43 protein-coding genes, 4 tRNA genes, 1 rRNA gene and 1 riboswitch (1 of these 49 running past the window's edge) are annotated in these 57,671 nt (G+C 41.2%); of the genes, 22 read left to right on the top strand and 26 right to left on the bottom strand.

Annotation, left to right across the window (positions count from 1 at the left end; genetic code table 11):
* Positions 1–74: ribosomal RNA gene (rrf, locus tag QHT84_RS14180) — 5S ribosomal RNA — on the top strand; the annotation flags it as partial.
* A gap of 328 nt (positions 75–402) precedes the next feature.
* Here rrf and purL read toward each other — a convergent pair.
* A complete protein-coding gene (purL, locus tag QHT84_RS04270) occupies positions 403–4,080 on the bottom strand; it encodes a phosphoribosylformylglycinamidine synthase (protein WP_283238317.1) in 3,678 nt (1,225 codons plus the stop codon).
* Between the two features lie 70 nt (positions 4,081–4,150).
* The gene (locus QHT84_RS04275) at positions 4,151–5,680 is read right to left on the bottom strand and encodes a hypothetical protein (RefSeq protein ID WP_283238318.1); all 1,530 of its coding nucleotides are present in this window, start codon (positions 5,678–5,680) and stop codon (positions 4,151–4,153) included.
* Between the two features lie 208 nt (positions 5,681–5,888).
* Here QHT84_RS04275 and QHT84_RS04280 point away from each other — a divergent pair, with 208 nt between their 5' ends.
* The 4 genes from QHT84_RS04280 to QHT84_RS04295 all read left to right on the top strand — a co-directional run bounded on the left by QHT84_RS04280 (position 5,889) and on the right by QHT84_RS04295 (position 8,338).
* A complete protein-coding gene (locus QHT84_RS04280; protein WP_283238319.1) occupies positions 5,889–6,311 on the top strand; it encodes a PaaI family thioesterase in 423 nt (140 codons plus the stop codon).
* Positions 6,312–7,376: an isochorismate synthase gene (locus QHT84_RS04285; protein WP_283238320.1), complete on the top strand. Its 1,065-nt coding sequence runs from the start codon at positions 6,312–6,314 to the stop codon at positions 7,374–7,376.
* A gap of 82 nt (positions 7,377–7,458) precedes the next feature.
* A complete protein-coding gene (bshB1, locus tag QHT84_RS04290; RefSeq protein ID WP_283238321.1) occupies positions 7,459–8,175 on the top strand; it encodes a bacillithiol biosynthesis deacetylase BshB1 in 717 nt (238 codons plus the stop codon).
* Positions 8,176–8,261: 86 nt separating this feature from the next.
* Positions 8,262–8,338 (top strand) — tRNA-His (locus QHT84_RS04295).
* 31 nt (positions 8,339–8,369) lie between these two features.
* On the opposite strand, the gene QHT84_RS04300 is transcribed toward QHT84_RS04295, so the two are convergent.
* Both QHT84_RS04300 and QHT84_RS04305 read right to left on the bottom strand, forming a co-directional pair.
* Positions 8,370–9,395 carry a M28 family metallopeptidase gene (locus tag QHT84_RS04300; protein WP_283238322.1) on the bottom strand — a complete coding sequence of 342 codons (1,026 nt, stop codon included), beginning with the start codon at positions 9,393–9,395 and terminating at the stop codon, positions 8,370–8,372.
* Between the two features lie 2 nt (positions 9,396–9,397).
* Complete coding sequence (locus QHT84_RS04305) at positions 9,398–10,498, bottom strand: DUF3667 domain-containing protein (protein WP_283238323.1); 1,101 nt, start codon at positions 10,496–10,498, stop codon at positions 9,398–9,400.
* Between the two features lie 71 nt (positions 10,499–10,569).
* Here QHT84_RS04305 and QHT84_RS04310 point away from each other — a divergent pair, with 71 nt between their 5' ends.
* The 3 genes from QHT84_RS04310 to QHT84_RS04320 are packed head-to-tail and all read left to right on the top strand — an operon-like array spanning position 10,570 to position 12,487.
* Positions 10,570–11,034 (top strand): DUF1801 domain-containing protein, encoded by a 465-nt coding sequence (locus QHT84_RS04310; RefSeq protein ID WP_283238324.1) that lies wholly within the window; start codon positions 10,570–10,572, stop codon positions 11,032–11,034.
* Complete coding sequence (locus QHT84_RS04315) at positions 11,031–11,531, top strand: GNAT family N-acetyltransferase (protein ID WP_283238325.1); 501 nt, start codon at positions 11,031–11,033, stop codon at positions 11,529–11,531. The genes QHT84_RS04310 and QHT84_RS04315 overlap by 4 nt, the downstream gene beginning before the upstream one ends.
* Positions 11,531–12,487 carry an ion channel gene (locus QHT84_RS04320; RefSeq protein ID WP_283238326.1) on the top strand — a complete coding sequence of 319 codons (957 nt, stop codon included), beginning with the start codon at positions 11,531–11,533 and terminating at the stop codon, positions 12,485–12,487. Before QHT84_RS04315 ends, QHT84_RS04320 begins: the two co-directional genes overlap by 1 nt.
* A gap of 25 nt (positions 12,488–12,512) precedes the next feature.
* Here QHT84_RS04320 and QHT84_RS04325 read toward each other — a convergent pair whose 3' ends face one another.
* Positions 12,513–13,052, bottom strand: a complete 540-nt coding sequence (locus tag QHT84_RS04325) for a YceI family protein (protein WP_283238327.1) — start codon at positions 13,050–13,052, stop codon at positions 12,513–12,515.
* 2 nt (positions 13,053–13,054) lie between these two features.
* Positions 13,055–13,423, bottom strand: coding sequence for a hypothetical protein (locus QHT84_RS04330; protein WP_283238328.1), 369 nt, complete (start codon positions 13,421–13,423; stop codon positions 13,055–13,057).
* A gap of 79 nt (positions 13,424–13,502) precedes the next feature.
* On the opposite strand from QHT84_RS04330, the gene QHT84_RS04335 reads away from it, so the two are divergent.
* Complete coding sequence (locus QHT84_RS04335) at positions 13,503–13,892, top strand: OB-fold protein (protein WP_283238329.1); 390 nt, start codon at positions 13,503–13,505, stop codon at positions 13,890–13,892.
* Between the two features lie 28 nt (positions 13,893–13,920).
* Positions 13,921–14,760 carry a DUF5777 family beta-barrel protein gene (locus QHT84_RS04340; RefSeq protein ID WP_283238330.1) on the top strand — a complete coding sequence of 280 codons (840 nt, stop codon included), beginning with the start codon at positions 13,921–13,923 and terminating at the stop codon, positions 14,758–14,760.
* A gap of 64 nt (positions 14,761–14,824) precedes the next feature.
* Here the strand turns inward: QHT84_RS04340 and QHT84_RS04345 are convergent, their stop codons facing one another.
* From QHT84_RS04345 to rmuC, 5 genes are all read right to left on the bottom strand, one after another.
* Positions 14,825–16,894 (bottom strand): CRTAC1 family protein, encoded by a 2,070-nt coding sequence (locus tag QHT84_RS04345; protein WP_283238331.1) that lies wholly within the window; start codon positions 16,892–16,894, stop codon positions 14,825–14,827.
* Positions 16,895–16,933: 39 nt separating this feature from the next.
* Positions 16,934–18,058 (bottom strand): hypothetical protein, encoded by a 1,125-nt coding sequence (locus QHT84_RS04350; RefSeq protein ID WP_283238332.1) that lies wholly within the window; start codon positions 18,056–18,058, stop codon positions 16,934–16,936.
* 142 nt (positions 18,059–18,200) lie between these two features.
* Positions 18,201–20,231: an FG-GAP-like repeat-containing protein gene (locus QHT84_RS04355; protein ID WP_283238333.1), complete on the bottom strand. Its 2,031-nt coding sequence runs from the start codon at positions 20,229–20,231 to the stop codon at positions 18,201–18,203.
* Between the two features lie 28 nt (positions 20,232–20,259).
* Complete coding sequence (locus QHT84_RS04360) at positions 20,260–21,354, bottom strand: hypothetical protein (RefSeq protein WP_283238334.1); 1,095 nt, start codon at positions 21,352–21,354, stop codon at positions 20,260–20,262.
* Positions 21,355–21,619: 265 nt separating this feature from the next.
* Positions 21,620–22,942, bottom strand: coding sequence for a DNA recombination protein RmuC (gene rmuC / locus QHT84_RS04365; protein ID WP_283238335.1), 1,323 nt, complete (start codon positions 22,940–22,942; stop codon positions 21,620–21,622).
* A 143-nt stretch (positions 22,943–23,085) separates the two neighbouring features.
* Here rmuC and QHT84_RS04370 point away from each other — a divergent pair, with 143 nt between their 5' ends.
* The 3 genes from QHT84_RS04370 (at position 23,086) to QHT84_RS04380 (ending at position 25,165) form a co-directional block, all read left to right on the top strand.
* The gene (locus QHT84_RS04370) at positions 23,086–24,039 is read left to right on the top strand and encodes a DUF4476 domain-containing protein (protein WP_283238336.1); all 954 of its coding nucleotides are present in this window, start codon (positions 23,086–23,088) and stop codon (positions 24,037–24,039) included.
* A 63-nt stretch (positions 24,040–24,102) separates the two neighbouring features.
* A complete protein-coding gene (locus QHT84_RS04375) occupies positions 24,103–24,678 on the top strand; it encodes a pseudouridine synthase (protein ID WP_283238337.1) in 576 nt (191 codons plus the stop codon).
* Positions 24,679–24,712: 34 nt separating this feature from the next.
* On the top strand, positions 24,713–25,165 hold the full coding sequence (locus QHT84_RS04380; RefSeq protein WP_283238338.1) for a tRNA (cytidine(34)-2'-O)-methyltransferase: 453 nt from the start codon (positions 24,713–24,715) through the stop codon (positions 25,163–25,165).
* On the opposite strand, the gene QHT84_RS04385 is transcribed toward QHT84_RS04380, so the two are convergent.
* From QHT84_RS04385 to QHT84_RS04400, 4 genes are read right to left on the bottom strand one after another with little or no spacing between them, the layout of a single operon-like run.
* Positions 25,152–25,940, bottom strand: coding sequence for an ABC transporter ATP-binding protein (locus tag QHT84_RS04385; RefSeq protein ID WP_283238339.1), 789 nt, complete (start codon positions 25,938–25,940; stop codon positions 25,152–25,154). The genes QHT84_RS04380 and QHT84_RS04385 overlap by 14 nt on opposite strands.
* Positions 25,941–25,942: 2 nt before the next feature.
* A complete protein-coding gene (locus QHT84_RS04390; protein ID WP_283238340.1) occupies positions 25,943–26,383 on the bottom strand; it encodes a putative Ig domain-containing protein in 441 nt (146 codons plus the stop codon).
* A 1-nt stretch (position 26,384) separates the two neighbouring features.
* Positions 26,385–27,416, bottom strand: a complete 1,032-nt coding sequence (locus QHT84_RS04395; protein WP_283238341.1) for an iron ABC transporter permease — start codon at positions 27,414–27,416, stop codon at positions 26,385–26,387.
* Between the two features lies 1 nt (position 27,417).
* Positions 27,418–28,554 (bottom strand): ABC transporter substrate-binding protein, encoded by a 1,137-nt coding sequence (locus tag QHT84_RS04400; RefSeq protein WP_283238342.1) that lies wholly within the window; start codon positions 28,552–28,554, stop codon positions 27,418–27,420.
* A gap of 50 nt (positions 28,555–28,604) precedes the next feature.
* A riboswitch (cobalamin riboswitch) is annotated at positions 28,605–28,805 on the top strand.
* 82 nt (positions 28,806–28,887) lie between these two features.
* Here QHT84_RS04400 and QHT84_RS04405 point away from each other — a divergent pair.
* Entirely contained in the window at positions 28,888–30,840 is a 1,953-nt protein-coding gene (locus QHT84_RS04405; RefSeq protein ID WP_283238343.1) for a TonB-dependent receptor plug domain-containing protein, read from the top strand.
* 71 nt (positions 30,841–30,911) lie between these two features.
* On the opposite strand, the gene QHT84_RS04410 is transcribed toward QHT84_RS04405, so the two are convergent.
* The 3 genes from QHT84_RS04410 to QHT84_RS04420 form a co-directional block, all read right to left on the bottom strand.
* Positions 30,912–31,847, bottom strand: coding sequence for a hypothetical protein (locus QHT84_RS04410; RefSeq protein ID WP_283238344.1), 936 nt, complete (start codon positions 31,845–31,847; stop codon positions 30,912–30,914).
* Positions 31,848–31,907: 60 nt separating this feature from the next.
* Positions 31,908–32,735: an AraC family transcriptional regulator gene (locus QHT84_RS04415; RefSeq protein ID WP_283238345.1), complete on the bottom strand. Its 828-nt coding sequence runs from the start codon at positions 32,733–32,735 to the stop codon at positions 31,908–31,910.
* Positions 32,736–32,848: 113 nt separating this feature from the next.
* On the bottom strand, positions 32,849–34,246 hold the full coding sequence (locus QHT84_RS04420; RefSeq protein WP_283238346.1) for a S41 family peptidase: 1,398 nt from the start codon (positions 34,244–34,246) through the stop codon (positions 32,849–32,851).
* Between the two features lie 121 nt (positions 34,247–34,367).
* Between QHT84_RS04420 and QHT84_RS04425 the strand changes: the two genes are divergently transcribed.
* The 4 genes from QHT84_RS04425 to QHT84_RS04440 are packed head-to-tail and all read left to right on the top strand — an operon-like array spanning position 34,368 to position 36,441.
* Entirely contained in the window at positions 34,368–34,877 is a 510-nt protein-coding gene (locus QHT84_RS04425; protein WP_283238347.1) for an RNA polymerase sigma factor, read from the top strand.
* Positions 34,864–35,322, top strand: coding sequence for a hypothetical protein (locus QHT84_RS04430; protein WP_283238348.1), 459 nt, complete (start codon positions 34,864–34,866; stop codon positions 35,320–35,322). The genes QHT84_RS04425 and QHT84_RS04430 overlap by 14 nt, the downstream gene beginning before the upstream one ends.
* Positions 35,323–35,334: 12 nt before the next feature.
* Positions 35,335–35,904: a DUF4252 domain-containing protein gene (locus QHT84_RS04435; protein ID WP_407649231.1), complete on the top strand. Its 570-nt coding sequence runs from the start codon at positions 35,335–35,337 to the stop codon at positions 35,902–35,904.
* Between the two features lie 3 nt (positions 35,905–35,907).
* The gene (locus QHT84_RS04440) at positions 35,908–36,441 is read left to right on the top strand and encodes a DUF4252 domain-containing protein (RefSeq protein WP_283238349.1); all 534 of its coding nucleotides are present in this window, start codon (positions 35,908–35,910) and stop codon (positions 36,439–36,441) included.
* 50 nt (positions 36,442–36,491) lie between these two features.
* Here QHT84_RS04440 and QHT84_RS04445 read toward each other — a convergent pair whose 3' ends face one another.
* The 7 genes from QHT84_RS04445 to QHT84_RS04475 all read right to left on the bottom strand — a co-directional run bounded on the left by QHT84_RS04445 (position 36,492) and on the right by QHT84_RS04475 (position 40,830).
* Positions 36,492–36,935 carry a sterol desaturase family protein gene (locus QHT84_RS04445; RefSeq protein WP_283238350.1) on the bottom strand — a complete coding sequence of 148 codons (444 nt, stop codon included), beginning with the start codon at positions 36,933–36,935 and terminating at the stop codon, positions 36,492–36,494.
* Position 36,936: 1 nt separating this feature from the next.
* Entirely contained in the window at positions 36,937–37,776 is an 840-nt protein-coding gene (locus QHT84_RS04450; RefSeq protein WP_283238351.1) for a phytoene/squalene synthase family protein, read from the bottom strand.
* Between the two features lie 10 nt (positions 37,777–37,786).
* Entirely contained in the window at positions 37,787–39,247 is a 1,461-nt protein-coding gene (locus QHT84_RS04455) for a phytoene desaturase family protein (RefSeq protein ID WP_283238352.1), read from the bottom strand.
* Between the two features lie 43 nt (positions 39,248–39,290).
* Positions 39,291–40,187 carry a MerR family transcriptional regulator gene (locus QHT84_RS04460; RefSeq protein ID WP_283238353.1) on the bottom strand — a complete coding sequence of 299 codons (897 nt, stop codon included), beginning with the start codon at positions 40,185–40,187 and terminating at the stop codon, positions 39,291–39,293.
* A 350-nt stretch (positions 40,188–40,537) separates the two neighbouring features.
* Positions 40,538–40,619: transfer RNA gene (locus QHT84_RS04465), tRNA-Leu, on the bottom strand.
* Positions 40,620–40,659: 40 nt separating this feature from the next.
* A tRNA-Lys gene (locus QHT84_RS04470) sits at positions 40,660–40,732 on the bottom strand.
* 25 nt (positions 40,733–40,757) lie between these two features.
* Positions 40,758–40,830 (bottom strand) — tRNA-Lys (locus QHT84_RS04475).
* Between the two features lie 127 nt (positions 40,831–40,957).
* Here QHT84_RS04475 and QHT84_RS04480 point away from each other — a divergent pair.
* Positions 40,958–41,476 carry a shikimate kinase gene (locus tag QHT84_RS04480; protein ID WP_283238354.1) on the top strand — a complete coding sequence of 173 codons (519 nt, stop codon included), beginning with the start codon at positions 40,958–40,960 and terminating at the stop codon, positions 41,474–41,476.
* Here QHT84_RS04480 and QHT84_RS04485 read toward each other — a convergent pair.
* The gene (locus QHT84_RS04485) at positions 41,468–41,965 is read right to left on the bottom strand and encodes a phosphoribosyltransferase family protein (RefSeq protein ID WP_283238355.1); all 498 of its coding nucleotides are present in this window, start codon (positions 41,963–41,965) and stop codon (positions 41,468–41,470) included. The two genes, QHT84_RS04480 and QHT84_RS04485, sit on opposite strands and share 9 nt — an antisense overlap.
* A gap of 351 nt (positions 41,966–42,316) precedes the next feature.
* Here QHT84_RS04485 and QHT84_RS04490 point away from each other — a divergent pair, with 351 nt between their 5' ends.
* The 3 genes from QHT84_RS04490 to QHT84_RS04500 all read left to right on the top strand — a co-directional run.
* Positions 42,317–48,175: a choice-of-anchor J domain-containing protein gene (locus QHT84_RS04490; RefSeq protein WP_283238356.1), complete on the top strand. Its 5,859-nt coding sequence runs from the start codon at positions 42,317–42,319 to the stop codon at positions 48,173–48,175.
* A gap of 485 nt (positions 48,176–48,660) precedes the next feature.
* On the top strand, positions 48,661–53,964 hold the full coding sequence (locus tag QHT84_RS04495; protein WP_283238357.1) for a fibronectin type III domain-containing protein: 5,304 nt from the start codon (positions 48,661–48,663) through the stop codon (positions 53,962–53,964).
* A gap of 228 nt (positions 53,965–54,192) precedes the next feature.
* On the top strand, positions 54,193–57,671 hold the beginning of the coding sequence (locus QHT84_RS04500) for a GEVED domain-containing protein (protein ID WP_283238358.1). It continues 5,710 nt past the right edge of the window; 3,479 of the gene's 9,189 nt are visible here — the first part of the coding sequence; the start codon lies at positions 54,193–54,195; the stop codon falls past the right edge of the window.

The following is a 57,671-nucleotide window of genomic DNA, read 5'->3' on the forward strand; positions in this document are numbered from 1 at the left end:
TTCCGAACAGAGAAGTTAAGCCCGACTGCGCAGATGGTACTGCAGTAATGTGGGAGAGTATGTCGCCGCCTTTTTTTCAGTGAGTCCTGACTTTATAGTCAGGACTCATTTTTTTTATAGGAGCGACGCAGTTCGGGCAAAGCCCTCGGGTCGCCGCCCTGCCTGAGGCAGGCAGGCTTTTTTTAGACTCGAGCGGAGCGAACTGACGAAGTAAACCCTATCCTAACGGATGGGTTTTTTTGTTTTATGCTTAGGGACAAATTGAAGTTGCTCAATGCTTTGCGCGAGGGATGGAAGCAAGCTGCCTTGCAGCGCGGACAGCCCGACCCCTTTTGACAGGCTCAAGAAGGGACAAGGGGGCGCGCCACCAAAAAAAAACTCCTCATTTGAGGAGTTTTCGGATTATTTATTTTGGTTTTCAATCCATTTTCTGGCGTTGACAAAGGCTTCAAGCCAAGGTGAAACCTCGTCTTTTTTATCCCCCGGATAATGTGCCCAATTCCAAGGGAAAGTAGAACGTTCGATATGTGGCATCATCACCAGGTGTCTTCCGGTTTTGTCGCATAGCATGGCAGTGTTGTAATCGGAACCGTTAGGATTGGCCGGATACCCTTCATACGCATATTTGGCTACGATGTTATACTTACTTTCTTCGTATGGTAAGTGAAATTTGCCTTCGCCATGCGAGACCCAAACTCCGAGTGTGCTACCGGCTAAGGATTGTAGCATAACCGAATTATTCTCTTGAACCTTTACCGAAGTAAAAATGCTTTCGTGTTTGTGAGAATCGTTGTGTTTCATTTTACCGTGAATCTCATGTTCCGGATTGATGACTTCCAATTCCATAAACAATTGACAACCGTTACAAATACCAACAGATAAGGTGTCTTCTCTTTTGAGGAAGTTTTTCAAGGCTGTATTCGCTTTTTCATTGTATAAAAACGCTCCGGCCCAACCTTTAGCAGAGCCCAGTACATCCGAATTTGAGAATCCGCCAACAGCGCCAATGAACTGAATGTCTTCTAACGTTTCGCGCCCCGAAATCAAATCGGTCATGTGAACGTCTTTTACCTCAAATCCGGCCAAGTACATGGCATTGGCCATTTCGCGTTCGGAATTGCTTCCTTTTTCACGGATGATGGCGGCTTTTGGCTTCTCGATACGATTCCGATTAGCATCGGAATCACTCGAAGTGACGTCTTTTAGTTTTCCTGTGAAGTGGGAAGGGAATTGGTATTGTAAAGGTTGGTGACTGTAATTATTGAAACGCTCTCGGGCGGTGTTGTTTTTGGATTGCTTTTGGTCTAATAAATACGAAGTTTCAAACCAGCTGTCTCTTAAAGACGATATTTGTAGTCGCAGATTTGAGATTTGTAGCGTATCAGAATTCGTTACCGTTCCGATTTTAAAGTATTCAATGTCACCCAAAGCTTTTTCAAAAACGGTATCGTCTTTAGCTTGTAATACCAAACCAATGTTTTCGGAGAATAAAATCTTCACTAAATCTTTTTCTTCAAAAGAGTTGAAATCGATGTTAGCGCCTAAATTATTGTCGGCAAAACACAGTTCCAATAGGGTCGTGATTAAACCACCGCTGCCGATGTCGTGACCGGCCGCAATTTGGCGTTCTTTGATTAAGTGTTGTACTGCATTGAACGCTTTCTTAAAAAAAGCGGCGTCTTTAATGGTCGGTGTTTCGTTTCCGATTTTATTCAACACTTGAGCAAAGGAGCTTCCGCCCAATTTGAAATCGTCCTGAGATAAATTGATATAGTAAATCGAACCCCCGTTTCGTTGTAACACCGGTTCCACCACTTTGGTAATATTGGAACAATTTCCGGCGGCGGAAATGATTACCGTTCCCGGCGCGATTACTTCTTCGTTCGGGTATTTCTGCTTCATCGATAGCGAATCTTTTCCGGTAGGAATGTTGATGCCTAATTCAATGGCAAAATCTGAACAAGCCTCTACGGCTTCGTACAAACGGGCATCTTCACCTTCATTTTTACAAGCCCACATCCAGTTAGCCGATAAGGAAACGCTTTTTAAATTGTCTTTCAAAGGCGCAAAAACGATATTGGATAAGGCTTCGGCGATGGCATTTCTACTACCGGCTTTTGGGTCGATTAAAGCAGAGATTGGGGCATGACCGATAGAGGTAGCAATCCCTTCTTTTCCGTTAAAATCCAACGCCATAACACCTACATTGTTCAGAGGCAGTTGTAATGGTCCGACGCATTGCTGTTTGGCGACTCTTCCGCCCACACAACGATCGACTTTATTGGTCAACCAATCTTTACAAGCTACGGCTTCTAAACGCAGTACTTGCTCTAAATAGGTTAAAATATCGTCTTGGTTGTAGTGTAAATCAGTATAATTTCTATCAATAGTTTTATCGGTCATGATTGTTTTTGGCGAACTGCCGAACATGTCCTTCAAAGCCAAATCCATAGGTTTACTTCCTGTTTTTTGTCCTTCGAACGTAAAGCGTTTATTCGCCGTTACGTCACCCACTTGATACATAGGTGCTCGCTCTCTTTCTGCGATGCGTTGTAACGTGTCTATGTCTTTTTGACCAATGACCAATCCCATTCTTTCTTGCGATTCGTTGCCGATGATTTCTTTGGCCGATAGGGTTGGATCGCCCACAGGCAATTTATCTAAATCGATTAAACCACCGGTTTCTTCTACCAATTCGGATAGACAATTCAAATGACCGCCGGCACCGTGATCGTGAATGGAAACAATCGGATTATTATCGCTTTCCACCAAACCGCGAATGGCATTAGCGGCTCGTTTTTGCATTTCAGGATTGGAACGCTGGATGGCATTGAGTTCAATTCCGGAACCAAAAGCACCGGTATCGGCAGAGGAAACGGCAGCACCGCCCATTCCGATTCGGTAATTTTCACCGCCTAAGATGACAATTTTGTCTCCTTCAATTGGTTTCTTTTTGATGGATTGGTCTAATTTTCCGTAGCCAATGCCGCCGGCTTGCATGATGACTTTGTCGTAGCCGAGTTTTCGATTTTGTTCTTCGTGTTCGAACGTTAAAACGGAACCTGTAATGAGCGGTTGCCCGAATTTATTCCCGAAATCGGAAGCTCCGTTGGACGCTTTGATTAAAATGTCCATGGGGGTTTGGTACAACCATTGTCGCTCGGGCATGCCTTTTTCCCAAGCTCTGTTCGCTGCCAAGCGGGAATACGCTGTCATATACACGGCAGTTCCTGCCAGCGGTAACGAACCTTGTCCACCGGCCAATCGGTCGCGGATTTCGCCACCCGAACCGGTCGCGGCACCGTTAAAGGGTTCTACAGTAGTTGGAAAATTATGGGTTTCGGCTTTTAACGATATAACGGAATCAAATTCTTTTGTTTCGTAAAAATCGGGTTTGTCGGCACTTTTCGGTGCGAATTGCGTTACTTTCGGCCCTTTAATAAAAGCGACATTATCTTTATATGCAGAAACAATATCGTTGGGATTTTCAGCAGATGTTTTTTTGATGAGTTTGAACAGCGAGGTCTCTTTTTCTTGTCCGTCAATCACAAAAGTTCCGTTGAAGATTTTGTGGCGACAATGTTCCGAATTCACTTGAGAGAATCCGAAAACTTCAGAGTCGGTTAGTTTTCGCCCCATCTTTTCAGAAACACCATTTAAATAAGCGACTTCTTCTTCGCTTAATGCCAAACCTTCTTGTTGGTTGTAGGCAGCGATATTTTCGATTTCCAAAATCGGTTCGGGTTGGATGTGAATCGTAAAAATATCTTGGTTAAGCTCGCTGTACTTTTGCGACAACATCGGATCAAAATCGTTAAAATCGGCCGGAACTTTTTCAAATTCTTCGATTCGGACAATGCCTTCAATGCCCATATTTTGGGTGATTTCTACCGCATTGGTACTCCAAGGGGTAATCATGGCGGCACGTGGTCCAACAAAAAAATCCGTCATGACGGATTTTTCTATTTTATATGCGTTTCCAAAAAGCCAGTTTAATTTTGAGATGGTTTCTGTCGAAAGTTCGTTTTGCGCTTGCACGGCAAAAACAGTATTGCTTTCGTTTCCGAAAAAATGAATCATTGTGAGTTGTGTTGTTGTTTGTGCAAATTTAGGCTAAAAAATACAAAACCTGAAATCTGTTTTTAAAAATTTAATCCTGCGGAAAAACAATCGAATTATAAGCGCCCAAATCAAATACACCGTTTCGCGGATTTCCCAAAATATCATTCGGAACTCCCACATTTACCCCAAAGTTTTTAGCATCGGAGTCGGCACCAATCACCAATTTATTGTTGGCAATATCGAAGAAGTCCGGGTCGCCGTTTTTGATGATTTCATTGGTGTCGTTGATAAAAGCATACAACGGATTGTTAGTGAATTGATTGTTGGTGTTGTTGAAACGAATTTGACACTTGCTGAAACTGTAGTTGAATTGTTTGGTAGCGTCTGACCCTTTATTCAAGAGTAATTCTACTTGATTAGAACCGAAAATAATACAGTTTTTAAAGTCAGCCTGATTTAAGTCGTATGCCACTTGCTGGTTGGTTTGCGGGTCAGTGTAATAATTATCCACCAAAACAGCCACTTGACGGGAACTACTCCAATTGTTGTTAAAGGTACAATGTCTGAAATCATAACTTCCACCCAAAGTACAGGCTAATGCGGCATCTCCGGCGTAGTTAATTACGATGTTTTCCCCGCTGATTTTTGCAGTTTTGGCCCAAATTCCGATATTGGAAGAGTTGTAAATTTGGGTGTTTTTAATAGTGGTTGTAGTGCCGTCATTATGATCGATAAGCAATCCGACTACCGCATTTTTAATGGTTAAGTGATTGATTTCGTTATTGGTACTGCCGTCGGTAAGCCATACCGTTAGCCATTGCCCCGGAACATCCGAAAACCCCGGCTCCAGTCGGTCGCCTTCAAAAATAACTTCGTTTTCCAAAGCGGCCGTATTGGATACTTGTCCGTTTACTTTCAAGCTACCACCGTTTCCGATAATCAAGCCCGAATCGGCGTGAAAATGCACCCGCGCACCGGGTTGAACGTTGAGCGTTTTCCCATTGGGTACCGCAGCATAGCCATACACCACATAGGGTTTATCATTGCCCCAAACGTATTCGTTTCCGTTAATCGGGTCGTTTTCATCCAAATAAAATCCGTAGACTTCATCGTCACCAATCGGTAAGGTTTCGGTGGTGCCGTCATCAAATCGCTTCGGATACAAAAAATAGGCATCCTGAATCAAAGTCACCAGTTCTACTTTTTGAAAATTTTCGCCGCTGTCAAACTGAATTTGATCGGTATATAAAAAATCGGTCGGATTGGCTGAAGCCACATCGGCAGTAACTTCGATAAAAATATACATACTGTCTTTGGCTAACAACTCCACATCGTGAAAAATACGGTTGTTTTCGCCTGTCATTCCATCAACCGTCATGCGGTATTTCGAATCGGGTTTGCCCAATTTTATAGTAGGAATTTTGATGTCTTTATCACTTTTATTATACACTTTTAAGGTATAGGTACTCGAACCGATATTGGAAAACACCGTATCTAAATACACCGTATCTCGGGAAAAAAATAAATCGCCGGTACTGGCTTTGAATTCAAAATCTTGACGACAAGAGCTGAATGATACCGCTAAACCAACAATAAAAAGAATAATAAAATTGCGCATTGGGATGATAAGTTTTAAAAGGTGCCGTTTTACAATACGGTCTCGGTTGGTAAATGTAGGTATTAAAGTTTAATTTGAAAATAGGTTAAATTGAAAATTTGATGATTTACTGTACAGATAACGTCAAAACGGCTCTTTTAGTATTTTTGATTTATCCCTCTTTTTCCTTGTGATAAATAAGTAGTATTTTTACGGGAAAAATGTAGCTATGTCATTTGATAAAGAAAAAGTACTGCAGCTTTGCAACGAATGGAGTAAAAATACGTTAATGCAGACTTTAGATATTGAATATATTGATGCCGGAGAAGGTTTTTTAACCGCTAAAATGCCGGTGAATTCGAGAGTACATCAACCTATGGGACTGCTTCACGGCGGAGCCACAGTAGCTTTAGCCGAAAGTGTGGGCAGTGCGGCATCGTTGATGTTTATCAATACCGAAAAGCAGGAAGTGCGCGGTATCGAAATTTCGGCCAATCATTTAAAAAGTAAGCGTGACGGCGTGGTTTTTTGTACGGCCAAAATCATCCATCAGGGGAGAAGTCTTCATCTATGGGAAATCAAGATTACCGATGAGCAAGACAAACTCATTTCGCTTTGCAAGTTAACCAACATGATTTTACCCCGACGATAGATGACCGATTTATTCCTTAAACTAATCACGCAACGCGAGCAAAATTTGCCCTTTGTTTTGTATGTCAAGCCACATTCGGAGCGTATTGTTGGGTTGTTTCAGCAAAACGATCATCTCTATTTTTTGGAGGATTTTAAGGCGAAAGGTTTTGTATTTGCCCCGTTTGATGGTTCTTTGATACCAATCATTCCTCAAAACCAATCGGAAGTTTATGTTGAAAAAATACAAGCTACCGATTATATCCTGTCGGGAAACCCTACAGCTGTAACAGATGAAGTGGCTAAAGCCGATTTTGAAAAGTTGGTCCAAAAAGGGGTGGATGCGATTGCTGCGGGGCAGTTTGGCAAAGTGGTTTTGTCGCGTAAGGAAATCGTTCCGCTGTCCCAATGGGATTTAGAAGTGATGTTTAAAAAAATGATAGCCTTATACCCTTCGGCATTTCGGTATTGCTTTTTTCATCCTAAAATTGGTTTATGGATGGGTGCCACTCCGGAGCAATTGCTCAAGGTCAATCAAAAAGAATTGCAAACCGTGGCTTTGGCCGGTACCCAAACAGCAAGCGAATCTCAAAAGGTAGTGTGGCACGATAAGGAAATCGAGGAGCAGCATTTTGTATCGGAGTTTATTATAGCCGGTTTGGAACAAGAAGTGAGTGCGATGACAGTGTCCAGTCCCTACAGTGCTAAAGCCGGTCATCTTTGGCACATCAAAACCGATATAACCGCTACGCTCAAAAGTCAGAAAGCCTTGGGTAAAGTGATTGCGATTTTGCATCCGACACCGGCGGTTTGTGGTTTGCCCAAAGATAAAGCCAAAGCTTTTATTTTGGAACATGAGGGTTATGACCGGGAATATTACTCCGGATTTTTGGGTGAATTAAATATCGATTTAGCGACCTTTCGCACCAATGTTTCCGATTTGTATGTAAATTTGCGCTGCATGAAAGTAAGACCTCACGCGGCCGAATTATTTGTGGGTTGCGGCATTACGCAAAGTAGTATTCCGGCTGATGAATTCGCGGAAACGGTGCACAAATCAATGACCATGAAAAAGGTTTTGAATTAAAAAGTTGTAAGTTGTGGGTTCTATGTTGTAAGTGAAACAACAACCAATAACGAATAACTTATAACATACAACAAAGTAGAATATGAAATTAGACCTATTAGCTTTCGGGGCGCATCCCGATGATGTAGAATTGGGTTGTAGCGGCACCATCGCCAAGGAAGTAGCTTTCGGAAAGAAAGTTGGGATTATCGACCTGACCCGGGGAGAACTCGGGACGCGCGGTTCGGTGGCTATCCGCAATCAGGAGTCGGCGAAAGCGGCCGAAATTTTAGGGATTGCCATTCGGGAAAATCTCGACATGCGCGATGGTTTTTTTGTGAATGATGAAGCGCATCAAATGGTCATCATCAAACGAATTCGCCATTACCGCCCCGACATTGTGATTTGCAATGCCATCGACGATCGCCATATCGATCACGGAAAAGGCAGCAAATTGGTTTCGGACGCCTGTTTTTTGTCGGGTTTACGCAAAATCGAAACTACACATGAAGGAATGATACAGGAAGCTTGGCGACCAAAAGTAGTATATCATTACATTCAGTGGAAGAATATCACGCCCGATTTTGTAGTGGATATTTCCGATTATATCGACAAGAAAACCGATTCTATCTTGGCCTATGCCTCGCAGTTTTATTCGGAAGGATCGAACGAACCGGTGACCCCGATAGCCACTAAAAACTTTTTGGAAAGCATTCATTATCGATCTCAGGACTTCGGCCGATTGATAGGCGTGGAGTATGGGGAAGGCTTTACCGCCGAAAGGTATGTGGCGGTCAACCGTTTATCGGATTTGATTTAAAAAAAATAAAAAACCTTTGCAAAAGTTAAGTTTTGCACTATATTTGCACTCGCAAAAGCAACATAGGTTGTTGGCGCCAATATACGGTGATTGTAGCTCAGTTGGTTAGAGCGTCGGATTGTGGTTCCGAAGGTCGGGGGTTCGAGACCCCTCATTCACCCCAAAAGAGAAAGCCCTGAATTTCAGGGCTTTTTTTATTTATCACTTTTATCCACGACCAATTTTTGCTCTCGGTTGGCAATTTCCCAAGCAATGGCTAAAGCGTATTTCGTTCGTTTGGTCAAAGCATCAAACTCAATTTTTTCGACATCGTCACCGGGCTTGTGGTAATCGGCATGCGTACCGCTAAATAGGAAAACCGATGGAATACCGTTTTTGGCAAAATTGTAATGATCGGAGCGGTAATAAAAACGGTTCGGGTCTTTTTTGTCGTTGTATTTGTAATCTAAAGTCAGTTGTGTAAATTTTGTATTCACGCTTTCGCAAAGGGTATACAGGTCACTCGATAAATAATCGGAACCGATAACATAGATATAGTTGTTGCTGTCTTTGTGAAAATCATCGCGTCTTCCAATCATGTCGATATTCACATCGGCTACGGTATTTTTTAAGGGAAATAACGGATTTTCGGAATAATAGCGCGAACCGTGTAAGCCGTGTTCTTCTCCGGTTACGTGTAAAATAAGAATGGAACGCTTGGGTCCGTTACCTTCGTTTTTGGCTTTTTGGAAGGCTTTGGCAATTTCCATAATGGCCACGGTACCCGAACCGTCGTCGTCGGCGCCGTTGTATATTTCTCCGTTTTTGATTCCTACGTGATCGTAATGTGCCGAAACGACTACGATTTCCTCGGGTTTCTCCGTGCCTTCTATAAAAGCCCAAATGTTCTCCGAATCGGGTAAGTTTTCATTGTATTTAGCATTTAAAAAAGCGGCCGGAACCGGTTGATAATAGCTTTTGGCACCTTTAGGAAAAGCGATGCCGTTTTTTTGGTAAAAATCGATAATGAAGCGCCCCGCTTTTTTTTGACCTTCGCTTCCCGTTTCACGACCTTCCATCTCATCTGAAGCAATCACGGTGAGATTGGCTTTCAGACTTTCGGTAGCGATATAATCAATATAGTTGCTGTTAGCAGTTTTAGTCGTCGGTTTGGGCGAACTGCATCCGATGAGCACGAATGCCAACAGCCATAAATGGCGTTTGATAAAATTTGTTTTCATAGTTAATGCAAATTGACAAAGGTGTATACAATCAGTATAATCAGCATTATGCCCATCAATACTGAATTGATGCCCAATATCGTTATACTTTTAAAAAAAGAAGCCAGGCGACTTTGACCGTAAAAACGATGGTGCGCCGGAAAGAAATAGTAACACATCCACGCATAACCTGCTATACTGACGATATCGGTTATGGTGGTAATGATGCTATTATCCCCAAAGCAGTCCATTAGTTCATGGAACAAAAACATCAATAATAGGATAAGTAACAAGAAGGAGAAATAATGTAAGGTAAAAATACCGTGATCAAAGTAATACCATCTTTTTTTGTTGTGAAAAAGCCACAAAACAAAGGCAAATAACGGCATGTATATAAACAAAACCTTTGGAATATTGTGCCATATGGCTTCCTGAAACTTTTGTTCGATTTCTTTATCGGTATATTTTTCATTGATTTCGATGCTTCTCTTGTTCAAATTGTATTCGAAATCGCTTATGGCATCCGGATTTAGTTTGCGAATAGAATCCATTTGTTCGATGCTGTCGTACCAAAGGGTCAAAAAGCCTTTGTCGCTTTTTTTCTCTTTTTCGATTTTTCCTTCTCTGACCAGCACTAATAAAGAATCGGCTTCGCGTTCGGTTAAAGCGCCTTTTTGATGCAACTCCAGGATTTTAATTTCTTCTTTGCTCAGGTTTTTATAATCTTCTTGTACGATACCGTTCACGGAGTATTGTATCATTTGTCCTTTCTTATTTTCTTTCAGCGTAACGGCTTCCGGTTGGTTTTCATCCGGGAAAAGAGAAATCAGTAAAAAAGTCACAAAACTGATAAAAATGTAGAGTCGCACCGGAGCCAAATACGATAATCGTTTTCCCGAAAGGTATTCTTTCGTTAAAGCCGCCGGTTTTAAGAGCAAATTGCGAATGGTTTTCCAAAAGGCATTTTCATAATGCGTCAAATCTTCAAAAAAGTGAATGAATAAGTGGTGGAATGTTTTGCGGGTGTCGGTGTTTTCCTGACCGCAATTCGGACAAAATCGGTTTTCAACCACATACCGACAGTTGAGACAGGTTTTATCTTTTCGTAATTCGTTTTTCGACATAAGTAAGCAAAGTGATTGGATAGGTAAAGCTATTAAAATTATTTCTATTTTTGAGAACAAAATCAGATACCATGCAATCTAAGGCACACACTCTGGCAGACTATATAGCAGAGCTACCCGAAGACCGAAAAGCGGTCATGCAACAACTTCGCAAAACGATTAACGATAATTTACCCAAAGGTTTTCAGGAAGGAATGGGGTATGGGATGTTAGGTTATGCAGTTCCGCATTCTATTTATCCGAAAGGATATCATTGCAATCCTAAAGATCCGCTACCCTTTATGGGTTTGGCTTCGCAAAAGAATTTTGTGGCATTTTATCACATGGGAATGTATGCCGACAAAAAGCTGCACGATTGGTTTGTAGCCGAATATGCTAAGCGCTGTAAGTACAAATTGGATATGGGTAAAAGCTGCGTGCGGTTTAAAAAGATGGATGACATTCCGTACGATTTGATAGCCGAACTGACGCAAAAAGTTTCGGTTCAGGATTGGATAAACCTCTACGAATCGGCTTTTAATAAAGCTTCCAAATGATGGTGATTGCACCGAATACAGATTCCGAATTTACCGAAATCAGAGCTATTGCCTTAGAAGTATGGCCCAAAACGTACGGTGCGATTTTGAGCGAAGCACAGTTACATTATATGCTCAATATGATGTATAGCGTGGCTTCGTTGCAACAACAAGCCCAAGAAAAGAAGCATCATTTTATACTGCTTAAGGTCGATGGTAAAGCCCTTGGTTTTGCTTCGTATGAATTGAATTGTGAAAACACCGGGATGACTAAAATTCACAAACTCTATGTGCTTTCAACCCAACAAGGCAAAGGTTTGGGTAAAAGGCTTATTGATTATATAGCGCAAGAGGCGTCACAAAATCACGATAAGGCGCTTTATCTGAATGTCAATAAAAATAATCCGGCACAGTTTTTTTATCAAAAGTTGGGTTTTACCGTTTTTAAAGAAGAAGTTATTCCCATTGGTAATGGTTATGTGATGGACGATTATGTGATGAAAAAAGACATAGAATAATGGCGTTTTTGAAAAAAATTAACAGCAAGGCAAAAACCGATAGTACTACGGGTTTCGGAACCAATGCCAATAGTTACGGAGGGCGGTTTTTAACCAAAAACGGCAATGCCAATATCCGAAGAACCGGTGTTGGCTTCTTAGACGGTATCAGTTGGTATCACACGATGGTGAATATTCCTAGGTGGAAATTTATGCTTATTATTTTGGTGTTTTATTTTACGGTGAATTTTTGTTTTGCCGGAATTTATTATCTGATAGGAGTAGAACATCTTAAGGGCATAAATGCTACCACTCCGTTAGATAAGTTTGGTCAAACTTTTTTCTTCAGTATCCAAACGTATACCACAGTGGGTTACGGACATATCAGTCCGAGTGGCTTTCTAACCAGTTTTGTAGCCGCTGTTGAAGCCCTGTTTGGGTTGTTGAGTTTTGCCATAGCCACGGGGTTGTTTTACGGAAGATTTAGTATGCCGAAAGCCTTTTTGCGTTTTTCGGAAAATGCGTTGATTGCGCCCTACGGCGAAGGAACGGCTTTAATGATACGTTTGTCACCCTATAAGAATACCCATCTCACAGATGCCGAAGCTAAAATGACGGTTGGTATGGCTGTTGAGGAGAACGGAAAGTTGGTCAATAAATTCTACAATCTCGATTTGGAGTTGTCTAAAATTAATGCTTTAACGCTGAGTTGGACTTTAGTACACCCGATTTCGGAGAGCAGTCCGTTTTTCCGCCTGACAGCCACCGATTTTGAAAATTTGAGTGGCGAGATTATGGTGTATGTCAAAGTTTTTGATGATCGATTTAGTACAACAGTGGTCAAGCGAACGTCATATACATTTAATGAAATTATACACGGGGCCAAGTTTACCCCAATGTTTTCTCGCAGTCCGGATGATAACAAAACACTGCTTCATATCGACAAACTTAATTCTTACGAAAAAGTAGCATTATAAAAAAATCCCCAAATAGGGGATTTTTTTATTTCAGTGTGCAATCGAGTGTGACGGCTACTTTTTTAGACAGCTTTTTACTGACTACGCTGGGGATTTCAATATCAAAATCGTCTGTGTTTACCGAAAAAGCGGCATCAATCTCCACGCCGGCTTCGGTTTTCTTAATTTTAGCGATTACTACGATGTCTTTGGTTTTCCCGTGTAGTTCTAATTTTCCTTTGATGGTATATTCTTTAGCAGCAGCAGTGAGTTTGGAAACGTCAAAATTGTCAATTTTACCTTTAAAGGTAGCCTTGGGAAACTTGTCGCTTTCTACATAATTTTCATTGAAATGTTCTTCCATCAAAGCTACTTTAAAGCGGAACCCTTTCATCAATGCCAAGCTGGCAATCTCTCCCGTAGCCGGATTGAGAATGCAAGTAACGGCTTCGTTTTTAGCCTTCACTTCTTCAAAAGCCGGGACAGACGCTTCAAAGGTTATTTTCCCGGTTTTGGTGACTAACTTAGTTTGCGCCCATTGCTGGCAAAACACAAGCAAAAGGCAAAGGAGAGCTGTTTTTTTCATAGTTATTCGTTTAAACCTTGTGCGTTCCATTCAAAAACCAAATCAATAAGCGATTGCGGAAGTCGGGTACCGCCGCTTGGCATCATGCCCGGTGCTCCTTGCGCTCTCGAAATACGATCTAACAGTCCTCGCTCTTGAACCGCTTGCTTTACATTTTCGTATGTAGTTAAAGACATGGGCGCTCCGTTTATAGGCGTGGCAGCGTGGCAGGATATACAATTATTATCGATGATGCTCTTAATGGTATTCGTATAGGTCACATTATCAAAATCATTATTTCCAACCAAATCGGAGGAAGAATCATTGGTACAACTGCTGACAAGAAGGGTGCCTGCCAATGTTAGTAGGAGTAAAGAGTTGTTCTTTTTCATATAAATTTTAGTTTTTTTCAATAAAAATAACAAAAAAAATGAGTTAAGTTTACATAGTATTATTTTAATTAACGGAAATATGAGAAGAAAGGTTTTGATTTTTGGGATACTTTTTTTGGTAATTGCATTTTTAGGCTATCGGTATCTTTATAAAGATCACAGGGATATTGCTTCTGAAAAAGCGGCTTATACGGCAACCGTAAATGAAATTTTCAGTAGTTATACCCAAAATGACAGTTTGGCTAATGCCACGTATTTAGATAAGACAGTAGCTGTAAAAGGAGTAGTTACTGACGTGGATGCAAACAATAAAATAATCACGGTCGACGGTAAATTGGCGGCTCGTTTCAAGGGCGACATTCCCAATTCGATACAATCCGGTGATGCTGTAGTGTTAAAAGGAAGAGTAACCGGTTTCAATGATCTTTTAGAAGAGATTGAAATGGATCAATGTTCCGTAGAAGAATAAGTCTAATACCATAAATATATTGTAAGCTATGAAAAAAGTACTTTTTTTGTTTTTATTCCCGCTGAGCGTTATGGCTCAGGATGATTTGTTGAAAGAGATTGATACCGATTCAACACAAAATGTCAAAGTTGAATCGGCTTTTAAAGGTTTGAAGATTGTGAATATAGAATCGACTAAATTAGCCGCTAAAGGCGACTTGTATTTTATTGTAGCACATCGTTTTGGTTCTGTGAAAGATGGTTTCGAAGGGTTTTATGGTTTGGACAACGCGGTTACCCAGTTGAAATTTGTTTACGGAATCAACAACTGGTTTACGGTTAGTGCGGCTCGCAGTGAGATTGCGTATGATTTTTCGGGTAAGTTTTTGATTCAATCCCAAGAGTCTAATGGTTTTCCTTTTGCCATTGCCGGTTTTACCAGTTTGGCAATCAATAACACCTTGAAGGAAAGTAACTATCCGGAGATGAAATTTGATAATCGGTTGATTTATGTTACGCAGTTGTTAGTGTCCCGAAAAGTAAATGAAAAACTATCGCTTGAATTGGCTCCAACTTTTTTTCATGAAAATTTTGTTTTAGATGACAATCAAGATAACAGTCAATATGCCATAGGTATGGGAGGACGCTACAAGTTTGCGAAAAGATGGTCGGTGAATGTCGATTATGCAGCTCATTTGAATCGTTCAAGTAGTTCTCCTTTCAGAGATCCGTTGTCAATTGGAGTTGACTTAGAAACGGGCGGACACGTTTTTCAAATGCACTTTAGCAACTCGCAGGGAATGCATGAAGCCGGTTTCTTAGGAAACACTACCGGTGATTGGGGAAAAGGGGATATTTTCTTTGGGTTTAACTTGTTGAGAGTATTTTAAAGTATATAACAAATAAAAAAGGCCTCGCAACTGCGAGGCCTTTTTTATTTGTGTATAAAATGATTTACTCTTTGATGAATTTTTGAGAGTAATTTTTCCCTTGCGCATCTTTCAATTGTAAGATGTAAGTTCCTTTAGCCAATTGATTTACCGTAACGGTTTGATTTTGTACCACAGCTTCTTGTACCATTCTTCCGTTTAAATCAAAGATTGATGCTGTTGTAAATTCAACCGGATTAGCGGTATTGATGGCAATGTTAATTTGGTCTTTAACCGGGTTAGGATAAACTGTAAATACAGAATTTTCGAATGCATTCACACCTAAACTGGCCCCTTCAGTAACCATTAGAGTCTGATTTGGTGTTACGTTGTTAAAAGTGTCAACAATACCTGATGGCCATCTTACGATTACTTGATCAATGGTAGTGGCTGTTCCAATACCGAAATGTGCGTTTAAGCTGCTCATATAACGGAAGCCTTCACCGCTGCGTACATCTCTGATTTGTTTACCCCATGGGCCGTAAATTTCAACTCGGGCACCAATCCCGTTGCGATTGCTTTGGATGCCTTCAAAAGCTACTTTGATCCAGTTATTGTTGTTTGGTACGGCATAACGAATAGTTGCCCCGTTTTGAATATCTAAAAAACCGTCATTGTTCAAATCACCCACAGCACCTACGGCAATACCACTGTAAGATACTCCGGCAAAGGTATTGTTTCCTTGGTTGAACATAATTTTGTTGCCACCGCCCAAAACATCAACTCTACCATCATTGTCAAAGTCATAAGCAACATTATCGATGTTTGTAGAAGGATTGGCATCCCAACCTGAACCGGCAGTAATGTTGGTGAAAGCACTTAAGGTATTGGTGGTTTCAAAGTTGTTTCTGAAGAATTTATGCGTTCCTGAACTGGCTGTAATGATAACGTCCATGTCGCCATCATTGTCAAAATCAGCCACTGCGGATGACCAAGTTTGAATCGGAGTTACATTAATTCCTGCTATTGCGGAAACATTAGTGTAAACATTACCGCCATCATATCGGATTAACTGACATGGAGGACCGGAACATTTGGAAATGAAAACATCGGTATCCCCGTCATTATCAAAATCAGTAAAAAGAGTAGAATAATTTCCACCGTTTTGACCGCTGGTAGTACTGCTTAAATTCATTGAACCCGGAGTAGTGTTAGATTGGTAATAGGTTAAGTTACCAGCACCATCATTTAAGTAATACACATTGTCATCTACATCGTGACATGAAAACAAATCCAAGTTTCCGTCTTTATTTAAATCAGCAAAATTAGTTCTTTGACAGAAGATGTATTCACCCGGGGTGATTCCGGTGTACGCGGTTCCGGTGCTGTTAGATCGCAAAATAGAAAGACCACTTCCGCTCCCTAAAATTAAATCGTTATAACCATCGCGGTTATAATCCCCGGCAGCCATGCTCCATCCCGGCATGTTTGATACATTCGTAAACGGATAATCAGTTACAGTGAATGTCCCGGGAGTATTTCCTTGATAGTGCACTCGTAAATTATTGTTACTCACCCCAACAATGTCATCTTTGTGGTCTCCATTCATATCTACGACACAAATATTATAGCCACTATTTATTGTTGCCACATTTTGAGTTACATACGTAATCGGTGTTACTGGAGGGACTACTATCGGTGCTTCAATTAATTGAAAGCTGAATCCGGTGTTTTGAGAGGTGTTTAACCAACGGTTATCCCAAGCAATGTAGTAAGTGGTACCTGCGGTTACGTTAAATACATCTATAGAGGAGTATCCTGAACCACTGTCATCATCTCCGGCAAAACAACTCAAAGCGTCACATGTTCCGGTATACACATGGAAACGAGTGTCTTTTCGCGGGGTGTTTTGCGAAATGTCGGATGTAATGGTTACTGTATAGTTTTGTGATGGAGTGTAGGCATACCATTCACCTGCCGGGACGTAGGCAACCGGAACCGCATCACCTCCGTTACAAGGTGTTGGTAAGGCTCCATTGATTGTTCCGACAGCGTATACACCAGCGCTTATTGTTAGGGCTGAAGCACATGAGTCTTGCGCTCTAGAGAGCTGAACTGCAAACAGCAAGACAAGGGTTAAAGTAATTTTTTTCATTATTGATATTTGTTTAGTTGTTTAATATTCATTCTAAATTTAAGGACAATCGGTTAATGAACTAATCCATTGGGCCATTAGGGCAACACCTTCATCATGAATTAAAGACCTTCCGTGCAACGGCATTCTGAAGTATTCATTAGTGGTGTTAATACGGTAGAACAGCATGGATTTGTCACTACTTCCCGGTTTGATAATGGTGTTTAATGTAGGAGGGAAGTCTTGCATGTCCTCTGTGGGTACGCAAACCCCCATATTGGTATGACCATTAACCCCACCGGTTTCGCCGAAAGGGAAACGCATTGGTCTGTAATCACAATGACCGTTTGTGTTGTGGCAATGTGCACAATTAATATCCAAATAGGAGCGCACCCGTTTTTCCAAGGGTTTGGAAGCATCATTATAATCCACTACGGTATTGGTTTCATTCGGCAAGTTGAAATTATTCTCCAAATAGCCTTGTTCCACCCATTTTAAAAGTTGATTTTTAGTTTGGGTGCCGTAGGTATAATCTGAATTTAAATTTTGTGGTTTGATACCAATCGGAACATGTTTTTCAATGTATTCTCCGTCGATAGTTTCTTTGTATTTATGGCAGACATTGCATTGGACTTCATTAGGAACTCTGTAGTTAACATTTCTGATGACATTATTTTCATCTTTCCAGCTAATATCTATATTCCTCCCGTTCAAGTCAAAGTAAGCTTCCGTTTGTTCGTCGTTCCAAACGTAATCCGCAAAAATCCAACCCGATGATTTTCGTATCATTAATCGAGTTTCAATGATTTTGGTGGTATTGCTCGGTTGTACATTATCGTAATAGAATGTTTTAATAATTACAGCCCCAACCGGCAATTCAAGCGTAGTATTGTCACTGTTGTAAATGGCTTTAGTACCCGGTGGCATCCAAACAAAACGTTTTTTATGTGCGTAATCGGAAAATAAAGAACTCAGGGGTTCATAAGGTAATACATTTAATGAAGGTTTTTGATTTTTCATTTCTCCTTCAAAAAACTTATAATCCGAAAGCTTCGGATAAGGTACCTGAGTTAAATCTACAGTTACGGGAGAAACCGGCGTGTAGTCATCATCATTGCTTTCAGAACAAGCAAAAATGAAAATGATGAGTATGGTTAATAAACCGATAAGGTAGTTATTCTTCATTTTGATAAAAAAGGCAAAAACCAAAAATAATAATTTTTTTAACTGTCTCAAAACTATTGAGATACTTCTTTTGAAGTATGTTGATAAAAATAAAAAGACTCTGCCTTTTGTTTGGACAGAGTCTGATTTTAGAAATAATAATTTATTCTTTTATAAATTTTCCACTGTGTTTTTGATTCCTATCGTCAGTTAACAATAGAAGGTAGGTTCCTTTTGCCAAAGACTCTACATCAATGTTCGATGATTGTAGGGTCAGTGACCTTACCATTTTTCCGTTCATGTCAAAAATTTGTGCATTTTTGAAGTTTATGTTTTCAGCAGTAATCATCAAAGTTTTTTGGGTTGGAACAGGGTACAGACTAAAGTTTTGATTTGAAAACGCGTCAAGTCCTAAGGTTGAACCTTCCACTACAAGCAACGACTGATTGCTGGTTGGATTTGTTATAGTGTCTACAATTCCCGATGGCCAACGGATGATTACTTGGTTGATCACCGTTTCTTGTCCGATACCGAAATGAGCAGTAATTTTACTCATGTTTTGAAAGCCTGTACCGCTTTGTACATCTCTGATTTGTTTTCCCCAAGCACCGTAAATTTCAACGCGTGCACCAATCCCGTTGCGATTACTTTGAATACCTCTTAAGTTAACATTTAGCCAATGATTCGAATTTCCGTTGTTGAATAAAACATTGGTTCCGTTTTGAATGTCTAAGAATCCGTCGTTATTTAAATCACCGATTGGTCTGTCAACAGTTGAAACCGGATACGTGTTGGCATTCGGAACAAAATGAAAGTTTCCGTCGCCAAACATAATATTGTTCCCCGAACCTAAAACATCCAGGTAGCCGTCATTGTCGAAATCCTCGGCTACATATTCTCTGCCCAACCAAGTATTGGTGTCGTATCCGGAACCTGCCGTAACACTGGTAAAAGTGCTGTCGCCGTTATTTCGTTTAACATTAGTATATCCGTTTGAACCGGAGTTAACACCTACAATTACGTCCATCCAACCATCATTGTTGAAGTCGCCGCAAGCACCAGACCATGTTTGTTCCGGGTTGGCCATACCGGCGGCATCAGCAATATTGGTAAACGTACCGTTTCCGTTATTTCGGTGTAATTGGTCGATATTCCCTCCAACTCCAGAACCACCTTGACCACATTTGGCTAAGTACATGTCGATATCACCGTCATTGTCAAAATCAAACCAATTCGAGGCATAGTTTCCTCCCGAAGGGAAATCCCCAATACCACCTTGTATATGATTCATATTGGTACCGTCATTAATGTAATAACGGTTGGGAGCGTTATCGTCACAGGCAAAAGCATCTAATTTTCCATCGTTGTTGATGTCGACAAAATTGGTGCGTTGCACTAAGTAACTTTGTGTTTTTCTGTCTACAGTATAGCCTGTCCCGGTACTGTTCGCCTTTAAAAATACTACACCACTACCGGAGCCGTAAATTAAATCGTTAAATCCGTTGTTGTCATAATCACCGGCTGCAATACTCCATGAAGGTAAAACACTGGTATTGGCTACCGTATAAGTTGTGGTGGTGAAAGTTCCACCCGGTTGCTGATACGAAATGGCTAGTTGTGTTGTGCTGATGGCCGACACAATATCGTCAAGGAAATCACCATTCATGTCAACCACACAATTGTTATATCCGCCGGTAATTCCGGGTACCGCTTGTGTCGTAAATGATAATCTGTCCGGTGCCGGGGGAGCCGCTTCAGTAACAGAGAAATCGAATCCCGCTGAACTGTAGCGATTATCAAAAGCGATGATGTAAGTCGTTCCGGTTGTTGCCGCAAAAGTCACTTGAGAGGTATAACCGCCATTGAAGTCGTCATTGGCGCCTACACAAACTAAATTGCTGCAATCCCCCGAATACACAATGAGTCGGGTGTCTACGTTATTGTTCTGCGGCAGCACAGTGGAAACCGTCATGTTGATACTTTGAGTAGCGGTAAATTTATACCATTTTCCCTTTGCGCCGGCGCCGTTGTTCATCCCACAAAGATTAGTTGGTGCCGTTCCGGTTTCGTTCGTGTAAGCAGATGCTGTTGTAGTAGAGCCAACAGCTACAGTAACCGCAGAAGCACAGGTAGCTTGCCCTATGGCCGATGCCACACTGAAAACGGTTAGAATTGAAAGTAAAGTTTTTTTCATTGTTTGAGAATGGTCTATATTGGTTGGTTTAGTTACAAGTTTGTGTCATCGATGAAATCCATTCTTCAATGAGAGCGACTCCTTCATCATGGACAATAGACCTGCCCAACATAGGCATTCGTTCACTTTCATCATTGGTGCTCATGCGGTAGTGTAAAATCGATTTGCTGAAATTTCCCGGAGAAATAATTTTTTGTAAAGTCGGGCTGATTACTTCATCGGCGGTCAAACAAATCCCGGCATTCGAATCTACATTGGTCATGCTGAAATTTAATCGAATAGGGCGATAATAACAACGGCCGTCATCCTGATGACAGTGAGCGCAGTTCGCATCAATGTACGAGCGAGCTCTCAGCGCTATTGGTTGCGAAGTGTCGTGATAATCTACCGTCGAATTAATGTTGGCCGGATAGCTTTGCAGATAGCCCTGCTCTACCAATTTCTGTAAGATATTTTTGTTTCCGTTGTTGAAAGTAAAATTGCGATTGAGGTTTTGCGGTTTTACGGCAATCGGAGTCGGGATTTCGTTGATTTTGTGGCAAGCCAAACATTCGGCATCCGAAGGGATTCGGTAATCGGTATTGATGATTTCGTTGTTTGGTTTCTTGAAAGTAATGTTAACACTACTTCCGTTCAGAAAATCAGTTCCCGATACCAAATCGGCATCCGTTTGTTCGTCATTCCATAAATATTCATAAAATTTCCAACCGTCTTCATGTCGAATCATGAGTCGGGTTTCTATAATTTTGGTTGTATTGTCAGGTTGAATGGTAGTGTAATAAAACGTTTTGATTAAAGCGGTTCCAACCGGAAAATCCAAAATTTTATTGTCGGCTACATAAGTTGCTTTCGTACCGGAAGGCATCCAGATGAATCTTTTCTTGGATGCGTAGTCGGTGAAAAGAGTACTGGAAGGCTCATAAGGAACTACATTCAGCGAAGGAATCTGATCTTTCATATCTCCTTCAAAAAAGTGATAATCGGATAATTTAGCGTAAGGAACTTGAGTCAAGTCAACTACAACAGGAGATACCGGTACATACTCGTCATCTTTGTCTGAACACGATGTAAAAACGGTAAAAAAGCACAATAGCACCAAGGCGCGGAGGTAATGTATTTTCATAAAAAATCTTAAAGGAAACCAAAAATAGTAAAAAAATTATAATATCCTATTAATTATCCGGTTAACGCTAAAAATATTTTGAAATTAGTAAGAATAATGTAAAAAAACCTCTAAATGTTTAACAACTAAGCATCCGCTTTGGTGTAATTTTAGGGCGCTGAGTCAGTTTCAATGATCATTATTGCGCCTAAGTTTAAATTGCATGTTTTTGAAGGTATTACAGAAACCTCTTATTTTACAAAAAGGATAGGAATGACAACTTGTGCTATTCGTCTTTTTCGGCGCGACTCAGAATATTTTCAGGAAGGGCTTTTTTGGCCTTGGCTCCCATTTTTTTCAGTTTCTCCACACTATTGATGAGGTTCCCTTTGCCTTCTACCAATTTGTTCATAGCACCTTGGTACTCGGTTTTGGCTTCATCCATTTTCTTGCCGATTTTGATTAAATCGGAAACAAAGCCTTCAAACTTGTCATACAAAGCCCCGGCCTGACGGGCAATTTCGACCGCATTTTCCTGTTGCTTTTGATTGGTCCACATGCTGTCTATAGTGCGCAACGTAGCCAATAGGGTAGAAGGTGTCACAATCACGATGTTTTTCTCAAAAGCTTTGTTGTACAAGGTATTGTCTTCATTCAGCGCCAACGCAAAAGCCGATTCTATCGGAATGAACAACAATACAAAATCGGGGCTTTCCATTTGGTACAAGTCCTGATAGTTTTTGTCGCTCAATTGGTCTACGTGTCTTCGGATGGCGATGATGTGTTCCTTTAGATGCTGCGATTTTTCGGCTTCGTCATCCGAATTAACATAGCGCTCGTAAGCTGTTAATGTCACTTTAGAGTCTACAATCATTTTTTTACCATCAGGCAAATTAATCACCACATCGGGTTGAACTCGATTGCCTTCTTCGGTAACAAAACTCTGCTGTACCTCGTATTCGCGTCCTTTTTCCAAGCCCGATTTTTCCAAGACGCGCTCTAAAATTAATTCGCCCCAATTTCCCTGCATTTTGCTGTCGCCTTTGAGGGCCTTGGTCAAATTTTCAGCTTCCTTACTTATTTTTAAATTTTGATCTTTTAAATGTTGAAGCTGTTCTCGCAAAGCACTGTGATAACCGTGGGTTTCTTTTTGAGAATCTTCCACTTTTTTCTCGAACAATTGAATTTTATCTTGTAACGGAGAAAGAATGTTTTTCAGATTTTCCTTGTTTTGCTCGGTAAACTTAACGGTTTTCTCTTCCAGAATTTTATTGGCTAAATTTTCAAATTCTTTGGTAAACTTCTCCTGAAGCTTTTCCACTTCTTCCTTTTGCTCTTTGTTACGTTCCCATAAATTGTCAAAATCGACTTCTTTTTTGGAAAGTTGAATCGCCAAAGCTTCTTTTTCGGTCCGAATCGTTTCGCGTTCTTGTTGGGTTTGTGTCAGGAGCAATTTCAGTTGCTCGATTTGTTGGATGAAACCGTTTATTTTTTCTTCTAATGAAGCTTTATCCGATTTGGCATCAGCTTTAGCCATTGATTTCCCCGCCAAAAAGCCAATGCCTAAAGCCACCAGAAAGGCGATAATGATTATCAGCGTATCATTCATATACAAGTTGCAATTATTGAGTGCTTAAAGATACACAGATTTCAAGAAAAGATTTGATTTGGTTTAAAATTGTTTTTTATCTTGGCATCGTTTTTGAAAAGAGCTTGAAAATAGTAAACAACCGAAAATAAAAAATAACAGTTATGATTAAAAAAATTACGCTTACCGCTTTTTTATGTATCTCTGCGTTGTCCTTTGCACAATTAGGACCGGTGGGGCATTTAACCATTTTTTCGGAAGATGGTGATAAGTTTACCCTTATTTTAAATGGGGAAGTGATTAACGATACACCGCAAACCAACCTCAGGGTTGAAGATTTGAATCAGCCGTATTACAATGCAAAAATTAAGTTCGAAAATTCGGCTTTGGCAGATATCACCAAAAACAATTTGATGTTGACCGATGTTGACGGCGTTTTTTCTGATGTCACTTACAAAATCAGAAGAGATAAAAACAACAAGACAAAAATGAAGATGAATTACTTTTCATCTATTCCGGTGCGTCCCGATTTTATTCCGCCTTCCAATGTACACGTCATTCACTACGGACAACCACAACCTCGTCCGGTAGTGGTACAACAAACTACGGGTGGTGTCACGCAAACCACTACCACCACAACCACGCAAACCGGCGGAACAGCTGTTGGTGTAGGAGTGAATGTAGGTGGCGTGAATATGGGTATCTCTATCAATGATTCTATGGGCGGCGGTGCAGTAACGCAGACTACTACCACTACTACGACGTCTTCTGTGGGCGGGACCAGACCGGTTGATTACGAGGAACCGGTGAGAGGTTGTAACGGCAGAAGTTGTATGACGGCAGCTAATTTTAATGCTGCGTTAGCGACTATTAAAAAACAAAGTTTTGAGGATACACGTCTGAAAACAGCCAAGCAGGTAATTACTGCCAATTGTTTGAATGTAGATCAGATTATGCAAATTGCCAATACCTTCAACTTTGAAGACAACAAATTGGAATTTGCCAAGTATGCCTACGATTACTGTATCGAGCCGAGAAATTATTTCAAATTAAACGGGATATTCTCTTTCAGCAGCAATGTGGATGAGTTGTCCGACTATGTTCAGAGTCGTCAATAAATCGGTTTAAAAACAGCATAAAAAAGACCATGGAATACATGGTCTTTTTTATTTTTGCACCTTATGGAAAACCCACACCGCCATTTCTTGTTGCACAAACCTCACGGGTATTTGAGTCAGTTTATTTATGAAAAAAAGCGACATAAAAAACTGTTAGGTGAATTGTATCCTTTTCCCGAAGGCACCATGGCAATCGGTCGTTTGGATGAAGATTCTGAAGGCTTATTATTGCTGACTACCGACGGGATGATGAGTGAAACGGTGAGAAGCCAAACCGTAGAAAAGGAATATTACGCCCAAGTAGACGGGTGGATTACCGAAGAAGCCATAACACAACTGAAAGCCGGCGTGGAAATTGGTTTTAAAGGCATTCGATACACGACCAAAGAGTGTAAGGCCCAACGCATCACCGAATTACTCGATTGTATTGGGGAGGGAAGAAGAATTCGCGATGCGCGCCACGGCCCAACGAGTTGGATTTCCATAACGCTTACCGAAGGCAAGTTCCGCCAAGTACGCAAAATGACGGCTGCTGTGGGATTTCCGACACTTCGATTGGTCAGAATTCGAGTGGGAAATATATCTTTGCAAAACCTGAAAGCCGGTGAAGTTTCAGAGGTTGATACATTCAATGTCTGACCATCCGGAAATCTAACCCTCTAACTGTCTGAGAATGCTCAATATTGTTTTAGTTGAACCCGAAATCCCGAACAATACCGGAAACATTGGTCGTTTGTGTGTAGGTACCGAAAGTCGCTTGCATTTGATAAAACCCTATGGATTTGAAATTACGGATAAGAATTTGAAACGTTCCGGTTTGGATTATTGGGTACACTTGGATTGGCACGAATACGATAATGTAGCGCAATGGATGGCTCAAGTAAACGATAAATCGCGCGTATTTCTAATGAGTTCCCATGCCGTTCAATCGATTTATGATACCGAGTTTCAGGATGGCGATTGGTTGGTTTTCGGGAAAGAAAGTGTGGGTTTGTCTCCAGAGGTATTGGCTTTGTTCAGTAATCATTTGACTATTCCGATGTCTCAACTCATTCGCAGTTACAACCTTGCTAATTCGGTGGCGTTTGTAATCGGCGAAGCCAAAAGACAAATCAGCTTGAAATGATAAACTTTCCTTTTTCATTGTCAAAAGTAATCGAATCGTCATTAAACAGTGAAGTAAAAACACCTTTCGTGATAAGGTTACACGGTTCATCCTGCCAAACATTTTCGGCAGTCATCACAATCATTTCATCGCTCAATTGAATGGCCAAATCGATGTCGTGTGTTGAGAATAAAATACATTTACCGGTTTCCTTGGATAATTTTTTGAGTAATTTGAATACCGATACTTTGTGAAGTAAATCCAAATGAGTGGTGGGTTCGTCCAGTATAATTAACGGGGTATCTTGTGTCAAAGCTCTGGCAATTAAAACAATTTGCAACTGTCCGTCGCTAATTTCGTAATGTTTTTTATCGAGCAAATGATCAATGTGAGTGAGTGCTATTGCCTGATTTATTTTGCTGTAATCTTCCTGCGAAAGTTTTCCAAGCCAATTGGTATAAGGTTGGCGTCCCAATGCGACCAATTCAAAAACGGTTAAATTGCTAGGAGGTAGTCTTTCGGTCAGTACCAAGCTTAAATTTTGAGCCAACTCGGCCATTTCATATTGAATTATTTCGCGCTGGTTTAAAATGACTTGACCCGAGAGTGGTTTCTGAATGGCCGTTAATGTTCGGAGTAAAGTAGATTTTCCGATACCGTTAGCGCCGACCAAAGCGATGAGGTTACCCGAACTCAGTTTTAAATTCAGTTTAGCAGCAATAACTTTGCTTTTGCCTTTGGAATGATAACCAATGCTCAGATTTGAAGTAGTTAGTATGTTTTTTTTGTTTTCCAAAATTATTCAATCACGATAGTGTAGTTTCTGCTGGTCGTATCGTTTCCCAAACAAATATTATTGCTGTCAGAGAACGGATCGTCATCATCATCTTCCCAAGTATCGGGATAATCAATAGTTAAGTGGACTTTAAAAGTGTGCGTTCCTGCTGCCGTAGGCGTACCGGTAAAAATAATTTTTCTTCCTTGTTGATAATAACCGATACCCGGCGGCAAACCATTGTCAATCGATAGATAATAGATGTAACTATCATCATTCGGTGCATTCTTAACCGATGCCTGAATGGTTTCGCTATAGGCCACTCCCACTTGTCCGATACGCAATGTTTTTGGCGGTAAAGTCGGTTTGGCACTTATAATACAATCCACTAATTCACCACAGGCCATTACTGTAAAAGACAAAATCAGGCATAAAAAGGCGACTATTTTTAAAGATCTTTTCACGTTATACAACTCTGTTTTTTCGATTTATAATTAGCCATATCACAACCGGCGCACCTATGATAGAGGTAATTGCGTTGATGGGCAGCGTAAATTCAAACCCCGGCATTTGGGAAACCGCATCACAAAGTAACATAATAATGGAACCGATTACCAAAGTTCCTAAAAATAATGTTTTATGATGGCTGGTTTTGAAGAGTAACTTAACCAAATGCGGTACGGCCAAACCAATAAAAGCAATGGGGCCGGCAAAAGCAGTAATGCTTCCGGCTAAAATACTGGTGGCTATGATAATGGTGTATTTGGTTTTTTGAAGATTCATTCCCATACTTCGCGCATAGTTTTCGCCAAGTAGTAAGGCATCCAATGATTTCAGCGTGAAGAGACTCAGCAACAATCCCAAAACTACCGCAACAGTGAGCAAGCTTATATTGGACCACGATAAATTACCGATACTTCCCATCGACCAAAAAGTATATTTCTGTAACTGTTCTGCCGAACTGAAATAGCTGAAAACACTTACGATAGCGCCGGTAAAACTACTGAACATTAATCCGACTATCAGAATCGACATGGTATCGCGCAGTTTTTGAGAAACAATCAAAATCAGCAATAACACCAAAACACTACCTAGGCAGGAAGCTAAAATAATACCGTATGAAGACAGTAAAAATGAAGAAAAAAACGACGGTAAAACGCCCGCGCCGAGTATTACAAAAGCCACGCCCAGACTCGAGCCCGAACTTAATCCCAAAACATACGGACCGGCCAAAGGATTTCGGAAGAAAGTCTGCATCAACAATCCGCTCACCGATAATCCCATACCTACCAAAATGGCTGTAATGGCTTTGGGTAATCGGAAATTGAGGATAATGTATTGCCAGGTTTCTTTTTCCGACGGACTGCCCATCAGGCTTTTAAAAACTTCTTTCAAGGGAATAGCCACTTGGCCAAAAGAAATATTGACCAACAAAGCCAATACCAATGTCAATGACAAAGTCGTGAAGAGAAAAGTATTTCGGCGGCTGGTTTTCAAACTATTTTAATTTTTCAAAGAAAAAAGGTTGGTAGGTCGGCAGCAATTCGGGGTGCAAAATTTTGACAATATCTTTCAACACTATATCCGGTCGGTTAGGAGCCAATTCGTAATACAAGATGCCGCCGGTTTTTCCTTTTTTTCCGCTGAACGAATATACATTTTTATTTCGGAATGCGTCAAACTGTGCATAATGTGGATTTTTGTCGGTCATTTCTCGTAAAGAGGAAAACTGTCCCGAAGTAATCCAAATGTCGGCGTTTTTAGCCTTGTCAAATACTGTTTCAAATGAAAGCGACAAACTACCGGTTCCGCTGGTCTCGGCCCATAGGTAGCGACTTTGCGCTTCTTTCAACAGCAAACTTCCCCAGCTGGTTCCTTTGGGTAAGTACCAGCGGTCTTCATACATGTCTCCGGCTAAAACGGTCGGTTTGTTTTGCGCGTTTTTGGCGATTTGGATGGTTTTCAAATACTCTTTTTCGATGGTGGTGAAAATGGCTGTCGCTTCTTTTTGTTTCCCTAAAAGGGCGCCGAAAAATTTAATCCATTCGGCTTTGCCTAGCGGCGTTTCCTCGTTCCAATCGCCGTTGAGCATGACTTTTAAACCGCTTTTTTGTAAATTATCCAACGTTGGATTGTTGTTGTCGATGCCGTAACCGATAATCACATCGGGTTGCAAATCGAGCAATACTTCGGTGTTGAGACTTTGATTCATCCCTAACTCCTTGACTTTTCCGGCTTCAATTCGGGCACGTACCTTTTCCGAAGAAATATAATCCAAATGGGGAAATCCAACCAGCGTTTTCTCGGCATCCAGCATTTCTAATGACGGAATATGCGTAGTGGAAGTAACCACCATGCTTTTCACCGGTATCGGAATGATAGTGTGTTTTTGCAAACTATCGGGCACACGGCCCTTTTTTTCCTGCAATATGTAGGTGTAGGTTTGGGTCGCTTTTGGCCACGGGTTTTGAACAGTGACTAAAGAATAACCGTCATAGTTTACAATAGAAAAACCTTTGGCATACCGAACTTTGTTTTCAGAAATGGTTGTTCGACTCGAATGAGTTTCGTTTTTACATCGAACCATAAATAAGGCAATCACTGAAAGCAATAACAGTTTGTGAACCGTTTTCATTACATAGATTTTTTACAAAAGTATAGTTTTGTTTTTAATTTAAAGATTTACATTTGCACCCGAATCAAGGTTGTGATTTTTGTTTTTTAAAATCGCATTAAAAGGGAATTTGGTTAAAATCCAAAGCTGTACCCGCAACTGTAAGCTACTAAGCTTGTTGTTATCTGCAATACCATTGTCTCGATGCCTCGGGATGAGAAGGTCAACAACAAGACGCAAGCCAGGAGACCTGCCTGATTTATTGAGTAACAAACTTTCGGGAAAAAAGGTTTGGGTATGGGTAAATTCTATGCTTTTCTCCCACGATTATTAAATTATTGTTGAATTTAAAAAATGAAAAAAACAATTAGGGCAGTAGCTGCTTTGGCTTTGCTGAACACTTGTGCGTATGCGCAGGTTTCCGATTCTACGCAAGTGAATGCGTTACAAGAAGTGGTGGTTTCCGATACCAAATTTGCCCAGCGCAAAGAAAAATCGGGAAAAATTATTGAAGTGATTTCGGCCCAAGAGCTCGAAAAAAAATCCGGTCAAAGTTTGGCTACCGTATTGTCACAAGTCACCGGAGTGGAGATTAACGGGAACCAGTCGGCCAACGGAAAAAATTTAGGGTATTACATTCGCGGGGGCAAAAACCGACAAGTTTTGGTACTCATTGACGGGATTCCGGTTACCGATGCTTCGGGAATCAGTTTGGAGTACGATTTGCGTTTGCTTCCCATCGAGCAAGTCGAACGCATCGAAGTAATGAAAGGCGCAGCGAGTACTCTGTACGGCACCGGAGCTGCAACGGGAGTTATTAATATCACTTTGAAAAAATCATCTCAAAAAGCAATCGAAGGCAATGCCTATATCAATATCGGTTCCAACAACACTACCGATAACAAAAAGTATAACGGACAAGATTTTAATCAAGGGATTTCGGTGAATGGCAGCAGTAAAAAAGCGAATTACTTGCTAGGGTTCAACAGTAGTGAAAGCGGTAATATCTCGCAAATAGCATCGCCTGATAATGCTACTGATTACGAAGAAGACATTTTTTCCCGTCAAAACCTAATCGGGAAGTTCGGGTATAAAATGAGTTCGAAGACAGCGGTTGATTTCTTTGCGAATTACGACAGAATAAAAAACAACTACGATTTGCCGTTTGACAATACCGGATTCAACGATACGGGTGTCAATACCACAACTTCCGAACAATTTCGCTTCGGGATTTCGCCCAAATACAAATATAACAAAGGGGAATTTGTGCTTAATTCCGGTTTTACCAAAATCAAACGCGATTACCGTGAACTCAATACGTTTACCACGGAAAGCGATTATTCGGTATACGAATCCAGAAGTGTAGTTGCAGACGCGTTCAACAAGTACAACATCAATAAGCAATTAGCTGTTATTGTGGGGACGAATTATCAGTTTCACGATATGTTGAGTCAAACGCCTTATGGCAATATCGACCGAGATGCGGTGAAATTCAATATTTTGGACGGATATACGACTTTGGTATATCATTTTGATTTCGGTCTTAACATTAACACCGGTGCCCGATTAAACCATCACAGTGCTTACGGCAATAATTTTGTCTACAATTTCAATCCGTCTTACACCGTAAAAGCCGGATTTCCGTTAAAATTAGTAGCGTCTTACAGCACGGCTTACATCACGCCGAGTTTGTACCAATTGTACTCCGAATACGGTAATGCCGATTTAACTCCGGAAAAGAACGCCACTGCAGAAGCCGGATTGGAAGCGGCTTTTTTTGACAAAAAAGTAAAATTTGATGCGGTAGCCTTTTATCGCGACCAAACCAATTCATTTGATTTTTATTTCGATCCCAATACCTTTGAAGCCTATTATATCAACGTTAGCGGAAAGCACAAGGCCAAAGGTGTAGAAACGGAGGTTGCCTATGATGTTACATCAAAATTGCGGTTGAATGCCAATTACACCTTTACCCAAGTTGATGAAGCATTAAACCGTTTGATTCCGAAACATAAAGCCAATGCCGGAATCGATTACCAACCTACCCCCCGAACGTTATTCAACCTGAGTTATCAATATTTTGACGCGCGAAATGATGCTTATTTTGACGGTAATACTTTTACCACTACAACCGTAACATTAGGTTCCTACCAATTGGTGAATGCTTTGGTGAAATATGAATTAATCCCAAACCGATTGACTTTATTCGGATCGGCTACCAATATCTTTAATGAAGCATTTATAGAAAATGTTGGGTACAACACTCGAGGTAGAAATTTCAGGATAGGAATGAATATTGTTTTATAAAAAGACTCTTTGATAATGCAAAAGCCAACCAAAAGGTTGGCTTTTTTGATGGCATATAATTGCGGATAAGATTATTGCATCCATTTCAGGTATACATTGGCTACAACAGGGTGAACTTCTTTCTCCAACAATGTGGCAAAAACGTCATCGCTCATTTCTTCCTGATGATTTTTTAATGTTTTCCATAGTCTTATCAATACTCTTTTGCCACCGGCATTGTAAATGTCTTTCGCAGCAGCATGCAATTTGCACTGGTACCAGCCGTAATTTTTTGGTCCCATGCCCAAAGTGGGATACAATCTTTCGAAATCTTCCAAACTGGTAAATTGAAATTCCGCAGTATCGGCATTAATCACCATGTCAGGGAAAGTTTCCAGCGCCGGTAAAAGTTCCGGTTGTTTTTCTGCAATATAAGTATGCAACATGATATTGACGAACAATTCCTCCATCCAATGGCGGTGCATTTTGACTCCGGCTTGCGCGGTGTAAGAATGTCCCATTTCGTGGAGTCCTAACAAATCAAAAAAAGGCATCATGCTCAGCGAACCATCGTTTTTGCCGTAAGCTTTTCTCAGTTGTAAAACCAACGCAGCAGGAAGCCGGTCTGTCGGAGGCAAGAAACTACGCCAAAAATCATTGTCTTCTGAAGCCACGGCCAATCGCTCATAATCAATATTATGAGGAAAGCCATAAACCTCTTGCAGAGGTTGTGCGGCAAATTCTTTCCAATGTTGCGGTGCCAAAATAAAGAGTTTTGTTTTGGGTGTAAAATCAATTTCATTTTGAAAAAAAATTACCGCATTCTCCATAAATCGGGCTATGTCTCTCGCTCTCGATTCATGTCCAGGGCTGTAATAGTAGGTTTGTGAAAAGCCCTTTAATTCTTCAAGAGGGAGATTCTTAGTGGTGAGTTGCGCAAAAGAAAAATAGCAAAACAAAAGCGAAAGAAACGATAGTGATGTTTTTCTAAATGTCGAAAATGACTGATGTGTGGCCGGTGTTGTCATGATTTTTTTTAACAAATGTAGCGCGGCGAACAAAAGTCTACATAGTATAAAATCGACAACTTAATAGTGTAGGTCTTTTTGCATTCGTAGCGGCGTGTAACGCAGCTGATCTTCGATGATGGAAGGGTTTACACCGGCAAAGAATTTGAAATCTCTAATCATATGCATTTGATCGTAATATCCGGCTTCATAAGCTATCGCAGTCCAGTTGAGTTCCGGAAAAGCTTCCCGTAACCGATACGCTTTGGAAAACTTTAAAATACGAGCATACATCTTAGGATTCATTCCGATTCTTTCTTTGCATTTTCTTTCAAATTGTTTTAAACTCAAACAAGAAAAGGAAGCTGTTTTTTCGATTGGCAAATTGCCATGATGTGTCATCAGTAAATGCATGGCAGCGTCAAAGGGTAGTATATCCTTGAGTGTTGTCATCTTATTGAGAAGGAACTTTTCAACGATATCTTTACTTTTCTCTAAATTGGTTTCGTTTTGCAACTGTTCTCGGACACATCTCATTTCGGCACCGAAAAAGTCAATGGCATCAAACCCATAATCAAATAATTCATGCATTGGAATGCCCAACAAGCGATACAAACCACCCGGTAGAAAATCAACACGAACAGCATTGAGTTGTTGATGGACTTTAATATTTACTCTCGAAAATTGGGGTCCTACCAATACTGTAAGTGGCTGCTTCTCAAAATTTCCTTCTTCAACTCGGCTCATAGAAATGGGATCGTTACAGTAAAACAGTAACGATTGAAAAGGCGTTGGAGGATACGGATTAACCACTTCCTCAATACCTTTAGGAAGGACAGCGTTTACTGTAGCAATGTTTAAAACATACTCTTGTAAGGCGCGATGTGGTATGTATATTTTGACTTCCAATGGTTGTATGGATTAAGATTAATACCAGCTATCTCATTATTCATAATCTAAAAAAATGGATTAAGATTGGCATACCCATAAGATGATTTAAAAAAATACTATTCTAAAAGCTTTTACTTCCTTTCTACATACATTTCACTTCGCAACGGATGAATCGCTTTGGCGTCGGTAAAGTCACGTTCAATTAGTGCAGGAACTTGCGGTGGTCTTCTGCCTGAGGCGATAATTTGACTGATGGCTTCCTGCAACAAAGGTTCATTGATATCTCCCAAAATACCCAGATTGGTTAGATTTTCCGGGAGCAAAGTATTGGGTTGAATCCCCGAAGTATAATCGCCAAAACCATCTTTGTTGACAACTTTTAGCACTATCGGTTGCATGGCGTATTTGTGATTCGGATTGACATTTTGCTTGGCAAAAGTCGGAGAATCATACAAAGTAACCGAACCTACGTTTTTTCCGGCAGTAACATCACCAATCTGTACGACTGTAATGTAAGGCTTTAGGCAATTAATCACTAATTCACTAGCCGAAGCTGAAGCCTTTGAGGTAAGGATATACACCTTGTTGAGGTTCAGGCTGTTCAAACCACTCACGAAGTTATTCACTAAACTGCCGGGATCGTTATCCTCAAAATAACTCTGAGCCTTTGCATTCCATTGTTGACGGGAGAATAATTGTCCTGGAAACTGTCCGGTAATCATACTTCCCAATTTGGCCGCGGTATTTACCGATCCACCGGAGTTGTATCGTAAATCTAACACCAAATCGGTTACATTTTGCGCTTGAAAATTTCCGAAAACCGCGTTAAGCTGACTGTCATAACTGCTGTAAAATCCGTTGTACATCAAATACCCAATACTATGACTGCCTTGATTGATTACCGAACTTAGTAAAATCGGATTTTCTTGTAAAGCCGTTTTGGTTAAGGTAACCGAGGTTCCGTTGGGGGTGATGTTCCCCCCGTCATAATCGGCTAAATTTACGGTATACGTATCATTAGCTAGTAATTCACGGTAATTGTCGATAGTCAAAGGCGTACCGTTAATAGCATAAAAAATAGCACCACGAGCGATAGGTTTTGAAGCGGCATCGGAGTTCGGGATGATATAGCGAACCCAGCCGTAAATGTCGGTAGTACTGCCGTTTTTATACCGTAATCCGTAATCCATACCGTTGTTCAGCGTGTTTCCCGAAAGTACACCTTCGAGCACACGGTAATCAGTGTATATGACGCTGTATCGATCGATGGAATTGTCAATCCGCAGGGCATTGAATAAGGTCACCGGATCATCAAAATCCTCTAAATAGGTGTTAAGCTGATTTTGAGTGGCAAATCGATTATCCGCTAAATCGGGGACATCACCTTGCCACAAGTAATACAAATTCATGCCTTTCCAAACAAAGTCTTTTACCGCCAAGCTTTTGGGTACGGCATTGTCATCCATGTCATCACAACCCAAAGGCAGCATCAAAAGGAACAGTATTACCAATTTTAATACATTCTTCATAGCTTTTTTCTTTTATAAACGTAAATTTAACAAGTTTAGATGAATAATTAATTTTGTTTGTAACAAAAAAAAGTGTCATTCGTCTTGACTGTATAACCAATAATTAAAGAATCATTTTTTGATGAACCAAAAAGAGTTTATGCAACTGGTGAATCCGTTTAAGGATAAAGTATTTCGGGTAGCGAAAAGGCTATTGGTAAGTACGGAAGAAGCCGAAGATGCCACTCAGGAAGTATTGGTGAAATTGTGGAATCGAAATGAAACCTTAGGAGAATATAAAAGTGTAGAAGCCGTAGCGATGACCATGACTAAGAATTATTGTTTAGATCAATTGAAATCGAAACGGGCCGGAAATCTGACCATCGTACACAATAATTTTACGGACAGAGAAGCCGGATTACACAAGCAAGCAGAAGACCGGGATACTTGGCAGTGGGTAGAACGAATTATGAACGATTTGCCCGAACAACAACGATTGATAGTGCAAATGCGTGATGTCGAAGAAATGGAGTTTGAAGAGATTGCCGAAATATTGGAAATGACCGAGCAAGCGATTCGCACCGCTTTGTCGAGAGCCCGAAAAACCATTAGAGAAAACCTATTAAAAACCCATCGTTATGGCATTGGATAGAATAGAAAATTTAATAGAAAAATACTTCGACGCGAAGACCACTATAGCTGAAGAGAAAGAGTTAAAAGCCTACTTTACTTCTACAAATGTTGCGCAGCATTTAGAACAGTATAAGCCTATTTTCGGTTATGTGTACCAAGCAAAACAAGAGCAGTTTAAAGCGACCTTGCCGTTGCATAAACCTCATAGCAACAAGAAAAGTCCGATGACTTTTTGGTTGTCTGTGGCCGCTTCAGCTACTGTTTTTCTGGGTGTCGGTTTATTTACGTACCATAGCTTTAATCAGCCTGAAACTCAAAATTTAGGAGAGATTAACGACCCTGAAATCGCTTTCAGAGAAACCCAAAAAGCTTTGAATATGATTTCCGAACAAGTAAATAAAGGCATCGGTAGTATGAACTATTTAAATGAATACCAACAATCAAAAAACAAAATTTTTAAGTAAAATCAAGAAATCATGAAATCAAAGATTCACGAATACCAAGAAAACAAATTTTTAACCATGAGTAAAAAATCATTTTTAGTTTTAGCCTTTCTGTTTACCATCAGTACTTCATTGGCCCAAACCGTATTTGACAAGTTTGAAGATCAGGAGAAAATAACTACCGTTATTGTCAATAAAAAAATGTTTACCCTTTTGAGTAAAATGAAAGTGGAAGACAAAGAAGACCAGCAGTATGTTAATTTGATTAAGAAGTTAGAGAATCTAAGGGTTTTTGTTACCCAGAGCGATTCGAAAGCAGCCGAGATGAAAGCGACTGCCGATAAATACCTTAAAACCGCCGGTTTAGAAGAATTGATGCGCGTGAATGAAAAAGGAAAGAGCGTTAAAATTTATGTCAAATCGGGTGCTACGGATTCTCAAATTAAAGAGTTGCTCATGTTTATTGACGGCGCCGGAAACGAGCAAACCGTACTGATGTCATTAACCGGAAATTTTGATTTGGATGAACTTTCGGTGCTTACCAATAAAATGAATTTACCCGGAGGAGATGATTTGAAAAAAGCCTCAAAAGGAAAAAAATAGCGTATGAAACTAGCTTTGTGGATAGCCATTTTGGTCTCGCTCATCTTGTCAGGTTGTGACAGTAAAACTAGTTTGCAACGGTATTTTGTCGATCGCTCCGAGAATAAGGATTTTGTAGTATTTGATGTTTCTCCGGGCATTATCAATGTAGACAAAACCAAATTGAGTGCCGAGCAAAAAGAAGCCTTAGCCTCGTTTGACAAAATGAATATACTGGCTTTCAAAACCAACAAGACGAACGGTGCCGAATACGATGCTGAAAGTAAAAAGCTTACCGAGCTGTTAAAAGACGAGCAATACCAACAACTTATGAAAGTAGGTTCGGGAAAAGACGGCGCTTCGGTAAGTTTTGTGGGTAGTGAAGACAACATAAACGAATTTGTATTATTTGCCAAACGCAAAGAAAGCGGTTTTGTAGTAGTTCGAATTTTGGGCGACGACATGAATCCGAACAATATTTTGAATATGATTTCGGTATTAAAAAGTGCCGATATCGACTCAACGCAGCTGGAGCCGTTAAAAGCGTTAATGCAATAGAAATAAAGGGTTAATTAAAAAAAAAGCCTCTGAGTACTCAGAGGCTTTTTTTAATCTTTAAAATATTTGAAAGGCACAATTAACATTCCGAAGCACTCGCCGTCTTCTTTCCCCAAATGCTTGTGATGCATTTTGTGGGCGCGTCGTACGGCTTTGGCGTAGCGGTTATTAGCGTTTCTGAAAAGTTTAAACCGTTGGTGGATGAATATGTCATGCACCGTAAAATAGGCTAAACCATAGGCAAAAATTCCCAATCCAATGGCTAATCCAATGGCTAAGATGTTATTTTGCCAAAGCAGAAAAAAGCCGATACTCACTACCGCATAGAAAATAAAAAAAGCATCATTACGCTCAAACCAAGAATCGTGGTCCTTTTTGTGATGGTCGCGGTGTAAGTTCCATAAAAAACCATGCATAATATATTTATGGCTAAACCAAGCCATAAATTCCATGATGCAAAAAGTAAGGATAAAAACAAAAATATGTAGTAACATTTTACAATAGGTTTAAGCGATAATTAACGTAACATTTGGCCAACAATCCGAATTTTTCATAATCGGGAACTCGGATGCGGGTATTTTTGATTTCAACGGACGGTGTTTTTTTCAATTTGGTCAGTAATTTTTTATAGTACACATAAGCCGTGTAAACACCGAATTTGGCTTCCAACGGTAATTTTAAAATGCCTTGAAAACCTACCTCAAAATCAGCTTCGATTTCTTTGATGATTTCATTTTTGGAATATTCATCCAGTTTGGACAAATCCGTATTGGGAAAATAGGTTCGGTTTAAATCCTCATAATCGGCTTTTAAATCTCTTAAAAAATTCACCTTTTGAAAGGCCGATCCCAAACGCATAGCGGCTTCTTTCAATTCGTTAAACTTTTTCTCATCACCTTTTACAAAAACTTTAAGACACATCAGGCCTACCACATCGGCAGAACCATAAATGTATTCATTGTACTCGTCGTATGATTTGTATTCTTTCTTGTGTAAATCCAATCGCATACTTTTCATAAAAGCCGCAATTAAAGACATCGGAATGGCATATTGATGAACCGTATGTTGAAAAGAATTCAAAATAGGATTAAGACTTATTTTGTTTTCTAGAGCTTGAGCTAAATCTTTTTCAAATCTGTCGAACAAAACTTCTTTATCATAGTCGTGAAACGTATCTACAATTTCATCGGCAAAGCGAACAAACCCATAGATGTTGTAAATATCCTGGCGAATACTCGGCGCTAACATTTTTACGGCGGCCGAAAATGAGGTACTGTAGGAACGGGTTACGTTTCTGCTGCATTCAAACGATACGGAATCAAAAATAGATTTCATAATGAATAATTTACAAGTTTTTGGTGATAAGATCGGCGACTAATTTTCCTGAAATCAAGGATGGTGGAACACCCGGTCCCGGAACGGTTAACTGTCCGGTAAAATATAAATTGTTAACTTTTTTACTTTTCAGTTTGGGTCTTAAAAAAGCGGTCTGCAATAGGGTGTTAGCTAAACCGTATGCATTCCCTTTGTACGAATTATAATCTTTTATAAAATCATTTACACAAAACGATTCTTTAAAGATAACGCTATTTTTGACACTTTGTTGTGTAAGCAGCTCGAAGCGGTTTATAATTTTTTCAAAATACAATTCGCGAATTTGAGGCGTGTCTTCCAACCCCGGGGCTAACGGTATTAAAAAAATACCGGCTTCTTTTCCCATAGGTGCTGCATTTTCATCGGTTTTTGATGGAAAACTGGCATAAAACAGGGGGTCTTCCGGCCAATGCGGACTATCGTAAATGGCCTCAGCATGACGGTCAAAATCAACATCGAAAAACAACGAATGGTGTTCTACATTTTCAATTTTTTTGTCAAAGCCAACATAAAACAGCAACGAGGACGGGGCAAAAACCCTCTTTTCCCAATAACGTTCAGAGTAGGCACGATAGGATTTGTCTAACAATGTCTCGGTATGATGGTAATCGGCACCACTCACAATAATATCACTGCTGATGGTTTCTCCGTTAACAACAAGAGCTTTGGCCTTTCCGCTTTCCACTATTATCTTTTCAATATTGGCATTGGTTTTAATAGTTACGCCCAATGACTGGGCCAATTCTTCCATAGCCAAAATAACGCTGTACATGCCGTTTTTAGGATGCCAAGTGCCCAAGCCAAAATCGGCAAAGTTCATAAAACTATAGAACGATGGCGTATCGGAAGGTTTGGCTCCTAGAAAAAGTACGGGAAATTCCAGAATTTGAATGAGCTTTGGATTCGAAAATTTTCGGCGAATATCTTTGGAAATGTTCCCGAAAAACTGATTTACCTTTTTAGCAGTCTCGAGGGTTACCAATTCCAACGGTGAAACACCCGGTCGATACACCAAATCTTTGATGGCAATATCATAATTGTGTTGTGCTTCTTTGATGAAACGCTCCAATTTTTGACCACTGCCTCTTTCTACCGTTTCAAACGTTTTTACAATTTCAGGCAGATTATCGGCGATGGTAATGAAATCTTTCACGCCGAAATACACTTGGTAGGCAGGTGACAATTTTATCAGTTCGTAATAATCAGCAGGTTTTTTGTTGAAATCGGCAAAAAAACGCTCAAAAACATCGGGCATCCAATACCAAGTCGGACCAATATCAAATGTGAAACCGTCTCTCTTGAGTTGTCGTGCTCTGCCGCCAATGGTTTGGTTTTTCTCGTATATCGTAACCTCGTGCCCCGCTTTTGCCAAATAGCAAGCTGCCGAGAGGGATGAAAATCCCGAGCCTATTATGTTTATTTTCTTCGCCATATTTGTTTAACAAATATATAAAAAAGTTAAACAAAAAAGAAAATTAAATCGAATTTATTAATTCTTTTATGGAATGGAACTTTATTATTTGGTGGGATAGTTGTTTGGGGTCAATATTTTCGGTCATTCTGCCAATCAGAAACAGCTCTGAAGACTCCTCTAAAATTTGATCATGAATAGTTTTTATGTAGCTATTTACCTCCCCAACATTGGGTTCGACAGTCATGTAGCAAACATAGGTGATATTGTTGAAATGCCTTTTCAAATCTTTAAGATTGTCTACCGGAACACTTTCCCCCAGATAAATGGTCTTGAATCCTAAGCTCAAAATTTCGTAATTCAAGTACATCAAACCCAATTCGTGAATTTCATTCATAGGCAAATACAGCACAAAAATACGGTCGTCACGAGTGGGCTCCTGAATTTGAAATTTTTCGGTATTAATTAGTATCTTTTGTTTGATAAGATACGAAATAAAGTGTTCATGGGCCGGAGTGATGGTGTCGGTTTGCCAAAGCAGTCCGATCTCCTCAATCAACGGAATAAATATTTCGTAAAAGACTTCTCGGAATGATTTTTCAGATAGTAATCTATTATAAGTAGAGAAGAAGAGGGCATGGTCAAAATTCATCATAGCCATCTTAAAGGCACTGATAGCATGGTGCTTGGCACTTTTTTCAGATACTATTTCGTTAACCAACTGCGGAATCTTCTCATTGGGAAGCTTTGATATTTTGGATATTTTGTAGCCGTAATTATGTAAAAGAGTGATGTTTAAAAGCTTTTGAAGATTGGATAAATCGTACATGCGAATATTGGTTTCGGTTCGCATGGGTTCCAGTATATTGTATCTTTTTTCCCAAATTCTAATGGTATGCGCTTTAATCCCCGACAGGTTTTCGAGGTCTTTGATGCTGAATACACTTTTAATATTGTTCATTCTTTCAAGAAATTAGTTAAACAAAATTAGTAAAAAAACAATACAAAAAGTATTTCTGAGGGTAAACTTTTGAAAAAGTTAAGCAGGCTGTTATGTCGCTTGGCTCTTTTCGGGTAACATAGGAGCTTATTTGCCTGCGCCTTGGTAGGAAATGAATGTAAAAAATGCATTCCGACTGTCTTTGGTCAGAAAAAATAACAGTCAAGAGTTTTGTTTGAATTCATCTTTTCTGCTTCAGAATTCGAACAGGATGGAAGAAGTTTAATCCCGCAAAGCGCCGCTTTGAAAACAAAAACACCCAATGAAAACAATCAAGCTTGTTATTTTCATTGAGTGTATTTGTCTATTCGTGACCACGATGGGATTCGAACCCATACGTCTTGCGACACCACCCCCTCAAGATGGCGAGTCTACCAATTTCTCCACGTGGCCTAAAACAAAAAAAAGTCAAACAAGGTTGTTCGACTTTTTGTGACCCGACTGGGGCTCGAACCCAGGACCCCAACATTAAAAGTGTTGTGCTCTACCAACTGAGCTATCGAGTCGTTAGAAACAAAAAAGAAAAAAAAGTGACCCGACTGGGGCTCGAACCCAGGACCCCAACATTAAAAGTGTTGTGCTCTACCAACTGAGCTATCGAGTCTTTTTCATTTCTTGAATGCGGGTGCAAATATAAGACCTTATTATTTATATTTCAAAGCAAATTTGTCATAAATTTGGGTTTTTTTACACAAGGCTCTTAATGGCTTAATTTATAAGGATTTATTGTAATGCATAAAATTATTTTAGTGGGGTATATGGGAGTCGGAAAGACAACAATAAGTCAATTGTTGGCTCAAAAAACAGGTTATGCTTGTGTAGATTTGGATCAAAAAATAGAAAAAGAAGAAAACGCAACCATTAGCGAAATTTTTAAGCAAAAAGGAGAAATCTATTTCAGAAGAAAAGAAAGCCAATGGTTTAAAGAATTGGTTACGAGCCCCGGGAATCTAATCATCAGCACCGGGGGCGGTACACCATGTTATGCCGATAATCACATGCTTTTGAACGGAAAAGGGGTAGTGTCGGTGTATTTAAAAGCATCAATAGACTTGCTTTTTGAAAGACTTAGAAACAATACGAAAGAACGCCCTTTGGTAGCGCAATATACCGATACTGAGCTCAAGGAATTCATCGCAAAAAATTTGTTTGACCGCAGTTACTTTTACAATCAATCTACCTATATCGTAACAGTCGACGGTAAGTTACCCGAAACTATTGCCGATGAAATTTTACAAATTCTAAGTTAGATAAGCATAATCGTTCGCTCCTTCAAAAACAACTTGCACATGTTCTTTTAACGAAGTAGATAATGAGATGCCTTTAAAATCGGCCTTGACCGGAAATCTTTTATGGTTGCGATCAATCAAAACTACGGTTTTAAACTTTTTTACCGGAACTTCTAAAAAATGCTTTACGCCGTATATTAGAGTAGAACCTGAATTCAAAACATCGTCCGCCAACACGATGCATTTACCACTGTACTCTTGAGCAGGAATAGAGGTGGTTATCGGGTTGAACGGGTTTTGTTTGTCTATTTTGACTTCACACAAAGTGATTCGTATATCGGCTATTTTTTTCAGTTGGTCGGCAAGCTTTTGGGCAAGTATAAATCCGTTGTGTGCGATACCGGCTAAAACAATTTCATTTTCATCGGAAAAAGTCTCTAAAATTTGATAAGCCATTCGTCTTATTTTATGTTCAATTTCTTGATGATTGAGGATGGTATTTTGAGTCATTGGTTTAAAATTTTATCAAATATACTAAGGTTTCTCTTTTTGGTTGATGCTTCATTGAATATTCTTGTACACCAAAAAGCTAAGGGTTTGATTTCTTTTGTTTTTCTTACAGAAACAGTTTGTTTTTGCGCTGCTTTTTCTTATAGGAATTTTACTTCTATTGATGGATAAACATCGATACTTTTTAACAGTTAGACGATTAATTCCAAAAATTATTTTGTCAAACTTTTTATTTTAAAGATTTCCTATAAATTTACGCTCTTGACAAAATCTGACCGGTTTGTTTAACGGTTTAACAAACAAAGTATTAAAGATTAGTTACCCTAAAAAATTGCCTTAAGTCAAACTCATATGAATATCATTACTTATAAAGAAAATAGGTTCTCTTTCAAGAAGCGTTGTCAGTTGGTTTTCACAACATTGCTTTTTGTAATGATTTCGAAAACCGGCTCTGCTCAGGTAAGCACTTACACTTTCACCGAGGCAGTTGCCACTTATACTGCTTTAACAACCCCTTCAATCGCATACACTGCGCCTTGGGACGATCATGCTTCAGGTGCTGTTTTTCAGGCCAATATAGGTTTTAATTTTACCTACGACGGTGTGGTTCAAACCCAATGTTTCATTAGTCCTAACGGTTTTATTTCATTTGGTACCCAACCGCTTCCCAATACGTATTTACCGCTTAGTGTAGCGACTACATTTACAAACGGAGGTACTATTAGTGCTTTGGGAATGGATTTGATTTCTTCTTCTTCCAACAGCAGCGACAATATCGTATACAAGACCATTGGGAGTGCTCCCAATAGGATTTTTGTAGTGCAATGGTCGAACGCGAGACGTAAAGCCATTACAGGGAATTTTAATTTTCAAATACGCTTGTTGGAAACATCCAATGCAATTGAATTATCATACGGATTATGCGCCCCTGATGATATCACAGTTTTTAACACCCAAGTGGGTATTCGCGGCGAGTCGAATGTATTTGCCCAAGGAGACGTGCAAAACAGATTGCAAACCGGAGCCAACACTAACGCTACGTGGTCGGGAAAAACAGTTGCAGGAACCGCCAATTCCAATACAGTGAGAACGAGTGTTACCGAATATCCCAACAACGGACTGAAATACACCTTTACGCCTTCCGCTCCATGCGCTACTCCAACAGGAGTACCGTCGGGATTGGTTATTGGGGCTACCGGAGTGAATGCGACCACGTTTACGGGAAACAGTTTTACGGCAGCTTCTCCGGCTCCAACCGGTTATCTGATTGTCAGAAGTACTGTTAATACACCACCGACGAATGTTCAAATTCCAAACAGAACCTATTTCACGGTCAATCAGGTGATAGATGCCACGTACACAGTAGTAAGTGTTTCCAATGCTACTACCTTCAACCAATCAGCGTTGGCTCAGAATACAACCTACTACTATTGGGTTATTCCGTATAATGCCAATTGTTTGGGTGGTCCGTATTACAATTTGAGTACCATGATTTCCGGGAATAAAACCACTTGTGCCGCTGCACCGACCGGGGTTAATGCTTCCACCATAGAAGGAAATTCTTTTACAGCTTCTTGGACTGCAGTACCGGGAGTGTCTGATTATCTTATTGATGTCTCAACCAACAGTACTTTTACGGCGCTGTTACCGGCTTATACCAATGCCTCTACCGGTGGGTTGACGGATTTTGTGGTGTCGGGCTTGAATCCGATTACCACCTATTATTTCAGAGTAAAAGCCGTAGGTATCAGCTGTGCTGTAAATAGTGCCACGGTTACAGTAACCACTTTATGCGGCGCTTTCCCGATACCATATCTTCAAAATTTTGATACCACGCCCGTAAATACCACACCTACTTGTTTTACTATTGCCGATAACAATACCGACGGTGTTTCGTGGAAAGTACAGAACAGTTTAGCGGCTTCTACTCCCAATTCGTTTCATTTGGCTACCAATGGAACTGTCGACAGCAACGATTGGTTTTTTACACCCGGATTGAACTTAACGGCAGGAGTTACCTATCGTTTGAAATTTAAATACAATACGCTGAGCGGCAGTTCCTTTGCCGAAAACCTCAGAGTGCGTTTAGGAACAGGAGCGGCCGAAGCCAGTATGACCAATACGATTTTGAATTTATCCAACATTATCAATACCGTATATCAAACTGCTACAGTCGATTTTACACCGGTGGTAAACAGTATTTATTACTTGGGTTTCCAAGGATACAGTTTTGCCAATCAAAGTAAAATAATGATTGATGACATTAGTGTGATTGTTTCTCCTACTTGTTTTGAGCCGGTCAATCTAACGATTACGGCTGTAGGAAGTACCAGCGTTAGTATTTCTTGGGAGGCGTCTTCACCAGAGCCATCCAATGGATATCAATATTATGTAAGCACCTCTAATGCTACTCCAAGTGGTTCAGTAACGCCAACCGGTTCGGTTGGAGCCGGTGTATTGTCGGCTACCATAGGAGGTTTAACTCCGGCTACGTTGTATTATGTTTGGGTTCGAGGCAACTGTGGTTCGGGAGATACCAGTATTTGGAGCGATATTCAAACATTCAGCACCGATTGTGCCACGCCGACTTCTTTAACCGTAACTGGTGGTACTTTGTGTGGCGGTGGTGCTACGACACTTCAGGCTACCGCGCCATCCGGTTCCACAATCGAATGGTATAGCGATGCTTCGGGAACAACTTTAGTCGCTACAGGAACCAGTTATACCACACCTACTTTATTCGCCACCACTACCTATTATGCACAATCCAGAGCACCGGGTGGTTTAGTGGCAACAGGTCCCATTTCACCGCTATTACAAGGTGGTGCTTTGGGCACGCAAACGGTGTCGACTTATGTTAGTTTTTCGGTTACTACGGCAACGACTTTACAGTCATTGGATATCTATCCGCAAACATCAGGACAAAGCGGTAATTTAACGATCAGAAATGCTTCGAATGTTCAAATAGCATCGTACAATTTTACCACCAGCGTTGCCGGTGGAAATACAGCACAAACCATTCCTATTGCGTTAGACTTGTCGGCCGGAAACTACTTTCTGTATTTTAATACCCTACCGGCTTCCGGATTGGTGTCTAACATCGACAGCACTTCCTATCCGTATGCTTCCTCAATTGCTTCGATTACCGGCAACGGTTTTGATAATACCTTTTATTTATACGCTTACAATTGGAAGTTTTCCAACATATGTCGCTCGCTGTTGACACCGGTAACCGCTACCGTTACACCGGCACCGGCCATTGCTATGAGCAGTACTTCCAGTACAGTGTGTAACGGAGAAGCATCAGGTTTGGTAACCATCACCGGCGCATCTGCCTATAATAATTTCAGTTGGAGTACTACCGTTGGACTTTCGGGCACTATCGGTGGCGGTTTTACTTTTCAACCCACCACTACCACAACGTACACTTTGACAGCCACTCAAACGTCAGGAAGTTTGTGTACCAATACGGTGAGCCACACTGTTACAGTGAAACCCGATCCGCCGGCCATTACCATAGTCCCGGCAACTGCAACTATTTGTGAAGGAGCGGTACAAGCTTTAAACGGTAATTTGTCATCGTCACCACCGGTGACCATTTTTAATGAAAATTTTAATGCGGCTACCAACAACTGGATTAAAACCAATGCGTCAACAGGAGGTATAATAGCGAATGCCGCGTGGACTTTGAGAAATAGTCCATACGCGTACAGCAGTTCGTATTGGAATACGACCATCAGCAGTAATGATGCCTCACAGTTTTATTTTTCCAATTCTGATGCCCAAGGTAGTCCGGGTACAAATAAAACACTGACCTATTTAGAATCACCAAGTATCAACCTAACCGGGTATACCAGTGCAACCTTGAGTTTTTTTCATTACCTGCGATATATTGGTGGGAATAAAGCCAGAGTGGAGTATAGTATCAACGGCGGAACTACTTGGAGCATCTTGGCGAGTTATACCGCCAGTCAGGGAACCGCCGCAAACTTTTCGAATGCCAATGTGAGCATGAACAGTTTGGTGGGGAATCCCGACGTGAAAATCCGATTTTTATACGAAGCCAGTTGGGATTATGGCTGGGCTATTGATAATGTAAAAATTACCGGTAACCTGGCGGTTGAAGTGACTTGGACACCGTCAACCGGTTTGTATTTCGATTCGGGAGCGGCAACGGCGTACATCGCCGGAACGCCTACCGCTACCATATACGCCAAACCGAATGTGAGTACGGTATATACCGGAAGTGTAGTGGGAGCCAATGGTTGTGCTGCCAGTAGCACGTCTACCATTACCGTTTTGCCGGCTCCGATTCCGGGTACATTGTCTTCCAGTCAAACGATTTGCGGCAGTTGGTTGCCGACCAATCTTACTCTAACCGGTAATACGGCATCAGTAATCCGCTGGGAATATGCTACCGATGCGGCGTTTACCACCGGTTTGACCACCATAGCCAATACCACAACTACTTTAACTTCTGCCGAAATAGGTTCTTTTGCCGGAACGCGTTACTACAGAGCAGTACTCCAAAGCGGTACATGTCCGTCGGTCAATACCGGTTCGGTGTTTATTGCCTTTCCGTCCACCACTTGGAACGGTTCTTCGTGGAGCAGCGGATTACCCAACTCCGGTACACGAGTGGTGTTTAACGGCAACTATTCCTCCTCAGGAAATTTGGATGCTTGCGCCGTTGAGGTTTTGTCGGGTACCGTGAATTTTAATTCCGGTCACACGCTAACCGTTCAAAACGATGTTAAAGTAACCGGCGGTTCGCTAACGTTTCAAAATACCGCCAGCTTGGTGCAGGTGAATACCTTAAATAATCAGGGTGTTCCTTTCTCTAATTCGGGCAACATCACCTATAAAAGAGTGAGTACTCCGGTCAAGAAGTTTGATTATACCTATTGGTCTTCTCCGGTTACCCCGCAAACGCTGATTAACTTTTCACCGAATTCCACCTTGTTTTTTACCTATGATCCCGTAATCGGAAATTGGGCCTATGCCAATACCACCATTCCTATGGTGGCCGGAAAAGGGTATCTGATACGAACGCCCGATGTAGCTCCTTTCAACACGGTTACGCCAAATAATTTTACCGGCTCGTTTGTGGGTGTTCCTAATACGGGTACTATTACCATCCCAATCGTTGGCGGTTCGTTGCAGTTTAACTTATTGGGGAATCCGTATCCGAGTGCTTTGAGCGCTGATTTGTTCTTGTCCGATCCGACCAATGTCCCGGTGATTGATGCGACCATTTATTTATGGACGCACAACACGCCCATCACCAATAATAATTATTCGGCCAATGATTATGCCGTGTATAATTATTCGGGAGGCGTTGGAACCGGAACCAGTGCGCCGAGTGCCGGAATTAACAACAGTGTGCCTAACGGAAAAATTGCTTCGGGTCAAGGTTTTTTTGTAAAAGGATTGTCCTCGGGTAATGCGGTTTTCAAAAACAGCATGCGTTTGGTAGGCAACAACGACCAATTTTTCAGGATGAATACCTATGCCAACCAAAGTGCTTCGGGTGAATTAGAGCGACACCGTTTTTGGCTCGATGTGTACAACGACAACGGTGCCTTCAAGCAGCTTTTAGTGGCCTATGTGGAAAATGCGACCAACAGTGGACTCGATCGCGGTTTCGACGGAGAAATGGTCGATGTAGGGAATCCTGTTACGATGTATGTGGTGCAAGACGAATACAAGTTGTCTATTCAAGGACGTGCGTTGCCGTTTGATGTTGAAGATGAGATTCCGCTGGGTTATCGATCTACGGAAGCCAATACCTATCAAGTTAAATTATCCGATTTTGACGGCTTATTTGACAACCAAACCATTTATTTGGAAGATACCGAGCTCAATATCGTTCACGATTTAAAAGCCGGAGATTATACTTTTACTACGGCGGCCGGCACTTTTGATACTCGTTTTAAAGTGCGTTTCGGTGCTACGGCACTCAGCAATACCTCGTTCCAACCGAATCAGGTGGTGGTGTATAAAAACGAAGCCAACCATTTTGTGATTACGACCGGAAATGCGCTGATGGAATCGGTAAAAGTGTTTGATATCAGAGGTCGACTTTTGGGGCATCAAAAAGCCATTAATGCCAATCAAACTATTGTCGATGGCGGTTTGGCCAACGAGGTCTTGTTGCTGCAAATAACCACTACCGAAGGTGCGGTGGTGACCAAAAAAGTCATTCGATAAACGGATATAGTCATCTTACAGGCGTCGGTTTGGATTACACGTATTCCAAACCGATTTTTTTTGTGGTAAATTTTAAGGAATTACATAATGCTAAAGGTAACCTTACTTTTTTGTCATTTTTTTTGCGTAAAATGCTTATAAAAACGATTATTTGATAACAACTTATTAACAATTATTGTAAACTATTGACAATTTGTTAATTTAGCGCACCCGAACTACCTAAAAAACGCTAAGTTTGAGCTGATTGAATACTATAAATCGGCTTAAAATTGTACTATTTTTTTTAACTTTTAAAGCTATGATTGACCAATAGACGGCAGGTTGCGTCTCATTGGTCGATACTATTTACATTTAGTCGAAAACTGATTTTTTTTGGCTGTGAATATGTTAATAAACAAGTAAAAGTGCTGTAAATTTAACTTCTTAACGAAAAGATAACAGTGCGGGGAATGAAACAAAACAAACAACAACGATAAAAACAAACTATGAAAAAAACTTTACTTATTGCTCCGAGTAATGCCGTTTTTTATACGAAAACATTTTTACTGAACTTCTTTTTTTGGATAGGTGTACTCACCTTGGGAACCTTCCAAAAGGCGCAAGCCCAATGCCCCGGACCGTATCAGGTTTTTGAAGGTGTGCCTGCTAATTTTGCAGCCATGACCGGTTGGAATACCAGTGGGGGAATTGATGTGATTATTGATAATGGAGGTGCCGGTTTTAACCGTTCCGGGTGGTATTCGTTAGCCAATTTCGGCGGACCGGGCGAATACGTAGACACGCCTGTCATCGCTACGCCGTTAACCTTTGCTTTTTATGCCAGCGATGTAGCCGGAGCTGGTGGGAATTATGATGTGCAAATTAACGATGGTACTAACGGTTGGCAGAGCTTATCGATAGCCGGTAACCGCACCAATTATGGGGTGTCTTCTTTTGTATTGCCAGCCATGTCCGGTCCAGGTGTTTGGGATTTGGTGTCGTTTACGTTTGGCAATGCGGCGCAGCCGGGCTACTCGAACAGCAATGTGCAGTTCCGAATCATTGATAATTCGGGTGGGATGGCTTTTGATGATATCTCATGGACCTCAAAAATTGCGGCTGATAATACAATTATAATTCCCGTACTAGGAACGTCTCCTACTAATTGTACTCAAAGTATGACTACCGGTCAACAATTAACTTTTTATGACAATGGAGGTGCTTCAGATGCTTATGCCGGTTACCAAGAAAATACAGTAACATTCACTGCTATTAATCCTGCGGACAAAATCAAGATTACTTTTAATTCTTTCTTCGCAACATCTCCGTTTGAGTTTTATGTACATGATGGAGCAACTACCGCATCGCCAGCTTTTCCACAAGTAAATGGATATTCGGGTTCGTCAAATCCTTCTCCAGTAACTTATATTTCTACCGGATCATCTTTAACAATTTATTATTATTCAGACGATTTTTCACTTTCTGATCCTGGATTTAACATTACAGTTCTCTGCGAATCAGGGAGTACCTGTTTTACGCCAAGCAATCCGCTTACCGGTTCGGTAACGACCACCACGGCTAACGTAAGTTGGACCGCGGCTTCGGGTACGCCGCCGGGTTACGATATTTTTTACAGCACCAACAGTGCCGCTACACCGGGTGCCCCGCAATTTACCAATGTGACCAGTCCGTTTAACATTACCGGTTTAACCGGAGGAACTACCTATTATTATTGGGTACGTTCTAATTGTGGTGCTACGCAAAGTGCTTGGGTAGGGCCATCGGCCGCCTTTACTACGATTTGTACGCCGGTTGGGGTACCGTATATCGAAAACTTTAACGGTCAGGCCACCAATGCGATTCCTACGTGTACCTATACCGATAGTCCGGCCAACTGGTTAGTCAACTTAACCAACGGTAATTTGTACTGTGCGGTGGGGGCCACCAATTTTTATACCAAACCCGTTACCCTTACCGGTGGCACTGAGTATCGTTTAACCTATGACTTTTCTGCCGCTTTAGGAACGGCCAACTTTAATGTGTATTATGGTACCACCAATACTACACCAACCACCGGAACCATCAATACCTTATTGTTTTCTCACATTGGTGCCGGGTCTATTGCCAGTAACATCATCAACTTTACGCCGGGCAGTTCGGGAACTTATTACATTCGGTTCCAATTGGCTTCGACTTCCAATGCGCCGAATACGCAATTTAACTTAGACAACATCGTACTCGTTGAAGAAACCTGTAAACCGCCGACAGCGGTAACGGCTTCGGGTGTGACGGCTTCAGCGGCTAACATCAGTTGGACTGCACCGGCGATTGCACCATCAAACGGTTATCAATATTACATCAATACAACCAACTCCACTCCAAGTTATAGTGTAACCGTGACCGGTGCTACGGCAGCGGGTGTTACTACAGCGGCTCTATCGGGTTTAACGGCAAGTACCACTTTTTATGTGTGGGTACGTTCTAACTGTGGCGGTTTTTTCAGTGGCTGGTCGTTGGTGACAAGTTTTACTACTTCGGCAGGCGCTTTACCGGTACTTATTTCTCAAGGAGGATCGGTTACCCAATGCGACTACAGTTTCTTTGATAGTGGTGGTGCTGCCGGGAATTATGTAGACAACGAATCGTATCAAATTACCTTATATCCGGGTGTAGTTGGAACTAAAGTAAAAGTAGTTTTCAGTTCATTCTCTACCGAAAACAACTACGACGGATTGATGATTTATAATGGAAACTCCACCGGGGCCCCGTTGATTTCTTCCGGATTAGGTGCCGGCTTTAACGCCGCGACTTGTCCTGCGGGATCATTCCGAGGCTCAACTTCTCCGGGAACCGTTATCTCTACTGCTGCAGACGGTTCATTAACCTTTGTATACAGAACCGATTTCAGTATTGTTAGTTCGGGATGGGCTGCGTTTGTTAGTTGTGTTATTTCGCCAACCATCACCAGTTTTACCCCGGCCAACAACAATTGTGGTACCGCCAATACAGTGGTAACCATCACCGGAACCAACTTTACGGGAGTAAACTCTGTGAGATTTAACGGGATAGCTGCTGCTTTTACAGTAGTTAACTCGACTACTATAACCGCCACGGTACCGGCTTCGGCTACCTCAGGATTGATTACCGTTTCTACACCAACGGCCACCGGCGTGAGCGCTACGTCCTTTATTGTACAAGCACCACCACCGGTAACGACCGGTGTTACGGTATGTCCGGGCGGAAGTGGTACTATCAGTAGTTCAACCGTATGTAACGGATTTGTGAACTCGGGTACTTCGCTTTCGGGTAATTTAACCGCAGGAGTAGATGCAACGGCTCCGAGACCAACACCGCCGGGAGGAAACTCTACGACTTGTTCGTTTACTTCGGGAGCGGTTCGTAACTACGTTGCCATTCAGTTTCAGGTAAGTATTTCGGGAACGTACACTTTCGGCGGCGCCAGTGGATTCGACTTAATGGGGTACATTACGACCGGATCGTTCACTCCGGGAAGTTGTGCTACCGGTACATATATCGTGGGAGATGATGATTCGAATGGCGGATTACAACCTAGACTTACGATTACCTTAACGGCCGGGGTTACCTATACTTTATATACAACCACATGGAGTACCATTACCGGAAACGTTACGGGACCTTTTAATTGGACGATTACACCACCGGTTGGAGGGCAAATTATGCTACAAGGCAATCCTTCTATTCAGTGGTTTACGGCAGCTTCAGGAGGAACAGCCATTGGTAGTGGTTCTCCGTTCAATCCTGTAGGGGTAGCCGGTTCGGGCTTAGCCAATACCAGCACACCGGGAACTTGGACGTATTATGCCGAATGTTCTTCTAATCCGGGTTGTAGAACAGCTACTACTTTTGTGATTGGAGGTGCGGTAGGCGGAACGGCTTCAGCCAACCAATCGATTTGTTCGGGTGCTTTTGCCGATTTAACTTTAACCGGAAATACCGGTACCGTGGTGAAGTGGCAATATGCTTCGGATGCTGCCTTTACAGTAGGGGTAACCGATATTGCAGCCAGTGCTTCCACCACGTTGACTTCGGCTCAAATCGGTTCGTTTTCAGGAACCCGTTATTACAGAGCAGAAGTTACGCAAGGCGGTTGTGCCAATGTCTATTCTACAGTAGTAACCTTGTCTAACAGCAAAACTGTATGGAATGGTTCGGCTTGGTCGAGCGGTGCTCCAACGGCTACCGTAGGGGCTGAGTTCCAAGGTAATTTTACGTCTTCTGTCAATGCAAGTCCTACCGGTAATATTTCGGCTTGTAGCGTTACAATCACCAGTGGCACTGTGATTTTTGACATTGGTACGTTAACCGTTCAAAACCAAGTAACGGTTTCCGGCGGCAGTTTAACTTTTGAAGACGATGCGAGTTTGTATCAAGTCAACAATGTGGCCAATGCCGTAGGCGTGTACTCGGGGGGTAACACCGGTTCGATTACCTCGAAAAGAGATTCGGCACCGATGTTCCGCTACGATTATACTTATTGGTCTACACCGGTAAATCCGCAAACCTTATTAGCGGTATCCCCAACCTCACCAACCAGTTTGGCTTATGAATATGATGGGGCTACCAGTACTTGGGTGTATTTTAACCCATCGGGTAACATGATACCGGGTAAAGGGTATATTTTCAGAGCACCAATCGGATTTAATTTAAGTCCGGGTACGCCATTGGTACACACAGCCAGTTTTGTGGGAGTGCCGAACAACGGAACCATTTCCGTTCCTATTTTTGGTGGTGCCAATGAAATGAACTTGTTAGGGAATCCGTATCCTAGTGCTTTGGATGCTAATGACTTCATCAATGGCAACCCGAATGTGAACGGTACATTGTATTTCTGGACACATAATACGCAATCGACCGCACCATACCAATACAATCAAAGTGATTATGCCTTGTATAATTTAGGTGGTGGTGTAGCGGCAGGTACTACTGGTGCCGGAAACAATTCGGTTCCTACCCGTTATATTGGTTCAGGTCAAGGATTTTTTGTTAAAGGATTGACCAGTGGTCCGGCAGTGTTTAACAACAGTATGCGTGAACCGGGTAATAATACGCAGTTTTACCGCAATGTTTCAGAGCAACAAAATGCTAACGAATTGGAGAAACACCGTTATTGGTTAGATATCACGTCAGCGTCAGGAGCATTCAAACAATTGATGGTAGGTTACATACAAACGGCCACCAATGAAATTGATCGATTGTTTGACGGCGAAATGGTAGATGCCGGAAATGCCATTAGCTTGTATACTAAGGTAAACGATGTTAAGTTGAGTATTCAGGGAAGAGCCTTGCCTTTCGAGGTGAATGATACGATTCCATTAGGATTCAAATCGACTGAAGCGTCTACTTACACGATTACTTTGTCGGCATTTGACGGGTTGTTTATGAATCAAACCGTTTATCTTGAAGACACTTTATTAGGAGTAATTCACAACTTAAATGAAGCTCCGTATACGTTTACCACAGAAGCCGGAAGCTTTGATCAGAGATTTATTTTGAGATATACGACTGAGGCCCTTGGGGTAACGAATCCAATCTTTAATGAAAATACTGTGGTTGTGTATCGCAACGAAACAGGTCTACATATTAACTCAGGCGCTGTCAATATGAAAAATGTGACCATTTTTGATATCAGAGGCCGTCAAATTGCTACCCAAAAGCAAATCGGTACTACCCACGCGGTATTTACCACTTTACCTACTACACAACAAGTTTTGCTTGTTAAAATTGAGTCAGAAAACGGGATTACGGTAACGAAAAAAGTCGTTTACTAACACCGGATATAAAATGCCTAACCATTCATTTCAAAATGGTTAGGTATTTTTCTTGTCTCAATTTTTTTTATGCTTTTGTTTTTTTTACAATTCTGTAAGAAAAATAGAAGTTGGGGTTTTCTTTGGACGATTTTAAAGCACCTTTAATCGAATAAGGACTTTAACATTTTACAAATATTTAACATTTTATATACATTCACATTTCATATTAACCCAATTTTATAATTTATGATTAACAACTACACTAATTTGAGTACGCGTTCAGGAACGTGGCTCAACAAACAAAAACGAGAGGTGGTTGGGCAATCGCCTAATCTCACGTGGTGTTTTGGCAAGTCGAGCATTTTGTGTGTGCTGTTACTATCGTTCTTTGTCTCCTTCGGGCATAATTATTCCGGAGGGAATAACGACAAAGACAAAAATACTACTGTCGCCGGTAGTGTTGCGGTAACCACATGTCCGAATGCGATTGCTTTGAGCGCGGCTTCTCTCCCCATCACCAATCAGGCATTGGTGTGTGGTACCGGGAATGATTTGAGTTCCACCACGGTGCCAACAACTTGTGGGGGAGCCTCCAACAGTTACAAAGGCGGTAATGAGTCTTTGTATACGTTAACACCTACCACAACAGGGTTGTACAATATTGCTATTGCAGGTCAGACCTGGACTGCGATTTTTGTATACCAAGGATGTCCGACATCGGGCGGTACCTGTGTAGGCAGTGTTGGAAGCAGTGCTTCGAGTAAAAACATCAATGTTACGCTGACAGCGGGATTACAGTATTATATTTGGTTTGATACCTGGCCAACACCTAACAGTCCTTGTCCGGGTACATTCTCTATTACTCCGCCACCAACTCCGTGTTCAGGAGTTCCTAATGCAGGAGTGGCAACTATTTCTACCACTACCGGTTGTGCGGGTAATACGGTTGCCTTGTCTGCTACCGGACTTACTTTTGGCTTAGGGGTAACCTACAATTGGCAGTCGTCTCCGGATAACAGTACTTGGACTGACATTTCAGGAGCTACAACGGCTTCTTACAATGCTACCACTACTACCGGAACAACGTATTACAGAATCAGAACGACTTGTAGTACAGGTCCGGATACCAATTTTTCGAATGTACTTACTTTTACAGGGGTATCATGTGGTTCTATTAATATTCCTGCTTCAGGAAATAACACGGTTGCTTGTGGAACAAACACATCTATTTATGATAACGGAGGTCCATCCGGAAGTTATGTTGCCAGCAGTAACGGTTACACCGTATTGGAAAACTCCGGAACAGGAGTCATCACTATCAGTGGTTCTTTCACATACATAGAAACCAGTTGGGATTTCTTACGCATTTACAGTGGAGTAGGAACGGGAGGTACTTTATTATATACCTATTCTAACACTGCAGGAGGAGTTATTACTCCTTTCAGCAGTGCGCCTGGTCAACCCTTAACAATCCAATTTACTTCGGATACCAGTGGTCAAGGAGGTGGATTTGCTTTACAAGCGTTGTATTCGGGTACTTGTGCTACTTGTACCGGTACTCCGGATCCGGGAACGGCTGTTGTATCATCTTCAAGCGGTTGTGCCGGTGGAAGTGTGATTTTATCAGCCACCGGTTTAACTACTGGACCTGGTTTTACCTACCAATGGCAGTCATCTCCAAACAACAGCACTTGGACTAATATTCCAACTGCAACTACAGCTTCTTACACTGCAACTACTGTAGCCGGAACTACCTATTACAGAATTGTGACCTCTTGTCCGACAAGCGGTACTTCTAACAATTCAAACGTAGTATCGGTAACAGCCGCCGCTTGTGGTTCTGTTAACCTTCCTTCGAACGGTAACAGTACTACGGTAGATTGTGGGACCAGTACTTTTATTTACGACAACGGAGGTCCTAGTGGTGATTACACTACAAGTACAAACTCTTTTGTTGTTTTAGATAATTCCGGAACCGGAGTGATTACCATTTCAGGTTCAATTACCGGAATAGAATCGTGTTGTGATTATTTAAGAATTTACAGTGGTGCCGGAACCGGCGGAACTTTATTGGCCAGTGCGAACGCTATTGGAGCTATTCCGACTGTAGTGTCTGCTCCGGGAGAAGTGCTTACTGTTCAATTCTTCTCAGATATCAGTATTGTGGGATCCGGTTTTGCGCTACAAGCCTTGTACTCCGGAACGTGTTTAACTTGTACTACGCCGGTTGGTGGAACTGCTTCAGCAGCTACCGCTGCTTTCTGTAACTCAGGTTCTACTACCATTTCGGCTACAGGTCAAGCGACCGGAACAGGAACTCGATACCAATGGGAATCTTCTACCGATAATTTTGCTTCTGTAGTAACTCCTATCGGAAGTGCTTCCAGTTCGTATACCAATTTAGCTACCGGTACTTTAACTGCTACAACTTCGTATCGTTTGAAAGTATTTTGTGTTTCAAATCCTGCGGATGTGGCTTACTCAACTGTAGCTACTGTAACTATTAATTTCCCTGGAACAATCAATCCGGTTGCCGGAGATGCTATTTGTCCGGGTGAGTCAGCTACTTTAACGGCTACCGCTTCTGAGCCTGCCACTTTTGCATGGACAGCACCGGGTGGTTATTCTAATTCCGGAGCTTCCATTTCGGTAAGCCCTACAACAAATACCGTGTACACCGTAACGGCTACTTTTGCGAACAACTGTACAGCTTCAACAACGACAACGGTAACCGTTGCACCTGCTATCAATATCAACAGTGTTACTTCATCGGTAGCTACGCTTTGTGGTTCCGGTTCGGCTACTTTAACTGCAGATGTGTCTGCCGGTTCAGCGTTAACGTATTGTGAATCAGTTCACAATAGTGGTTGTTCTGGCGACGATGTTACCAATGTAACTTTAGGTGCTATCAATAACAACACCAGTGGTTGTGGCGGTTCAGCACGTTATACTTATTTTAACCCTAGTACTCCAACGACTACTACTACATTAAGTCCTGGTTCTAATACGATTACCGTTTCATTCGGAACCGATGGTAGTCAATATTTTGGAGCTTGGATTGATTATAATCAAGACGGGTCATTAGATGCTTCTGAGTTTTTAGGAGCTTCAGGGAATGCCGGATCCAACGGAACTATTTCGGTTACCTTCACGGTTCCTACAACTGCTTTTAACGGAGTAACGCGTTTGCGTTTGGTTGCCGGAAATGACTCTCCTGTTACTGCCTCACAAGCTTGTGGTGTTTCCTCAAGTGGTTGGGGTGAAACTCAGGATTATAATGTTACCATTTCTGGAGCGACCAATGCTTATACTTTTGCTTGGACTGAAGATCCGGTGGGAAGTACTTTAACCAGTACCACTTCTAACCCAACTTCAGCTTCAGGTATTACTACAGATAAAGTATATACCGTAACAGTAACTTCAGCTTATGGCTGTTCAGACTCTGATAACGTAAGTATTGATGTGGATCCGCTACCGGTAGTTACTTTAGCTAGTAATGTTTCTATTTGTAAAGGTTCATCAACTACTATTACGATACCGGAAACCGGAAATTCGTATGCTTGGTCACCAGCCGGTGGTTTAGATACAACTTCGGGTGCTACTGTGGTGGCTAATCCGACTGTAACCAGTACGTATAGTGTATTGATTACCAACAACAGTACATTCTGTCAAAATACACAACAAATCACTGTTAACGTGAGCGATCCGGGTGCTATAGTAACTCA

The sequence above is a fragment of the Flavobacterium sedimenticola genome, assembly GCF_030053345.1.
GTDB classification, from domain to species: domain Bacteria; phylum Bacteroidota; class Bacteroidia; order Flavobacteriales; family Flavobacteriaceae; genus Flavobacterium; species Flavobacterium sedimenticola.

What these genes read in the sequence shown, in the direction of transcription:
- purL (WP_283238317.1), bottom strand. Translation starts at nt 4,080, where the DNA reads ATGATTCATTTTTTCGGAAACGAAAGCAATACTGTTTTTGCCGTGCAA.
- QHT84_RS04275 (WP_283238318.1), bottom strand. Translation starts at nt 5,680, where the DNA reads ATGCGCAATTTTATTATTCTTTTTATTGTTGGTTTAGCGGTATCATTC.
- QHT84_RS04280 (WP_283238319.1), top strand. Translation starts at nt 5,889, where the DNA reads ATGTCATTTGATAAAGAAAAAGTACTGCAGCTTTGCAACGAATGGAGT.
- QHT84_RS04285 (WP_283238320.1), top strand. Translation starts at nt 6,312, where the DNA reads ATGACCGATTTATTCCTTAAACTAATCACGCAACGCGAGCAAAATTTG.
- bshB1 (WP_283238321.1), top strand. Translation starts at nt 7,459, where the DNA reads ATGAAATTAGACCTATTAGCTTTCGGGGCGCATCCCGATGATGTAGAA.
- QHT84_RS04300 (WP_283238322.1), bottom strand. Translation starts at nt 9,395, where the DNA reads ATGAAAACAAATTTTATCAAACGCCATTTATGGCTGTTGGCATTCGTG.
- QHT84_RS04305 (WP_283238323.1), bottom strand. Translation starts at nt 10,498, where the DNA reads ATGTCGAAAAACGAATTACGAAAAGATAAAACCTGTCTCAACTGTCGG.
- QHT84_RS04310 (WP_283238324.1), top strand. Translation starts at nt 10,570, where the DNA reads ATGCAATCTAAGGCACACACTCTGGCAGACTATATAGCAGAGCTACCC.
- QHT84_RS04315 (WP_283238325.1), top strand. Translation starts at nt 11,031, where the DNA reads ATGATGGTGATTGCACCGAATACAGATTCCGAATTTACCGAAATCAGA.
- QHT84_RS04320 (WP_283238326.1), top strand. Translation starts at nt 11,531, where the DNA reads ATGGCGTTTTTGAAAAAAATTAACAGCAAGGCAAAAACCGATAGTACT.
- QHT84_RS04325 (WP_283238327.1), bottom strand. Translation starts at nt 13,052, where the DNA reads ATGAAAAAAACAGCTCTCCTTTGCCTTTTGCTTGTGTTTTGCCAGCAA.
- QHT84_RS04330 (WP_283238328.1), bottom strand. Translation starts at nt 13,423, where the DNA reads ATGAAAAAGAACAACTCTTTACTCCTACTAACATTGGCAGGCACCCTT.
- QHT84_RS04335 (WP_283238329.1), top strand. Translation starts at nt 13,503, where the DNA reads ATGAGAAGAAAGGTTTTGATTTTTGGGATACTTTTTTTGGTAATTGCA.
- QHT84_RS04340 (WP_283238330.1), top strand. Translation starts at nt 13,921, where the DNA reads ATGAAAAAAGTACTTTTTTTGTTTTTATTCCCGCTGAGCGTTATGGCT.
- QHT84_RS04345 (WP_283238331.1), bottom strand. Translation starts at nt 16,894, where the DNA reads ATGAAAAAAATTACTTTAACCCTTGTCTTGCTGTTTGCAGTTCAGCTC.
- QHT84_RS04350 (WP_283238332.1), bottom strand. Translation starts at nt 18,058, where the DNA reads ATGAAGAATAACTACCTTATCGGTTTATTAACCATACTCATCATTTTC.
- QHT84_RS04355 (WP_283238333.1), bottom strand. Translation starts at nt 20,231, where the DNA reads ATGAAAAAAACTTTACTTTCAATTCTAACCGTTTTCAGTGTGGCATCG.
- QHT84_RS04360 (WP_283238334.1), bottom strand. Translation starts at nt 21,354, where the DNA reads ATGAAAATACATTACCTCCGCGCCTTGGTGCTATTGTGCTTTTTTACC.
- rmuC (WP_283238335.1), bottom strand. Translation starts at nt 22,942, where the DNA reads ATGAATGATACGCTGATAATCATTATCGCCTTTCTGGTGGCTTTAGGC.
- QHT84_RS04370 (WP_283238336.1), top strand. Translation starts at nt 23,086, where the DNA reads ATGATTAAAAAAATTACGCTTACCGCTTTTTTATGTATCTCTGCGTTG.
- QHT84_RS04375 (WP_283238337.1), top strand. Translation starts at nt 24,103, where the DNA reads ATGGAAAACCCACACCGCCATTTCTTGTTGCACAAACCTCACGGGTAT.
- QHT84_RS04380 (WP_283238338.1), top strand. Translation starts at nt 24,713, where the DNA reads ATGCTCAATATTGTTTTAGTTGAACCCGAAATCCCGAACAATACCGGA.
- QHT84_RS04400 (WP_283238342.1), bottom strand. Translation starts at nt 28,554, where the DNA reads ATGAAAACGGTTCACAAACTGTTATTGCTTTCAGTGATTGCCTTATTT.
- QHT84_RS04405 (WP_283238343.1), top strand. Translation starts at nt 28,888, where the DNA reads ATGAAAAAAACAATTAGGGCAGTAGCTGCTTTGGCTTTGCTGAACACT.
- QHT84_RS04410 (WP_283238344.1), bottom strand. Translation starts at nt 31,847, where the DNA reads ATGACAACACCGGCCACACATCAGTCATTTTCGACATTTAGAAAAACA.
- QHT84_RS04420 (WP_283238346.1), bottom strand. Translation starts at nt 34,246, where the DNA reads ATGAAGAATGTATTAAAATTGGTAATACTGTTCCTTTTGATGCTGCCT.
- QHT84_RS04425 (WP_283238347.1), top strand. Translation starts at nt 34,368, where the DNA reads ATGAACCAAAAAGAGTTTATGCAACTGGTGAATCCGTTTAAGGATAAA.
- QHT84_RS04430 (WP_283238348.1), top strand. Translation starts at nt 34,864, where the DNA reads ATGGCATTGGATAGAATAGAAAATTTAATAGAAAAATACTTCGACGCG.
- QHT84_RS04435 (WP_407649231.1), top strand. Translation starts at nt 35,335, where the DNA reads ATGAAATCAAAGATTCACGAATACCAAGAAAACAAATTTTTAACCATG.
- QHT84_RS04440 (WP_283238349.1), top strand. Translation starts at nt 35,908, where the DNA reads ATGAAACTAGCTTTGTGGATAGCCATTTTGGTCTCGCTCATCTTGTCA.
- QHT84_RS04445 (WP_283238350.1), bottom strand. Translation starts at nt 36,935, where the DNA reads ATGTTACTACATATTTTTGTTTTTATCCTTACTTTTTGCATCATGGAA.
- QHT84_RS04450 (WP_283238351.1), bottom strand. Translation starts at nt 37,776, where the DNA reads ATGAAATCTATTTTTGATTCCGTATCGTTTGAATGCAGCAGAAACGTA.
- QHT84_RS04455 (WP_283238352.1), bottom strand. Translation starts at nt 39,247, where the DNA reads ATGGCGAAGAAAATAAACATAATAGGCTCGGGATTTTCATCCCTCTCG.
- QHT84_RS04460 (WP_283238353.1), bottom strand. Translation starts at nt 40,187, where the DNA reads ATGAACAATATTAAAAGTGTATTCAGCATCAAAGACCTCGAAAACCTG.
- QHT84_RS04480 (WP_283238354.1), top strand. Translation starts at nt 40,958, where the DNA reads ATGCATAAAATTATTTTAGTGGGGTATATGGGAGTCGGAAAGACAACA.
- QHT84_RS04485 (WP_283238355.1), bottom strand. Translation starts at nt 41,965, where the DNA reads ATGACTCAAAATACCATCCTCAATCATCAAGAAATTGAACATAAAATA.
- QHT84_RS04490 (WP_283238356.1), top strand. Translation starts at nt 42,317, where the DNA reads ATGAATATCATTACTTATAAAGAAAATAGGTTCTCTTTCAAGAAGCGT.
- QHT84_RS04495 (WP_283238357.1), top strand. Translation starts at nt 48,661, where the DNA reads ATGAAAAAAACTTTACTTATTGCTCCGAGTAATGCCGTTTTTTATACG.